The following is a 54,964-nucleotide window of genomic DNA, read 5'->3' as shown; positions in this document are numbered from 1 at the left end:
GGTCCGGCGGTCGGCGCCGGCCCGACAGGCGGCCCGACAGGCCGGCCGGCGGGTGGCTCGTCGGTCATGGACACACCTCCGGCTCGGCGGCCGGAGCGGGCTCACCGGCCGGGACGATCCTTCCCCGGAGCATGCCGGAGCTCCCGGCGCCACGCGGTGACGTCGGTCACCAGTCGGCCGGCTCGTGCAGCAGGGCGCGGCGCAGCCGGCCCGCCACGTTGGCGGTGTCCGAGCCGACCACGTCCGCGATCTCCGGGGCGGCCAGCCCGACCACGTAGTGCAGGATCGCCAGGTCCTCGTCGGCCGGACCGGACCCGCGCGGCTCGGGGGCGGCCGAGGTCTCGGCCCGTAGCCGCGCGGCGACGGTGCTGCGCAGGATGTGCCAGGCCTCGGCGGTGGGGTTCCGGCTGACCAGCAGGTCACGCCAGTGCACCGCGACCTCGCAGAGCGCCTCCTGGACGCTGTCCGCCGCCTCGTCGGCGTCGGGCAGCCACACCCGGGCGTAGCTCAGGTAGCGCGGACGGTGCAGTTCGCAGAAGGCCGCGTACTCCACGGGCATGGCAGGTTCCGGGGGCCGGGCACGCGAGGTGCCCGGCTCCTCCGGGGGCCCCGCAGGGCGGGGGTGACGAGTGGTCATCTCTGCCTCTCGGCAAGGGAGATGTGCGGCTGGGGGGATCTTCCGTGCTCACTCTACGGGAATCGGTCGGTGCTCAGGGTAACCAATCGGATTGGATACCCGGAACGTGATCGACGGCGGCTGCGGCGGGGCGCCGGCCGGGCGGCCCCGGGCGGCCGGGTGCCCGCCGGATCGGGGCCCGCCGGCCGGTGCGTCCGGCCCCCGGGCCCCCGGTCACCGGACGACCGGTGCCGGGCCGTCCGTGCGAACCGGTGCGCAGGGGCGCGGCAGACCCAGTTGCATGGGTCTCGCACCTGGTCGGAGGGTGTAGGACGGCAGTAGCTGCAAGGGAGTTGATGTGCCACCGTAAGCCATATGGAGGTCCACGCGCATCCTCATCCGCACTCGAATCCGCACTCGAAGCCGTCCTCGAAGCCGTCCTCGGATCCTCGCCCGGAATCGCGTGCGGATCCTCGTCCGGAACGGCACGCGCACGGCGCCCGTGATCACGGCCACAGTCACGGCCACGGCCACGGCCACGGCCACGATCACGGCGACGATCACCAGCGCGGGCACCCCGCGGCGCAGGGGCGGCTGCGGCACCGGTTGGGCCACCTGCTGCGCCCGCACTCCCACGAGGCGGCCGACAAGGTCGACGCCGCCCTGGAGTCCTCCGCGGAGGGGCTGCGCACACTCCGGGTCTCGCTGCTGGTGCTCGGGCTGACGGCGCTCGCGCAGGGCGCCATCGTGCTGATGTCCGGTTCGGTGGCGCTGCTCGGGGACACCGTCCACAATCTGGCCGACGCGCTCACCGCCGTGCCCCTGGGCATCGCCTTCCTGCTCGGCCGGCGCGCGGCCGACCGCCGTTACACGTACGGGTACGGGCGGGCGGAGGACCTGGCGGGCGTGGTGATCGTGCTGACGGTCGCGGCCTCCGCCGTCTTCGCCGCCGTCACGGCCTTCGATCGGCTGCTGCACCCGCAGTCGGTGACCCATCTCTGGGCGGTGGCGGGCGCCGGGCTGGCCGGCTGCCTGGGCAACGAGTGGGTGGCCCGCTACCGGATCCGCACCGGCCGCCGGATCGGCTCGGCGGCGCTGGTCGCGGACGGCCTGCACGCCCGCGCCGACGGACTGACCTCGCTCGCGGTGCTGGCCGGCGCGGCGGGCGCCGGGCTCGGGCTGCCGTGGGCGGACCCGCTGGTCGGACTGCTGATCACGGTGGCGATCCTGGCGGTGCTGCGCGGCTCGGTCCGCGAGATCGGCCGCCGCCTGATGGACGCGGTCGACCCGGCGCTGGTCGACGCCGCCGAACGCGCGCTGCGCGCGGTGGACGGCGTGCGCGGCGTGGGCGCCCTGCGCATGCGCTGGATCGGCCACGTGCTGCGCGCCGAGGCCGAGGTGGTGGTGGACGGCACGCTCTCGGTGGTGGCCGCGCACCGGATCGCGGAGGCGGCCGAGCGGGCCGTGGTGGGGGCGGTGCCCCGGTTGCTCGGGGTCACCGTGCACATCGACCACGAGCCGCCCACCTGAACGGTCCTGACGGTAGGTCAAAGCCCTTCGTGCGCCAGGGTGGGGCCCTGGCGGCCCGATGGCGGCCCGCCGGGAGCCGACCGCGCCCGCGGTGGCCCCGACGGCGCCGGGCGGCTCTCCGGCGCCTCGCGGGGGCGTGCTCTCAGCAGCTGAGCCCGGCTTCGGCCGCGCCGACCCGGGCGCCCGTTCCGGACCGGCCCGGGGTGGGCCGGTCCTTGGCGGCGCGATCGGCTCCGGTGCGGTCGGTTGCCGTGCGGTCGGTGCGGTCCCCGGCGGTGCGTCCGGCGCCCTGCGGGGCGGAGCCGGCCGGGCCGGTCTTCCGGGCCCGGTCGGAGCAGTCCATCCGGTCGGCCGCGGTGGTGCGCTCGACCTGGGCCGGGAAGCCCTCGACCGCGCGGCGCCGGGCCCGTTCGGCGGAGGCGGCGGAGGCCGTCGCACTCGCCGCCGCAGCAGCCGAGGCCGCCGCAGCAGCCGAGGCGGCCGCGGCAGCACCGGCCGCGGCAGCACCGGCGGCGGCCGCGGCGCTCGCGGCCGCCGCGGTCCGGGCGGTGTCACTCCGGGTGCCGTCGGTGCCCGCGCTGTCGGTGCCCGCGCTGTCGGTGCCGGCGCTGTCGGTGCCGGCGTTCCGGGTGCCCGCGCTGCGGGTGCTCGCGCTGCGGGTGCTCGCGGTGCCGGCTCTCGGGGTGCCGGCTCTCGATCCGTCCGCTCTCGCGGTGTCGGAGCCGGCCTCGGGCGTGCCGTCCGCTCGTCTGCCCCGGGCGGCCCGGGCGGCGTTCTCCTCGACGGTCTGCCTGGCGGCGAGGTAGGCCTGGACGACCGCCATGCCGTACACCGGCTGGATCAGCTGGTGCCCTTTGAAGAACGGTCGGGCGGGAGCGAATCCGGCCGCGACCACCAGGTCCCGGATCTCGGCTATCTCGTCCTCGGTCCGGGCGGTGAAGCGGACCTCCCAGCCCTTCTTGTACGTATGACCCTGTTCGCCGCTGCGGCGTGCGAGGTCGGGCTGGCGGACGTATCCAGGGAGACGGCCGAGGCGCAGCAGGGCCGCGCGAAGGCCGGAGGTCTCGTCACGTGACATGGAGTAAGGGTAGGCAATCTTACGGACGGGAGTGACTCCCGTGAGGGCTTCGGCGTATGGTCCTGGTCACCCACGGTCAAACGCCCTGGTCTGTGGTCCGGGCCGACCGTTCCGGCGGGCCTGGCAGCTCGCCGGAGGCGGCGTCGGGCGGCCGGAGAGAGGATGCCGGGCCCGCCCACGATGACAACCTTAAGGCCGCCGATTACTCCGAACGAGTGAGGGTATGGGGACTTTAGCGCAGACCGGTCCCGGTTTCGCGACGGTTGGGTAACAGTGCGTCAGGCAACCGATGGCCGGACGGGCTGTTGGGGATGGTGTCGGCATGAGCTACCAGATTCCTTCGCCGCCGCCGTCTCTGGAAGAGCTGGCGAAGCGTCAGCAGAATGTCATCACCGCCGGCCAGCTGCGGGCCCGGGGCGTGCCGTCCCGGGTGATCAGTGAACACTGCCGCCGGGGCGGCCCCTGGCAGCGGCTGCTGCCCAGGGTCTACCTGCTCCAGGACGGCGAGCCGACCCCCGAGCAGCGGATCTGGGCGGCGTTGCTCTACGCCGCGCAGAACGGTCGCGAGGACGGGCGCCGGGACGGCGCGGTGATCACCGGCGCGGCCGCCCTCGCACTGTACGGGTTCACCGCCGTCCCGCGGCTGCCGGCCCTCACCGGGGTGGAGGTGCTGGTGCCGCGCCAGCGCCGCCTGAAGGACGCGGGTGAGGTGCGGATCCGCCGCACGGCACGGGAGTTGGAGTCGCACTCGGTGCACGGGCTGGCCTGCGCGCCGGTCGCCAGGGCGGTCGCGGACGCGCTCCGGGAGTGGACCGACGCGGGCGGCGCGGCGGGTGGCGCCCAGCCGGTCCGGGCGGTGCTGCGCGAGGCGGTGGCACTGCCCGAGGCCCGCTGCACGATCGCCGAGCTGCTCTCCGAGCTGATCGAGGCCGACCTGCTGGGCGAGGCCCGGATCAGGGCCGCCCTGGACGAACTGCTCACCGAGGCCCGGGAGTCGGCGATCGAGCTGGCACTCCGGCTGGTCGACGACTGGCTGCTGCCCGTCCCGCTGGCCGGCCCCGAGCTGCGGATGCGCGGCGGGACCTTCATCGCCGTCCCGGACCTGTACTGGCCGAAGGCCGGAGTCGCGTTGGAGATCGACCCGGAGCTGCGCTGCGTCAGCGCGGGGGAGTCGGCCTGGGCGCGCGGGGGCCGGCACCGGCTGGAGTACGTGGGGGTGCGGGTGGTGCAGGTGTCGGGGCGGCGGCTGACGGCGGAGCCCGAGGCGGTCGGTGCGGAGCTGCGGGAGGCCGTCGCGCTGGGCGGGACCGACCTGGTGGAGCTGCTGGCCGCCGAGCGCTGACCGCCCGTCCGCCGGCCACGGGCCGACTGTCGGCACCCGCCGGCGCGTCCCTTCCGGCGCGCCGCACCCGGCTCGGCTCCTCCCGTCCGTCCCGTCCGGGCTGCCGAACCCGGCCTGCCCGTGTCCGGACCCTCCCGAACGGCCTTTCGTGCCCGGTTCGTTGCCGTGCGGTCCGCGGCGCACCGTCCGGGCCTCCGGCCCCCCGTCCCCCGTCCATGGCGACCCGCCCACGGCCGGGGTGGGGCTACCCGCCCACCACCGGGGTGCCGACCAGCACGACCCCCGCGGCCCGCAGTTCCTCCAGCGCGGCGGCGGTGGTGTCCGGCGCCACGCCCGCCGTGAGGTCCAGCAGGACGCGGGTGGTGAACCCGGCCCGGGCCGCGTCCAGCGCCGTCGCCCGGACGCAGTGGTCGGTGGCGATGCCGACCACGTCCACCTCGGTGACCTGGCGCTCCCGCAGCCACTCGGCCGCTCCCAGGTTGTTCTCGTCGAGGCCCTCGAACCCGCTGTAGGCCGCCGAGTAGGCGCCCTTGTCGAAGACCGCCTCGATCGCGCCGGAGGTGACGGAGGGGGCGAAGTTGGGGTGGAAGCCCACGCCCTCGGTGCCCGCGACGCAGTGCACGGGCCAGCTGTCGACGTAGTCGGGCTCGGCGGAGAAGTGCGCTCCCGGGTCGATGTGGTGGTCCCGGGTGGCCACGATGTGGCGGTAGGCGGGGGACGACTCGGCGATCAGGTCGGTGATCGCGGCGGCCACCTCGGCGCCTCCGGCGACGGCCAGGCTGCCGCCCTCGCAGAAGTCGTTCTGCACGTCGACGACGATCAGTGCCCGGTGCATGGGTCGCATCCTCGGTTGTGAAGGTGGTGGGGCAGGTAAGTGGTGGGGCTGGGTGCTGGCAACTCTAGGGAGTGACGTGCGCGGGCGGAAGTGCCGCGGGGCGCGTGCGCCCCGGCTCGCTCCGCCCGGCCGGGGCGCCCCCGGGGCCGGACCGGCCGTCCGGCACCCGGTCAGGCGGTCCGCTCGGTCGCCAGGACCGGCTCGCCCTTCGACAGCTGGGTCGCGGACAGCGGCAGGGCGGCGAGCGACCGGAGGTGCCGCTCGCGGGCCGCCACCAGCGGCTCGCGGCCCACGCTCTCGCCGTTCAGGACCAGCGGGACCTGCAGCAGGTGGCCGGCCAACTCCTCGGGGACGGGACCGGTGCCGATCACCTCGGCCTCGGCGACGCCGTCCGCGTCGGGCCGCCGGGCGGCCCACTTGCGGCCGCCGACGCTGCTCTTGGCGCCGGCCGAGCGCTTGGCGACCGGCACCAGCGGCCCGCCGGGGACGCTCTCCCTGGCGACCAGCTTGTAGACCATGGCGCAGGTCGGGTGGCCGCTGCCGGTGACCAGGCTGGTGCCCACCCCGTACCCGTCGACGGGGGCGGCGGCGAGCGCGGCGATGGCGTACTCGTCCAGGTCGGAGGTGACGATGATCCGGGTCTTGCGGGCGCCGAGGTCGTCCAGCTGGCGGCGGACCCGGTGGGCGAGCAGGGTCAGGTCGCCGGAGTCGATCCGGACGGCGCCGAGCTCCGGGCCGGCCACCTCCACGGCGGTGCGGACGGCCTCCTTCAGGTCGTAGGTGTCGACCAGCAGGGTGGTGCCGCGGCCCATCGAGTCGATCTGCGCGGTGAAGGCGTCCCGCTCGGTGTCGTGCAGCAGGGTGAAGGCGTGCGCGGCCGTCCCGGTGGTGGGGATGCCGTGGGTGAAGCCGGCCTCCAGGTCGGAGGTGGCGGTGAAGCCGGCCACGTAGGCGGCCCGGGCGGCGGCCACGGCGGCGCTCTCGTGGGCCCGCCGGGCGCCCATCTCGATGCAGGGGCGCCCGCCGGCGGCCGAGGTCATCCGGGAGGCGGCGGCCGCGACGGCCGAGTCGAAGTTGAGGATCGACAGGACGACCGTCTCCAGGATCACCGCCTCGGCGAAGCTGCCCTCGACGGTGAGCAGCGGCGAGCCGGGGAAGTACACCTCGCCCTCGGGGTAGCCGTGGATGTCGCCGGTGAAGCGGTAGTCGGCCAGGTAGCGCAGGGTGTCCTCGTCGACCACGCCCTGGTCGGCCAGCCAGTCGAGCTGCGGGGTGGTGAAGCGGAAGTTCTCCACCGCGTCCAGCACCCGGCCGGTGCCGGCCGTCACGCCGTAGCGGCGGCCGTTGGGGAGGCGGCGGGTGAACACCTCGAACACGGAGCGGCGGTGCGCGGCTCCGCTGCGCAGGGCGGCCTGCAGCATGGTGAGCTCGTAGCGGTCGGTGAGCAGCGCGGTCGAGCCGGCCGCGCGGGAAGTGGCGTCCATGGGGAGGATGCTACTACCACTTAGCGTCAGTTTGACGATTTCTCTGCCGGGATGTTTCGGCGAGCTTCGAAAGTTCGTGCGCCCGTCACCCGCCGCCCGCTCCGGCGCCGGTTCCCGGCCGCCGCGGCCGCCCGTCCGGCGCCCCGTCCCCGTTGCCGCGGAGCCTGTCCCGCCCGGCCGCGTCGACCCCTTCCGGCAGGGTCTGTCCGGTTCCTCCCGGCGATCCCGGGTCGGAATCGCCCACGGGTCCCCCGGATGGCAGCATGGGGAGCGAAAGAGCATGTGGGAAGCGTGCGAGGAGGAGAGCCAGCGGTGAGTGTCGCGCCCGTCGAGATCGAGCGCCCGGAGGTCGAAGGCCTGCCGGTGGTGGAGCCGGACACACCGTGGGTGACGATCGTCCACAACGACCCGGTCAACCTGATGAGCTACGTCCAGTACGTCTTCCAGGCCTACTTCGGCTACCCGAAGGACAAGGCCAGGAAGCTCATGATGGAGGTGCACACCAAGGGCCGGTCGGTGGTCTCCAGCGGGTCCCGCGAGGAGATGGAGCGCGACGTCCAGGCGATGCACGGCTACGGCCTGTGGGCCACCCTTCAGCACGACTGACGACCCGGCGCGGCCCGCGTGAGCGGGCCGGACGCGGGCGCACCGGTGCTACCGAGCAGACGACGAGACGGGCTGACCGATACAGATGGCTGGGTTGTTCGAGAGTGCCGGCGGCGGTGGCGCGGCGATCGCGCTGGACGAGCTGGAGGCCTCCATCCTGCGCTCGCTGGAAGTGCAGATGCTGGAGCTGGTCGGGCCGGGGCCGGGGGAGGGCAGTGACGACCCGCTGGCGGCCCTGTTCGCCGAGGGCCCGAGCGAGGCCCCCAGCGACCCGGCGCTCGCCCGGCTCTTCCCCGACGCGTACGGCGAGCCCGGGGCGCCCGCCGACGCCGGCACCCGGGAGGCGGCCGCGGAGTTCCGCCGCTACACCGAACTCGACCTGCGGGCCCGCAAGCGCGACAACGCGCTGCACGTGGTGCGGGCCCTGGACGGGCTCGGCGGCGAGGGCGGCGTGCTGAAGCTGGCGGCGCCGGACTGCCTGCACTGGCTGGGCGCGCTGAACGACCTGCGGCTCACCCTGGCGGCCCGGCTGGAGATCACCGAGGAGGACGAGCAGGGCCTCTACCGGCTGCCCGACAGCGACGAGCGCAAGCCGCTGGTGATGGCGTACCTCTGGCTCGGTGGCATGCAGGAGTCGCTGCTGGAGGCGATGGCCGACTGACCCGCCGTCCGGCGGCGCCGGATGCCGTCCGGCTGCCCGTCCGGCCGTCCGGCGGCCCGTCCGCGACCTGCCGACCCTCTGTCCGAATCGTGGACAGGGGGTCGTCGCATTGTCGGGCGAACCAGGCGAAACGCTGACGTGACATGCTCAAATATCGCTCAGATGCGCACCGGTATCCGGGCATCGCGTGGTACGACTGCTCCACCCCACGAGAGCAGGACGGTGCACCATGGCCGAGCAGATCTACGACGAGGTGTCGGACCCCCGACCGGACGAAGAGGGCTACGCCCGCGGCCTGGGCAGCCGGCAGATCCAGATGATCGCGATCGGCGGGGCGATCGGCACCGGCCTCTTCCTGGGCGCCGGCACCGCGATCTCCAAGGCGGGGCCCAGCCTGATCCTGTCGTACGCGGTCGCGGGCGTGGTGATCTTCGTGATCATGCGCGCGCTCGGCGAACTGCTCACCTACCGCCCGGTGTCGGGCAGTTTCGCCGAGTACGCCCGGGAGTTCCTCGGCCCGTTCGCGGGCTACGTCACCGGCTGGACCTACTGGCTGTTCTGGGTCGTCACCGGCATGGCCGAGACCACCGCCGCCGCCGTCTACGTGCGGTTCTGGGAGCCGGGGATCCCGCAGTGGTGCAGCGCGCTGGTCTTCCTGCTGCTGCTCTACGCGGCCAACCTGATCTCGGTGAAGCTGTTCGGCGAGATCGAGTTCTGGTTCTCGATGGTCAAGGTGACGGCCATCATCGGCATGATCCTGATCGGCATCGGTGTCCTCACACTGGGCTTCAGCGACGCGGGTGACACCGCGTCGATCACCAACCTGTGGCAGGACGGCGGCTTCTTCCCCAAGGGGATCGGCGCCACCGTGATGACCCTTCAGATCGTCATGTTCGCCTACCTGGGCGTCGAGCTGGTCGGCGTCACGGCGGGCGAGAGCGAGGACCCGCAGAAGACCCTGCCGCGCGCCATCAACACCCTGCCCTGGCGGATCGGCCTGTTCTACATCGGGGCCCTGACGGTCATCCTGTGCGTGGTGCCGTGGACCGAGTTCCAGCCCGGCGTCAGCCCGTTCGTCGCCGCCTTCGGCAAGATCGGCATCCCGGCGGCGGCCGGCATCATCAACTTCGTGGTGCTCACCGCGGCGCTCTCCTCCTGCAACTCCGGGATGTACTCCACCGGCCGGATGCTGCGCGACCTCGCCCTGCGCGGCCAGGCGCCCCGCCGGATGGGCACGCTGAACGGGCGGCGCACCCCGGCGGCGGCGATCACCGCCTCCACCCTCCTGATGGGCCTGGGCGTGGTGCTCAACTACCAGGTCCCCGCCAAGGCGTTCGAGTACATCACCTCGGTCGCCACCGTCTGCGGGCTGTGGACCTGGGCGATGATCCTGATCTGCCAGATCCGCTACCGAACCGCCTGGCAGAAGCGCCACCTGCCGGAGCCCGGCTTCAAGGCGCCGACCGGCGTCTGGTCCAGCTGGGCCGCGCTGGCCTTCCTGGTCCTGGTGGTCGTCCTGATCGCCTTCGACGAGGACAGCCGGATCTCGCTGTACGTCTTCCCCGCCTGGGCCGCCTTCCTGGTGATCGGCTACCAGGTGCTCAAGCGCCGCAGGCCGGAGGCGGTCCACGGGGTGCCGCACGACCACCTGCACGCCGGCGGCGGACGCTGAGTCCGGGCCCGGGGCGCGCTGGCTATCCTGACCGCATGCTGACCATCACCCGCGAACTGCACGACGCGATCGTCGCCCACGCCCGGGCCGACCACCCGGACGAGGCCTGCGGCGTCATCGCCGGACCGGCCGGCACCGGCCGGCCCGAGCGGTTCATCCCGATGCTCAACGCGGCGCGCTCGCCGACGTTCTACGAGTTCGACTCCGGCGACCTCCTCAAGCTCTACCGCGACATGGACGACCGGGACGAGGAGCCGGTGGTGGTCTACCACTCGCACACCGCCACCGAGGCCTACCCCTCGCGCACCGACGTCTCGCTCGCCTCCGAGCCGCACGCGCACTACGTGCTCGTCTCCACCGCCGAGGGAACCGGGCCCGACGACCCGTTCCAGTTCCGCTCGTACCGGATCGTGGACGGGGAGATCACGGAGGAAGACGTCCAGGTCGTCGAGGCTCACCAGCCCTGACCGCACCCACCTGGATTCCGGCCCGCCGGGCGCCCACCAGCGCCCGGCGGGCCTTCACGTGCCCGGGCCGCACCCCCGCCGTTCACCCGAATCTCATCAGGAGATACGGAAACATCCGGATCGCGAGACGGGAATGTCGGAGCGGGCCCGGGAATCTATACGATGAGCCCATGCGTTCCGTCGATGTGAGCACTCAGGCACCGGGCACCCGCCTCGTGGCGCGCCTGCACGTCGACCTGTGCCGGCTCGCCAGCGCGATCTGTCCCGGTACGTCCGCCGGCTCCCGCTGAGCCGCCCGCCCCGGCCTGCCGCCCGGCACCGACGCCCGGGGCCACGCCCTGCCGCGCCCCTGCGGCCCACCCATCCCGACCTGCACAGGAGCGCACTCATGGCCATCGAGGTCCGCATCCCGACCATCCTCCGTACCTACACCGACGGGGCCAAGTCCGTCGAAGGCTCCGGCGCCAACCTCGGCGAGCTCATCGCGGACCTCGACGCCCGCCACCCCGGCATCGCCACCCGGCTGCTGGAGGGCGGCGACCTGCGCCGCTTCGTGAACGTGTACCTGAACGACGAGGACGTCCGCTTCCTGGAGGGCATCTCCACCGCCGTCGCCGACGGCGACAGCGTCACCATCCTCCCCGCCGTGGCTGGCGGCGCCCGCTGACCGAGCTCCCGGGCCCGTCCGCCGGCACCGGCGGACGGGCCGCCGCGCTCCACCACCCTCACCCACGCCGCACCGCCCGCCGCCGGAGGCTCCCTTGCGTTACGACAGCCCGCTCGAAGCCGTCGGCAACACCCCGCTGGTGCGGCTGCCCCGGCTCTCGGCCGCCGTCCCCGGGAACGAGGCCGGCCAGGTCTCGCTCTGGGCCAAGCTGGAGGACCGCAACCCCACCGGCTCCATCAAGGACCGCCCGGCCCTGCACATGATCGAGCGCGCCGAGGCGGCCGGGCTGCTCACGCCCGGCTGCACGATCCTGGAGCCGACCAGCGGCAACACCGGCATCTCGCTCGCCATGGCCGCCAAGCTCAAGGGCTACCGGATGGTCTGCGTGATGCCCGAGAACACCAGCGAGGAGCGCCGCGAACTGCTGCGGATGTGGGGCGCCGAGATCATCGGCTCGCCCGCCGCCGGCGGTTCCAACACCGCGGTGCGGATCGCCAAGGAGATCTCCGCCGAGCACCCCGACTGGGTGATGCTCTACCAGTACGGCAACCCCGACAACGCGGGCGCGCACTACGCCACCACCGGCCCCGAGATCCTCGCCGACCTGCCGACCGTCACCCACTTCGTGGCGGGTCTCGGCACCACCGGCACCCTGATGGGCGTGGGCCGGTTCCTGCGCGAGAAGGTCCCCGGCGTGCAGATCGTCGCCGCCGAGCCGCGCTACGACGACCTGGTCTACGGGCTGCGCAACCTCGACGAGGGCTTCGTCCCCGAGCTGTACGACGCCGAGGTGCTCACCACCCGCTTCAGCGTGGGCTCGGCGGACGCCGTCCGCCGCACCCGGGAGCTCCTGCAGGAGGAGGGCATCTTCGCGGGCGTCTCCACCGGCGCGATCCTGCACGCGGCGGTCGGCGTGGCCCGCAAGGCCGCGGCGGCCGGCGAGCGCGCGGACGTGGTCTTCGTGGTCGCGGACGGCGGCTGGAAGTACCTCTCCACCGGCATCTACACCGCCGGGAGCACCGAGGACGCGGTCGAGGCCCTGCAGGGCCAGCTCTGGGCCTGACGGGTCACGCGCCCGGTCCGCCGCCGCAGGGCGGGGGAGCCACCCCGGCGCGCGGCCCCGCTCGGCGGGCCGGGGACGTCCGGCGCGCCCGACCGGTCAGGCGCCGCGCCGGGCCCGCGCCCAGGTCCGCTCGTCGAGCGGGCCGACCCGGCGGCGGAAGGCGGCCAGCGGCACCTCGCGCAGCTCGTCCGTCTCCAGCCAGCTGGTCCGGCCCCGGGCGTCGCCCACCGCGCCGGGCGGCAGCGCCAGCACCCCCGGACGCTCCGCGTGGTGCTTGCTGGTGATCTTCGCGACGGTCGCCGTCCGGCGGTTCACCCGCAGGACCAGGCACGGCCGGTCCTTGGCCCCCGGACCGTCCTCGAACGGCACCTCGGCCCACCAGATCTCCCGCGGCGCCGGGCGCCCGCCCGACCCGCCCCGTGCGGGCCCGGACCCGCCCCGCGGCGGGCGTCCCGGCCCCGGGCCCCGCCGGGACCTGCGCGCCAGCACCCCCACCAGCACGGCCAGCGCCACGGCCGCCGCCCCGACCACCCAGTACGCGTTCACACCCAGTACCCGTTCATCCGCCCGACCGTACCCGGCCGGGCCGGGGCCCGGAACTCCCCCCACCACGGTGACCGCCGTGACACTTGGGCATTTATCCGTTCTCTGCCCCTGATTCGTCACAAAACAGTCACCGCGTCCGATCCACGGCGAAGTCGACCCGCCGGACGGAAAGGCTGGACCCGCAGCCGAGGCCGGCCTCGGAGCTCCCCGCCCGAAGGTGGCCCCATGACCGCGCACAGCGCCGACCTCTGGTCGTACGCCGAGATCGCCCGCCACATCAGCGTCCAGCCCGAGACCGTCCGCAACTACCGCCGGCACGGGCTGCTGCCCGAGCCCGACTCGCACGACACCGCGGGGCACCCCCGCTGGCACGCCGACACCATCAGGGCCTGGGCCCGCAGCCGGCCGCGCCACCGCTGACCGGCCCCGCCCCGACCCGGCCGACCACCCCGACCGCCGGCCTCCGCGGCCCCGACCGCCGGCCTCCGCGGCCCCGCCCGCTCAGTCCCCCGTGCGCCCCCGCCCCCGGCGCGCCGGGGGCCGCGCGCGCCGCCCGCCACCGCCCCCGTCCCGCAGCGTTCTGGTGATTCCAGCCACAGCCCGGCACGGAGACGGGGGCAAAGTGCCTCTGCGCCCTTACTCTCGACACGCGAACGCAGTGCTACCGACCGGTGTACCGACGGGTAGCGACGGGCCCGACGGACGACCGGGCCCGGACAGCCATGACCAACAGCAGCCAGGACGTGTCGGGGCGGAGGGGCTCGGTATGAAACTGACCGTGGTGGGGTGCTCGGGAAGCTTCCCGTCCACCGAATCGCCGTGCTCCAGCTACCTCGTGGAGGCCGACGGCTACCGCGTCGTGCTCGACCTCGGCAACGGCGCCCTCGGCGCCCTGCAGCACTACTGCGGCCTGTACGACGTCGACGCCGTACTGCTCAGCCACCTGCACGCCGACCACTGCATCGACCTCTGCGCCTACTGGGTCGCCCGCAACTACCGGGCCGAAGGCTGCCCCGAACTCCTCCCCGTGTACGGGCCGGCCGGTACCGCCGAGCGCCTCGCCCGCGCCTACGACATGCCCGAGGAGCCCGGCATGCGCGAGGTCTTCGACTTCCGCACGCTGAGCCCCGGCAGCTTCGACCTCGGCCCGCTGCGGATCACCGTCGCCCAGGTCAACCACCCCGTCGAGGCCTACGCCTTCCGCGTCGAGCACCAGGGCCGCTCGCTGGTCTACTCCGGCGACACCGGCGAGTGCGCCGACCTCGTCGACCTCGCCCGCGACAGCGACCTCTTCCTCTGCGAGGCCGCCTACACCGACGGGCGGGACACCTACCAGGCCGTCCACCTCAACGGCCGCGAGGCCGGCGAGCACGCCACCGCGGCCGGCGCCCGGCGCCTCGTCCTCACCCACATCCCGCCGTGGACCGACGCCGAACGCAACCGCAAGGACGCCGTCGCCGCCTACGCCGGGCCCGTCGAGATCGCCCGGTCCGGCGCGGTCTACGAGATCTGACCGCTCGCAGTCCCTTTCCCGGAACCCCGAAGATCCCTCCGGATCCCCCCGCGGCCCCCGCACGTCCTGGTGAGTGAGCGGCACGCCGGCCGCGCACAGTCGCCGGGCCCGTGGGGCCGGCCGTCTTCGCGCCACACTCATCGGGCTTGTTCCGTGCTGCCCGGACACGGCCTTTCGTCGGCCCGGGCGGACCGGGTCCCCGACCGCGTCCCCGTCCACGCCCGCCGCGTCCACGCCCGCCCCGGCATCGGCCGACCGGCTGGCCGCCACCGGCGCCGACGGCAGCCGCACCGGTCTCTTCGCGGGCATCGCCGCGCTCCTGATCGGCGTCGGCATCGCCGCCTTCGCCGTCGTCCGGCGCCGACGGCACCGCGTGAGCGGCCGTCCGCCCGGCTCCGCCGCCCCAGCGGCCCGGCCGGGCGGTCCGGCGAGCGGTCACTCCACCCAGGTGAGCCAGTGCCGGTAGCGCGGGTCGGCGCCCGAGACCGCGGCCAGGTACGCCTCCCGCAGCCGGTCGGTGACCGGCCCGGGCGCGGCCGGCAGCTCGCGGTCGTCCAGCGAGCGGACCGCGACCACCCCGGCCGCCGTCCCGCAGACGAACAGCTCGTCCGCCGCGTACAGGTCCGAGCGCAGCAGGCTCTCCACCCGGACGGGCAGGCCCAGATCGCGGGCCAGCGTCAGCACGGTGTCCTGGGTGATGCCCTCCAGCGCGCCCGCGCTGGCCGGCGGCGTGCGCAGCACCCCGTCACGGACGGCGAACACGTTCTCCCCGGTGCACTCGCTCACCGAGCCGTCCGGGCCCAGCAGCAGCGCCTCGTCGTAACCCGCGTCGTTCGCCTCCCGGCGGGCCAGCACCGAGTTCAGATAGGGGCCGGTGGCCTTCGCGGCGGGCGGCACCGCGTTCGGGTCGTTCCGCCGCCAGCTGCTGGTCTTCAGGGTGATCCCGGCGTCCGAGCCCGGGAGTTGGCCCTGCCATTCCCAGCCCGCGATCGACACCGTGACCGGTGAATGCCGCATGTCGATCCCCATCGAGCCGTACCCCAGGAACGCGAAGTGCCTCAGGTAGCAGGACTGGTGGCCGTTGGCCCGGACCAGCTCCGCCGTGGCCTTCGTCAAGTCATCCGCACTGTAGGGGAGTTGCATGCGCAGCATATGGGCGCTGCGCTCCAGCCGGCGCAGGTGCTCCGGCAGCCGGAACACCGCCGGGCCGTCCGCGGTCGCGAACACCCGGGTGCCCTCCAGCACCCCCGTGCCGTAGTGCAGGCCGTGCGTCAGCACATGGGTCCGCGCCTCGTGCCAGGGCACCAGCGCGCCGTCCAACCAGATCGTCGAAGCTTCGGGAAGAGCCATGCGCACCATGGTGGCCACCGCGGCCGGCCGGGTCAGCCTCCCCGGCGCGGCCGGAACAGGTCGTGGCCGGGAGCGGAACCGGCGTCCGTCTCGCCCCTCGGAAATCCCGGCCCGGCCCGCCCGCGCCTCACTAGGCTGCGCCGATGGAGCGCACCGAGCACGCGCAGACGCCCGCCGACAGCGACGCCGTCCGGCTCTACGCCCGCCTGCTCACCGACCCCGGCCGCCCGCCCGGCGCTCCCGACCCCGGTTGGGACGGCGCGCGACTGGCCGCCGCCACCGCCGAACTGCGCGCGCTCGGACTGCTCCAGCCCACCGCCGCCGACACCGGCGGGCACGCCACGGTCTCCGTCGACACCGCCGTCCGCCAGCTGCTGCTCGACGCGGACCAGCAGATCGGCGCCCTGTTCGACGCCGTCCGCCGTACCCGGGACACCGTCGAGCGGCTGCACGACGGCTACCTGCCCGTGCAGGAACGCCACCGCGCCGAGCACCCGCTCGAACTCGTCCGGGGCGCCGACCGGATCGCCGCCCTGCTGGAGGACGCCGCCCGCGGCGCCCGCACCGAGGCGCTCTCGCTCCGGCCCGGGCAGGACGCCTCCGAGCCGGCCCTGGCCGGCAAACTCGCCCGCGAACGCCTCGCCCTCGCGCACGGCGTGGCGATGCGCACCGTCTACCCGGCCGCCGCCCTGCGCCGCCCCACCGTCCTCGCCCACCTGCGGGAACTCACCGCGGCGGGCGCCCAGATCCGGGTCGCCCACACCCTCCCGCTCTGGCTGATCGGCGTCGACGCCCGGGTGGCGATCCTGCCCGCCCCCGGCTCGGTCCGGACGCCCGGCCCGGCCCACGCGCCCGGGGCCGAACCGGCCGAGGCCCCCGGGCCGCAGGCCGCCGCGGCCGTCGTGGTCCGCGAACCAGCGCTGGTCGCGATGATCCGCCAACTCTTCGAGTACTTCTGGGCCGGCGCCTGGACCCCGCCCGAACTCCTCACCGGCAGCCGCGCCGCCCCCGCCGCGCCGGCCGGCCGCCACCAGGAGGTGCTGCGGCTGCTCGCCGCCGGGCTCACCGACGCCGCGATCAGCCGCAAGCTGGAGGTCTCCGAGCGGACCGTCCGCCGGCTGGTCGCGGAGCTGATCGCCGACCTGGGAGCGGAGAGCCGCTTCCAGGCCGGCGTGCACGCCGCCCGTCTCGGCCGGCTGTAGGTCCCGCGCGGGACAGCCCCCGCGCTGGACATCCCCGTCCTGCGCCGGGCGGCGCTCGCCGCCCCGTCCGGTCCGTCCGCTCCGCCCGGGCTCAGCCCCCGGCCGGGGACGGCAGCCCGAGGTGCTCGCGCAGCGTCCGGCCGGTGTACTCCGTCCGGAACACCCCGCGCTCCTGCAGCAGCGGCACCACCTGGTCGACGAAGTCGTCCAGGCCGCCCGGAGTCAGGTGCGGCACGAGGATGAAGCCGTCCGCGGCGTCGTTCTGCACGTGCTCGTCGAGCTGCGCCGCGACGGTGCTCGCCGAGCCGATGAAGGACTGCCGCCCGGTCAGCTCGATCACCAGCTCACGGGTGGTCAGGTTCTTCTCGGCGGCGGTGGCCCGCCACCTGGCGGCGATCTCCAGCGGGTCCCCCAGCCTGGTCCGGCCCTGCACCAGCTCGCTGTCGGGCACCGGGTCGGCCGCCGGCAGCGGCCCGTCCGGGTCGTGGTCGGAGAGGTCGACGCCCCACACCTGCTCCAGGAACGCGATCGCCGTCCGCGGCCCGACCTGGGCCCGGCGGATCTCGGCCGCCCGCTCGTGGGCGTCCGCGTCGGTGTCGCCCAGCACGTACGTCACCCCGGGCATGATCTTCAGGTCGTCCGGCTTGCGCCCGTACGCGGCGAGCCGCCGCTTCACGTCCGCGTGGAAGGCCTGCCCGGCCTCCAGCGTGCTGTGCCGGCTGAAGATCACGTCCGCCGCGGAGGCCGCGAACTCCCGCCCCTCCTCCGAGTCGCCCGCCTGGATCACCACCGGGTGGCCCTGCGGGGGACGCGGCAGCGACAGCGTGCCCGTCACGTCGAACTGCGGTCCCGCATGGCGCACCTGCGCGCCGTCGGCGTCCCAGAACTCCCGGGCGAGCCGGACGAACTCGGCGGCCCGGGTGTAACGGTCGGCGCGGTCCAGGTAGCCGCCGCGGCGGAAGTTCTCCCCGGTGAAGGCGTCCGAGGAGGTCACCACGTTCCAGGCCGCCCGGCCCTCGGACAGGTGGTCGAGCGAGGCCAGCCGCCGGGCCAGTTCGTACGGTTCGTTGAAGGTCGCGTTCACCGTCGCCGCCAGCCCGAGCCGGTCGGTGACCGCCGCCAGCGCGTTCAGCACGGTGATCGACTCCGGCCGGCCCACCACGTCCAGATCGTGGATCCGGCCCTTCACCTCCCGCAGCCGCAGCCCCTCGGCGAGGAAGAAGAAGTCGAACTTCCCGCGCTCGGCGGTCTCGGCGAGATGCCGGAACGAGGAGAACTCGATCTGGCTGCGGGAGGCCGGGTCCGTCCACACCGTGGTGTTGTTGACCCCGGGGAAGTGCGCGGCGAGGTGGATCTGCTTCAGCGGACGGCCGGTCATCGGGACACCTCGGCGGGGGAGCGGGTGGCGGCGGGGGCGGTGGCGGCGACCGGGTCGGGGCCGGCGGCGTAGCGGCTGGCGGGCCGGGCCAGGCCGAGGTGGTCGCGCAGGGTACGGCCGGTGTATCGGGCCCGCAGCAGCCCGCGGGCCCGCAGGGCCGGCGCCACCCGGTCGGCGAAGGCGGCGAGGTCACGGCCGGGATCGGCGGGGACGAGGTGGAACCCGTCCACCCCGCCGGTGCGGGCGATCCGCTCGGTCAGCGCGTCCGCCGCGGCCCGGTCGGGGAGGGCGAGGCCGAGGCGCAGCAGGATCCGCAGCTGCTCGCCGGCCTGGAGCCGGAGCCGGTCGGCGGCGGCCCGGGCGGCGTCGGGGCCGGGGGCGTCCAGCAGGACGACGTCGGCGTACCGGGTGGCCAGGGCGGTCCGCTCGGGCAGGTCGTCGGCGGCCAGCGCCACCACCACGACCGGGCGGCCCTGGGGCGGGCGCGGGGTGATGGACGGGCCGCGGACCGAGAAGTACCGGCCCTGGAAGTCGGTGTAGTGCAGCTTCTCGCGGTCGATGAAGCGGCCGGTGGCGATGTCGCGGATCTCGGCGTCGTCCTCCCAGCTGTCCCAGAGCCGGGCGGCGACCTCGACGGCGTCGGCGGCCTCGGCCCACAGCTCCGGCGGCGGGGCGACCGGCCGCCGGCCGAAGGCGCGGGCCTCCTCCTCGGTGCCGGAGACGGTGACCAGCCAGCCGGCCCGGCCCTCGCTCACCCAGTCCAGGGTGTTGACGGAGATCGAGGTGTGGAACGGCTCGGTGTGCGTGGTGGTGACGGCCGGTACCAGCCCGATCCGCCCGGTCGCCGGGGCGAGCCGGGCGAAGGCGGCCAGGGCGTCCGGCCGGTGCGGTGCGGCGGTGAAGGAGTCGTCCAGGGTGACGAAGTCCAGGGTGGCGCGCTCGGCGGCCCGGGCGAGCGCGGTGTAGTGGTCGGCCCGGACGTGTCCGGGGCTGTCCAGGGCAGCGGAGAAGTGCAGCTGGCGGGGCATGGGGAAGCCTTGATTTCCTCGTGCGGGTACGTGGCGGGGAGCCCTTGACGGGCGACACGAGTTGCTGGGGGCGGGCAGGGCCGGGCGGGGTCGTCAGCCGGGCAGCCGCGGGGGAAGGGGTCAGGCGCGACACGCCGCGGACCACACGCGACCGAAGTCGATGTGGCTGCGGGTGACCAGAATGCGCCGGGCCTTCATCGCCCCAGTGGACCAGCGATCTTGCCGATTCGTCAACCGTCTTCCGGAGGACGCCCCGTCCGGTCCGGTCCGGGTGGGCCCGGACGGGCACGAAAACGCCCCGCCCCACCGCTCGGGCAGCGAGCGGCGGGGCGGGGCGGGTGACGCGGGGTGTGATGGCGCGTGGGCGTCAGGCCTTGGTGACGTCCTCGATCTCCTCGTCGTCCTCGCGACCGGGGGTCTTGAGGTCGAACTTGGTGATCGCGAAGCGGAAGAGGAAGTAGTACAGGGCCGCGAAGACCAGGCCGATCGGGATGATCATCCAGGGGCTGGAGGCCTTGTTCCAGGCGAGCGCGTAGTCGATCAGGCCGGCCGAGAAGGTGAAGCCGTCGTGCACGCCGAGGGCCCAGGTGACGGCCATCGAGACGGCGGTCAGCAGCGCGTGGATGACGTACAGGGCGGGGGCGATGAAGACGAAGGCGAACTCGATCGGCTCGGTGACACCGGTGACGAAGGAGGTCAGGGCCAGCGACATCATCATGCCCATCACGGCCTTGCGGCGGTGCGGCTTGGCGGCGTGCGCGATGGCCAGGGCGGCGGCGGGCAGCGCGAACATCATGATCGGGTAGAAGCCCGACATGAACTGTCCGGCGGTCGGGTCGCCGGCGAAGAAGCGGTTGAGGTCGCCGTGCACGACGGTGCCGTCGGCCTTGGTGAAGTCACCGGTCTGGAACCAGGCGTAGGAGTTGACGAACTGGTGCATGCCGACCGGCAGCAGGCCGCGGTTGACCAGGCCGAAGGCGCCCGCGCCGAGCGCACCGGCACCGATCAGGGTGTCGTTCAGGCTCTTGATGGCGTCGCCGATGGGGCCCCAGGTGAGGGCGAAGAGCACGCCGACGGCGGTCCCGACGAAGGCCATGATGATCGGGACGAGGCGGCGGCCGTTGAAGAAGCCGAGCCAGTCGACCAGCCGGGTGCGGTGGTACTTCTGCCACAGCATGGCGGCCAGCAGGCCGATCACGATGCCGCCGAGCACGCCGGGGTTCTGGTAGGTGGCGGCGAGGTACTTGCCGTCGACCACCTTGGCCTCGGTGATCGGGAAGGCGGTCAGCACGTTCTTGTAGACCAGGAAGCCGACCAGCGCGGCGAGCGCGGTGGAGCCGTCGGCCTTCTTGGCGAAGCCGATGGCGATGCCGACCGCGAACAGCATCGGCAGGTTGCCGAAGACCGCGTCACCGGCGGTGACGAAGACGGAGGCGACCTTGCCCCAGCCGAGGCCGTCCTTGCCGAAGACGTCGTCCTGGCCCAGACGGAGCAGCAGGCCCGCGGCGGGCAGCACGGCGATCGGGAGCTGGAGGCTGCGGCCGATCTTCTGCAGCCCCTGGAGGACGCTCTGGCCGTACTTCTTGGCGGGGCTCGGCGCCGAGGCCGGGACCGGGGCCGCGTCGGGCGCCGGTGCCTTCGCAGACGTAGTCATGGGGGAGGTTCCTTACGGCAGGGGCGGTCGGGTGGAGCAGGGGACGAGGACCGCCGCGAACTGGTCTACACCACACGTGGTGTAGACCAGTTTTCTAGCACGAGCCGAGAAGGGGGGGAACCCCGGATAGGGGCACGGGCGGGAAGCGCTATGAAATCGAAACCTTCCCGAGGATTCGCGATCATGTTTCCGGGGAGCGGATTGGGACTTTGGCGATTTGCGCAACAAAATGGCCGCCCGGCGCCGGCCGGCGGGGCCGGTCGGGCGGTGGTGGACGAACGGTCGGCCCCCGGGGATGTCCGCACGGCCACCTCCCCCGGGGCGGCCCCGGGCCGGACGACGGCGAACGGCGGGCGGCTGCCGTGAAGGCCGGGTGAGCACGATCCGGACCGGCCGGCTGGCGCCGCCGGGACGCCCCGGGCGCCGTCCGCAGGGGCCTGGCCTGCGGCGGTGTGCGCGGCACTCCGCCTGACCGGACATCATCACGAACAAGTAGCCTGCCACGAACCGGGGGCGATGGAATCCGAAGTGGTCGATCATCGCCGGAACTGCACAACTTCGCCCGGATCGCGACACGCGCCGGGCGGCCGGACCCGAGGGCATTCCGCCGGATTTCCGGCCCCCCGCCGTCCGGCCGCCCGGAACGGCCGCCGGGACCACCCGGAATGCCGCCGACCTGCCTAGGGGCGACACCCGCGGGGCCGCCGGGTGGCCCGCCGGCCCCGCCGTCACCGCCACCCGGCCCAGGGGCGGGCCCCTCGGGCACCGGCCCCGCCGCCCGGCCCCGGCGTCACCGGCCGGCCGGCCCCTCGGGCGGGAGCTGTCGAAAGGGCGGGGAAATCTGCCGCGGGGAATTCGGTGCAGGCGTTTACAGCAGTTGTTACCGGCCGTTCCGGCACGGAATAGGCCCCCGGGCCGAAAGGGCGGGGGCCTGCTCCGCGGGAGAATTCCCGGCTACGCCTTGGTGACGTCCTCGACTTCGTCCTCGTCCTCCCGGCCGGGCGTTTTCAGGTTGAATCTCTTGATGATGAAGAGGAACAGCAGGTAGTAGACCACCGCGAAGCAGAGGCCGATCGGGATGATCAGCCAGGGTTTGGTGGCCAGCGACCAGTTGATGACGTAGTCGATCAGGCCGGCCGAGAAGCTGAAGCCGTCGTGCACCCCCAGCCCCCAGGTGACCGCCATCGAGGCGCCCGTCAGCAGGGCGTGCACCGCGTACAGGGCGGGGGCGATGTAGGCGAAGGAGTACTCGATCGGCTCGGTGACGCCGGTGACGAAGGAGGTCAGGCCGACCGACAGCATCAGGCCGTAGATCTCCTTGCGGCGGTGCGGCTTGGCGGCGTGCGCGATGGCCAGGGCGGCTGCGGGCAGGGCGAACATCATGATCGGGAAGAAGCCGGAGGTGAACTGCCCGGCCGTCGGGTCGCCCGCGAGGAAGCGCGGGATGTCGCCGTGCACCACCTCGCCGTTCGCCTTGGTGTAGTCGCCGAACTGGAACCAGACGAAGGTGTTGAGCAACTGGTGCATGCCGATCAGCAGCAGGGTGCGGTTGGCCACGCCGAAGATCCCGGAGCCGCCGGAGCCGAGGTCGACCAGCCACTGGCTGAAGTCGGTCATGGCCCGCCCGATCGGCGGCCAGACCCAGACCGCCAGGCAGGCCAGCAGCATGCCCATCAGGGCGGTGATCATCGGGACCAGGCGGCGGCCGTTGAAGAAGCCCAGCCAGTCGACCAGCTTGGTGCGGTGGAAGCGGACCCAGAGCCAGGCGGAGAACAGGCCGATCAGGATGCCGCCCAGGACGCCGGGGTTCTGGTAGACGGCCGCCTCGGCCGCGAGCGACTGCGGGTCCACACAGCGGTTGCCGATCAGCTTGGTCGGCGCCGGGCAGACCTCCGGGAACGCCTGGAGCACCTTGTAGTAGACCAGGAAGCCGACCACTGCGGCGAGCGCGGTGGAGCCGTCCGCCTTCTTGGCCATGCCGATCGCCACGCCGATGCAGAACAGCAGCGGCAGGCCGAGTCCGGAGTCGAGCAGGGCGCCGCCGGCCGCCGCGAAGACCTTGGCGACGTTGTCCCAGCCGAGGCCGTCCTTGCCGAAGACGTCGTCCTGGCCCAGCCGGTTGAGGATGCCCGCGGCGGGCAGCACGGCCACCGGCAGCTGGAGGCTGCGACCCATCTTCTGGAGGCCACCGTAGAAGCCGTGCCACCATTTCGCCTGTGACGATGCGGCGCCCGCTGAACTCATCATGGCCCTCCGAGAGCAGTGCCCGGTCCGTGTCGGTCGGCGTGAGCTCTCGGAACACCTGGGGCGTTTCCCGCGTTCACCGGAGTGGACGTAAGATTGGTGTAGACCACTCGGGTGCTGTGGGTGGCGTGCCAGGCGACCGGAGGTTCCGCTCCCCGCCATCCTCGGACGAAGATCCAGAGGGCGCGCGCCGAAGTGCGCCAAACGTGGACTAACCTGGCAAACCGGTCGAACTCGGGTGATGCTGGTCGCGCTGCTGACGCGACACGGCACATGAGCCCGCGTCAGCGCCGACCACACACCGCAGCACAAGGCAGTACGGCACCCGGCAAAGCAGCCGACGCCGAGACAGAGGGAGAAAGACATGGCCAGCAAGGCTGAGAAGATCGTCGCCGGTCTCGGCGGCATCGACAACATCGAAGAGGTCGAAGGCTGCATCACCCGCCTGCGCACCGAGGTCAAGGACGCCTCCCTGGTCAACGAAGCAGCCCTCAAGGCCGCCGGCGCCCACGGCGTCGTGAAGATGGGCACCGCCATCCAGGTCGTCATCGGCACCGACGCCGACCCCATCGCGGCCGACATCGAAGACATGATGTGACCTGACCCCACCGGTCACCCACACGGCCCGCCCAGCAGCACCCGCTGCCGCGCGGGCCGTCCGCGTTCCCGAGCCCGCCACCAGGACCGACTACGCTCGGACGCTATGTCACGCATCGACGGCCGCACCCCCGACCAGCTCCGCCCCATCACCATCGAACGAGGCTGGAGCAAGCACGCCGAAGGCTCCGTCCTCGTCTCCTACGGCGACACCAAGGTGCTCTGCACCGCCAGCGTCACCGAAGGCGTCCCCCGCTGGCGCAAGGGCAGCGGCGAAGGCTGGGTCACCGCCGAGTACTCCATGCTCCCGCGCGCCACCAACACCCGCGGCGACCGCGAAGCCGTCAAGGGCCGCATCGGCGGCCGCACCCACGAGATCAGCCGCCTCATCGGCCGCTCGCTGCGCGCCGTCATCGACCACCGCGCCCTCGCCGAGAACACCATCGTCCTCGACTGCGACGTCCTGCAGGCCGACGGCGGCACCCGCACCGCCGCCATCACCGGCGCCTACGTCGCCCTCGTGGACGCCGTCTCCTGGGCCCGCGACAAGAAGATCCTCCGCGCCAAGGGACAGCCCATCACCGGCGGCGTCAGCGCCGTCAGCGTCGGCATCATCGACGGTGTCCCGATGCTCGACCTCCAGTACGAGGAGGACGTCCGCGCCGAGACCGACATGAACATCGTCTGCACCTCCGACGGCCGCTTCGTCGAGGTCCAGGGCACCGCCGAAGGCGCCCCCTTCGACCGCGCCCTGCTCGACCAGCTCCTCGACCTCGGCACCCTCGGCTGCGCCGAACTCGACGAGATCCAGCGCAAGGCCCTCGGCGCCTGACCGGTCCGACCCGCCGCGCGCGACACGGGCTCCGGACACCGGCTGCTGTACAGGCCGGGCCCGGAGCCCGTACCGTTCCCGCAGCACCCCGCACCGGGAACCACCGGAACACCACCGGCGTCCTTCCCCGCGGAACCCGCGCACCCAGGAGGACCGGATGCCCCAGAGCATCACCCGCCCCGCCACCCTCGCCGCGGCGGCGCTGATCGCGATCCTCCCGCTCAGCGCGGTCAGCTGCTCGGCGGCTCAGAAGGCCCTCGACTGCGGCAACACCGCCATCAAGATCAGCAGCGACATCACCGACGTCACCACCGCCTTCAACAACGCGAGCAACGACGCGGCCGCCGCCGGACAGGCCCTCCAGAAGCTCAAGAACGACCTCGACCAGCTCGGCAAGAACTCCAAGAACACCGACGTCTCGAAGGCCATCACCGACCTCACCACCCAGGTCGACAAGGTCCAGCAGGCCGTCAACGCCAAGCAGGTCCCCGACCTCAAGCCGCTCGGCGACGCCGCCGGCAACCTCACCCAGGTCTGCACCGGCTGACGCCGCGCCCGGCCCGGGCACCCGCCCCGACTTGGCTAGGGTGGAGCCCATGAGCACCCGCCGACTCGTCCTCGCCACCCGCAACCAGCACAAGGTCACCGAGCTGCGCGCCATCCTCGGCGCCGCCGGACTGGACGTCGAGCTGGTCGGCGCCGACGCGTACCCCGAGATCCCCGACGTCGCCGAGACCGGCGTCACCTTCGCCGAGAACGCCCTCCTCAAGGCGCACGCCCTCGCCAAGGCCACCGGACTGCCCGCCGTCGCCGACGACTCCGGCCTCTGTGTCGACGTCCTGGGCGGCGCCCCCGGCATCTTCTCCGCCCGCTGGGCCGGCAAGCACGGCGACGACCGCGCCAACCTCGACCTGCTGCTCGCCCAGCTCTCCGACATCGCCCCCGAGCACCGCGGCGCGCACTTCGCCTGCGCCGCCGCCCTGGCCCTGCCCGACGGCACCGAGCGCGTGGTCGAGGGCACCCTGCCCGGCACGCTGCGCACGGCCCCGGCGGGCGACGGCGGCTTCGGCTACGACCCGCTCCTCCAGCCCCACGGCGAGACCCGCACCTGCGCCGAGCTGACCGCCGGCGAGAAGAACGCGATCAGCCACCGCGGCCAGGCCTTCCGGGCGCTGGCGCCGGTGGTGCGGGAGCTGCTGGGCTGACGGAGCGTCCGCCGGCACGTCGAAGGCCCGCTCGGAGCGATCCGAGCGGGCCTTCGTTTCTGAGGCAAGTGCGGCCGGAGGGATTCGAACCCTCACGGGCACAAGGCCCACTGGCACCTAAAGCCAGGGCGTCTGCCGATTCCGCCACGGCCGCATGCGCTCAGTCTAGGGGGTCTGCCGCTCCGTGGACACTGTCATTTGCCGCTGCGGCGGTACCTGATCGGCCTTCATGGATGACGCCCGCCTGTTCTGTCCCGGCCGTAGTACGTGTCCGTGGTGGCCTGGCAGTCCCGAAGTGCCGGAGCCGGCGCCCGATGTGGGCCTGCGTTCCCCCCGCACTGACGCCGGCCCAGGTGGCGCGCGACGCCGGCGATGCCGCGGGAGGCCTCCTTCAGCACTTCCTTCGCGCAGGTCGTGCCGGTCGGAGTGAAGTGGGAGGTGTCGATCGCCCACTCGGCGAGCCTGCCCACAGGTACCTGCGGCTGTAGCGGTCAGGCTCGCGTCCCGGCGCGAGCAGGACCTCGTCCGGCGGGGCCGCAGTCGCCACGGCTGCCCGCACGGCGCCCTGGTCGTACGTGACGGTCATGCGTGTCCCCCCGGGTCGAATGGCGCGCCCGTCCCCATTCGTGCAGATGACTGTTGGGGCGTCTGGGTCACGGGTATGCAGGAGAGTTGGGCCGGCGCAGGGCGCTGAGGTGGCAAGTTGGTAACTTCTTTGCCAATTGGTACGGACCTATTGACCGGAGTGGTCCAGACCACATAGCTTCAGCGCCAATCTTGTATCCCCCACGTGCGTGCTCCCCACAGGTACGCGCCGGCACTCTCTCCTGGAGGACCGAGTGTTGATCCGAAGCACGGCCGAGGAGCGTCCCACCGCTGCTCGCCGCGAGAAGAGCCCCGGCGTCCGGGCGGGCCTCGCCACGCTCGCCGCCGCCGGGCTGGCCGGCCTGCTGGTCGCCACCCTGGGCGCGGCGCCGTCGCAGGCGTCGGCCACCGTCGACAACGCCAGCTGTCGCCCCGACGGCATGTACACCACGCCCGGCGTGGACGTGCCCTACTGCTCCGTCTACGACGAGGCCGGCCGCGAGAAGATGGGCGCCGACCACCAGCGCCGCATCATCGGCTACTTCACGGGCTGGCGCACCGGTAAGGACGGGACCCCCGCCTACCTGGTGAACAACATCCCGTGGGACAAGGTCACCCACCTGAACTACGCGTTCGGGCACATCGGCAGCGACAACAAGCTGTCGGTCGGCACGGACGGCCCGAACAACGAGGCCACCGGGATGACCTTCCCCGGCGTGGCCGGCGCGGAGATGGACCCGACGCTCCCGTACAAGGGCCACTTCAACCTGCTGACCAAGTACAAGAAGCAGTACCCGAACGTCAAGACGATGATCTCGGTGGGGGGTTGGACCGAGACCGGCGGCTACTTCGGTGACGACGGCAACCGGGTCAACTCCGGCGGCTTCTACTCGGTGACCACCAACGCCGACGGCACCGTCAACCAGGCGGGCATCGACACCTTCTCGGCCTCGGCGGTCGACTTCATCAAGAAGTACGGCTTCAACGGCGTCGACATCGACTACGAGTACGCGACCTCGATGAAGGACGCGGGCAACCCGCAGGACTGGACGCTCGCCAACGCCCGTCGCGGTGCGCTGGCCAAGGGCTACGCGGCCCTGATGAAGACCCTGCGCGAGAAGCTCGACCGGGCCGGCGCCGCCGACGGCAAGCACTACCTGCTCTCGGTCGCGGCCCCGTCCTCGGGCTACCTGCTGCGCGGCATGGAGACCTACCAGCCGGCGCAGTACCTCGACTACGTGAACATCATGTCGTACGACCTGCACGGCGCCTGGAACAAGTACGTCGGCCCGAACGCCTCGCTGTTCGACGACGGCAAGGACGGCGAGCTGGCGGCCGCCAACGTCTACGGCACCGCGCAGTACGGCGGCATCGGCTACCTGAACGCCGACTGGGCGTTCCACTACTTCCGCGGCGCCATGCCGGCCGGCCGGATCAACGTCGGCCTGCCGTACTACACCCGCGGCTTCAAGAACGTGACCGGTGGCACCAACGGCCTCTGGGGCACGGCGAGCGCCACCACCTGCCCGGCCGGCGCCGGTCTCACCGCGTGCGGTGACGGTGCCGTCGGCATCGACAACATCTGGAACGACAAGGACACCGCGGGCAAGGAGTCCCCGGCCGGGTCGAACCCGATGTGGCACGCCAAGAACCTGGAGAAGGGCGTCGTCCCCGACTACCTCGCCAAGTACGGCGTGACCGACACCGCGCTGCAGGGCACCTACACCCGCAACTACAGCTCCTCGCTGGTGGCGCCGTGGCTGTGGAACGACACCAAGAAGGTCTTCCTCTCGACCGAGGACGAGCAGTCGGTGGGCGCCAAGGCCGACTACATCGTCAACCAGGGTGCCGGCGGCACGATGATCTGGGAGCTCGCGGGCGACTACAAGTGGGACGCGGCCGCCAACGGCGGCAAGGGCCAGTACGTGCAGGGCTCGACGCTGACCTCGCTGATGTACGACAAGTTCAAGGCCGCCTCGCCGTACGGCGCGACCCGCTCCACGATCGCGCTGCCGCAGCAGACCCTGCCGATCGACGTGACGTACACCAACTTCGCGCTGGGTGACTCGAACTACCCGATCAACCCGAAGATCCACATCGTCAACAACTCGACGCTGACCCTGCCGGGCGGCACCGAGTTCCAGTTCGACTACAGCAACTCGGCCCCGGGCAACGCCAAGGACCAGTCCGGCTTCGGCCTGACCGTCATCAAGCAGGACAACCCGGGCCCGGGCAACGTGGGCGGCCTCAAGGGCACCTACAACCGCGTCTCGGTGAAGCTGCCCGGCTGGCAGTCGCTGGCGCCCGGCGCCTCCGTCGACCTGGACTTCACCTACTACCTGCCGGTCTCGACCCCGGCCAACTGGACGGTGAACGTCGCGGGCACGCTCTACGGCCTGACCGGCGACCTGACCCGCGGCGCGACCGGCGGCACCTCCTCGCCGAGCCCGACCGCCACGGCCACCGCCTCGCCGACCGTGACGGCCTCGCCCACCGCGACCGCCTCGCCGACCGCCACGGCCACCGCGACGGCCTCGCCGACCGCGACCGCCACGGCGACCGTCTCGCCCACCGCGACGGCCACCGCCGGTGCCTGCACCGGTGCCCCGAGCTGGGACGCCGGGGCCACCTACGCGACCACCACCAAGGTGTCGTGGAAGGGCCACTACTACAGCAACAAGTGGTGGACCAAGGGCGAGGACCCCACGACCACCGGTGCGTGGGGCGTCTGGAGCGACCTCGGAGCCTGCTGATCGGATGACAGCGGCTCACCGAGGTGAGTGACGGCGGTGGCGGTGCACCCGGTCGGGGGGTGTGCCGCCACCGCTTCGTCGTTCCCGGGCGGTCCGGCCGCCGGGATCAGTGCTCGACGGCCGCCGGGATCAGTGCTCGATGTCGGAGCGCATCGCGATGAACAGCGCGGCGGCCTCCTTGACGGTGCTCTTCGGGAACAGCGCGACGCCCGCGGTGGAGGCGTCCGCCCAGCCGCAGAGCACGTCGGTGGTGGCGGCCTCGGGCAGGCCCAGGCACTCGACCGAGCCGCCCAGCGGCCCGGGCCCGTACGGCGCGGCGGTACCCGGGCTGCCGGTGGAGCCGCCGTCCAGCGCGTAGTCGATCAGGCCGCGCCACAGGTGCTCGCGGCGCTTGTTCGGGTCCTCGGGGACGTTGTCGACCGCGACCAGGAGGATCCTGCGGTCGGTGCCCTTGGCGGCCGGCGCGTACTCCGAGACGACGAGGTTCATGCCGTCCCGCATCTCCCCGGGGTCGATCGCCACGTCGGACACGGCACCCTGCCCGGTGTACACGGCCAGCCCGCCGGCCGTCCGCGCCGTCGCGACCTTCCGCTTCCCGGCCGGGGCCGCGGTGGCGGTGGGGGCCGGCGCGGGGGTCTTCCCCGTCGCGGGCGGGGTGGTGGCGGGGGCGGCGGCCGGGCTGCTCGGGGCGGCCCCGGTCGCGGCGGGGCCGTCGGCGACCCCGGGGGTCTCCTCCGGTCCGCAGGCGGTGAGCGCGAGGGCGAGGGCCGCACCGGCGGCGGCCAGGCTCAGGCGGGCGGGAAGGCGGCGGGCGGTGACGGGTCTGTGGCTCGGCACGGTCACTCCAGGGGCGCGGCGGGAACCGGGCTGCTGGACCCGGTGCACAGAACCCTAGGGGTGCCGGGCCGCCGGGCGCCGGTGCTTGGCCTCTTCAGGACACCATCGGGACAGAGTGGTGACAGGCCGGCCCCGGCACGACGCCTCCGGCACTGTGCGCGCCGGCACGGCGGGCCCGCGCGGGCCCGCCGTGCCGGCGCGGTGGGGCGGTCGGGATCAGGCCGCGGCGATCTTCAGGTCGCGGAGCAGCTTGGCGACGTGGCCGGTGGCCTTCACGTTGTACAGGGCGTGCTCGACCTTGCCCTGCTCGTCCACGATCACGGTGGAGCGGATGACGCCGACGACGGTCTTGCCGTAGAGCTTCTTCTCGCCGAAGGCGCCGTAGGCCTCCAGGACGGACTTGTCCTCGTCGGCGAGCAGGGTGACCTTGAGGTCCTCGGTCTCGCGGAACTTGCCGAGCTTCTCGGGCTTGTCCGGGGAGATGCCGATGACCTCGTACCCGGCGCCGGAGAAGGCCTCCAGGTTGTCGGTGAAGTCGCAGGCCTGGGTGGTGCAGCCGGGGGTGAGGGCGGCGGGGTAGAAGTACACGATCACCTTGCGACCGAGGTGGTCGGCGAGGGACACCTGCTTGCCGTCGGCGTCGGGCAGGGTGAAGGCAGGCGCGGTGTCTCCGGCCTGGAGGCGCTCGCTCACGGTGGAACTCTCCTCGTGTGGACTGGTGGTCGTACCACGGCAAACTTACCTCTGTTGGTGGGTGGGGCCGCGCGTGGCGGCGGGTCAGCTGACAAACTGGGGCGGTCGCACAGGACAACATCGGTGAATGGGGTGGCCCTAGTGGGCGAGGCGAGCACGAAGGACAAGACGGACACGCGGACGGCCGCCCAGATCGAGGCGGACATCGCGCGTACCCGCACCAAGCTGGCGTCGACCCTGGACGAGCTCGCGGTGCGGGTGCACCCGTCGACGGTCGCGGCGCAGGTGAAGGCCAAGGCGGTGGCGTCGGTCGAGCAGAAGGCCGGTCGGGCGTACGTGGCGGCGAGCGGGGCGGTCGAGAAGGCGAAGGCGCAGTTCACGGACGAGAAGGGCCGCCCGCGCAAGGAGCGGATCGTGCCGGCCGCCCTGGTGGGCGTCGGCGTGGTGCTGCTGCTGGCCTCGGCCCGCAAGCGCCGGCGGGGCTGAGCCGCGGCGCCCGCCGGGCCGGCCCTCGCGGGTGCGGCCCCGCGCTGCCGGGCGGCGGGGGAGGGGGCCGGGTGCGCCGGATGTGCGTACCCGGCCTTCCGCATGCCGGGCCAGGGTCACGCGGGTGCCCGGGGGCGGGTACGGTCGGGGCGTGAGTACCAACGACGCGCGGACCCCGCAGGACGAAGCACCTCGCCACGACCGGCTGGGCGAGAAGCTGCCGATCAAGATGCTGCACGACCGGGTGCTGGTGAAGACCGAGGGGGCCGAGGGCGAGCGCCGTTCGACCGGCGGCATCCTGATCCCGGCGACGGCCGAGCTGAGCAAGCGGTGCACCTGGGCGGAGGCGGTGGCGGTCGGCCAGAGCGTCCGGTCGGTGGAGCCGGGTGACCGGGTGCTGTACGACCCGGAGGACAAGCTGGAGGTCGAGGTGCGCGGCGCGACGTACGTGCTGCTGCGCGAGCGGGACCTGCACGCGGTGGCGGCGACCCGCTTCGGCGACACGGAGGGTTCGACCGGCCTGTACCTGTGACCGGCCGGCACACCTGATCGGCCGGTGCCTCCGCCCGGCCGGTACCGCTGACCGGCTCACCCCGCATCCGGCCGTGCCGGATCGCTGCGGCCCGCGGTCACCCGGGCGCCGGAGGTCCGCGCCGGGCCGGCGGTCCCGCCGATCGCCGTGATCGGGCCGGACGGCTGCATTACTGTCCCCGGGTATGACCGGAACGAGTGGCAGTCGCCCGAGGATCAGTGACGAACAGCGCCGGGCCCGGCTGGGGGAGCGGCACCTGCTGGTGCCCGCCCGGCGGGCGGAGTCGGTGGAGCAGGTGGCGGACGCGGTCGTCGGGCTGCACGCGACGGACGCCGCCACGGTGTACCTGTCGGCCTGCGCGCGCCTGGCCGAGCCTTCGGCGGCCGAGGTGGAGCGTGCGCTGTACGACGACGTGACCCTGGTGAAGCTCCTGTCGATGCGTCGCACCATCTTCGCGGTGACCGAGGAGTTCGCGCCGTTCGTCAGCTCCTCGACGGCGCGGGCGATCGCGGCCAAGGAGCGGGCGACGCTGCTGAAGCACCTGCGGGACTTCGCCGAGGGCTGGGACGAGGCGCGGCTCGCGGGGACGGAGCGGGCGGTGCTGGCGGCGCTGGCGGCGCGCGGCGAGGCGACCACGGCGGAGCTGTCGGCGGACGTGCCGGCCCTGCGCGAGACCATGCTCATGTCGGAGGGCAAGCCGTACGAGGCCCGGCAGAGCGTGGGCAGCCGGCTGCTGCGCCTGCTGGCCTCGGACGGGCACGTCCGGCGCTGCCGGCCGCGCGGCTCCTGGCTGAGCAGCAACTACCCGTACGCGCCGGTGCGGCAGTGGCCGGAGCTGCCGGTGCGCGAGTCGAAGGCCGAGGTGGCGCGCCGCTGGCTGGCCTCGTACGGGCCGGCCACGGTGGAGGACCTCAAGTGGTGGACGGGCTGGACGCTCGGGGACGCCCGGCGGGCGCTGGCGGACGTGGGCGCGCAGGAGGTGACGCTGGGGGAGGGCGCCGCCGGGGTGGTGCTGCCGGGTGACGTGGGCGTGGTGCGGGCGTCCGGGCCGTGGGCGGCGCTGCTGCCGGCGCTGGATCCGACGGTGATGGGGTGGCGGGGCCGGGACTGGTACCTGCGGGCGCAGGACGTGCCGGCGCTGTTCGACCGGGCGGGCAACGCGGGGCCGACGGTCTGGTGGGACGGCCGGGTGGTGGGCGGTTGGGCACAGCGCGCGGACGGTGAGCTGGTGTGGCGGCTGTTGTCGGACGTGGGGTCGGAGGCGGAGGCCGCGGTGGCGGCGGTGGCGGTCCGGTTGGCGGGGTGGCTGGGTGGGGTGCGGGTGACGCCGAGGATCCGGACGCCGTTGGAGCGTGAGCTGGTCCGGTAGGCGGGTGCCGGTCCAGGGGCGGGGTGGCGGTCCTGGACCGGGCCGGCGGTCGGGCGCCCGGCGGGGAAGCGGGCTCAGGGCTCAGGGCTCAGGGCTTGGGCGGGGGCGGGGAAGGCGGGAGGGCGCCGGCGGGGGAGGGGCCGGCGGCGCCGGTGGGGGTCGGTGCGGGAGGCGGGGTGGCGCGGGTGGGGGCGCTGCGGCTGGGTGTGACGGTGGGGCTCGGCGGCGGGGTGGGGCCCGGCCCGGCCGGCGGGGTGGGGTTGCCGGTGGGCGCGGGGGCGGTGCTGACGCTGGGGGCCGGGGTGGGGGTGCCGGCCGGTCGGGTGCCCGGGGAGGTGCCGCCGCCGTTGCCGGGGGTGGCGGCCGGGCCGGGCTGGGTGTTGCCCTGGGCGGGGTGCAGGTCGAAGTGCTGGATCCGGCTGCCTTCGAGGGCGTCGGCCATGTAGGAGGTCCAGATCTCGGTGGGGAAGGTGCCGCCGTTGATCCGGGTCAGGCCGGCGGTGCCGGCCAGCGACTCCTTGGCGTGGGTCTTCGGGTTCTCCCTGAACAGGCTGACCGTGGTGGCGAGTTCGGGGGTGTAGCCGGCGAACCAGGCGGCCAGGTTGGAGTCGGTGGTGCCGGTCTTGCCGGCGGCGGGCCGGCCGAGGGCGAGGGCGGCGGCGCCGGTGCCGCGGCCGCTGATCACGTCGCGCAGTACCCCGGTGACGGCGTCGGCGGTGCCCCGGTCGAGGGCGGTGGTCGGTTCGTGCTCGGGCAGCCGGGGGATGTCGGAGTAGCCGGTGTGTTCCAGTTTGAGGACGGACCAGGGGCTGAGCGCCTGGCCGTGGTTGGCGAGGGCGGCGTACACGCCGGCCAGGTCGATGGCGCTGGGGGTGACGGTGCCCAGGGTCATCGAGGTGTTGGCGGGGTCCATGCCGGGGACGTCGGCGGGGATGCCCAGCCGCAGGGCGGTCTCCCGGACTTCGGGCAGGCCGGCGTCCACGCCCTCCTGGGCGTACACCGAGTTGACCGACTTCACCATGGCGAGCCGCAGGGACACCGGGCCGTAGTCGATGTCGTCCTCGTTGGGCGGGTCGTAGGGGGTGGGGCCGCCGATCACGTCGCGGCCGCTGGTGCCGTCGTAGACGGTCTCGGTGGTGATGCGGCGGCCGTCCTGGGTGGTGGCCTCGCTCTCGATCGCGGCGGCGAGTTCGAGCGGTTTGAAGGTGGAGCCGATCTGGTTGTCCTGGCGCAGGGCGTCGTTGAAGGGCTGCTTGGCGTAGTCGGGGCCGCCGTAGGCGGCGACGATCCGGCCGGTCGCCGCCTCGACGGAGGCGCCGGCGACGCGGACGTCGGTGTCCGTGCCGGGCCGGGCCCGGGGGTCGAGCTCGTCGGTGAGTTCCTGCTGGACGGCGGCGGCGAAGGCGTCCTGCTTGGCCTTGTCGAAGCTGGTGGTGATCCGCCAGCCGCCGGCCTTGAGGGTGGCGGCGTCGACGGTGCCGGTGCTGGCGAGGTAGGTGTCGGCGATGTCGACGAGGTAGCCGCTCTGGCCGGCGAGGCCGACGACGGGCCTGGGGTCGATCGGCTCGGGGAAGCTGGTCGCGGCCCGGGCGGCGGGGTCGAGGAAGCCGAGCGAGACCATGCCGTCCAGGACGTAGTTCCAGCGGGCGACCGCGCGGGTGCGGTTGGCGGGGGTGGCGTTCTTGACGTCGTACGCGCTGGGGGCCTGGAGCAGCGCGGCGAGGTAGGCGCTCTGCGCGGTGGTGAGCCGGGAGACGTCGGTGCCGAAGTAGGCGTTGGCGGCGCTCTGGATGCCGTAGGCGTTGCGGCCGAAGTAGCTGGTGTTGAGGTAGCCGGCGAGGATCTGGTCCTTGCTCTGCTGCTGGTCGACCTTGAGCGAGATGAAGAGTTCCTTGACCTTGCGGGAGAGGGTCTGGTCCTGGGTCAGGTAGTAGTTCTTCACGTACTGCTGGGTGATGGTGGAGCCGCCCTGGGTGCCCTGGCCGGTGACGGTGTTCCAGCCGGCCCGGACCATGCCTTTGAGGTCGACGCCCTTGTTGCGGTAGAAGGTGCGGTCCTCGGCGGAGACGGCGGCGTGCTGGGTGTCGGCGGGGATCTGGTCGAGGGTGACGTCGCTGCGGTTGACGGCGCCGGTGCGGGCGAGTTCGGTGCCGTCGGCGTAGTAGTAGATGTTGTTCTGGGCGACGGCGTGGGCGTTGGCGTCGGGCACGGGGACGATCAGGTAGAGCGTGACGAAGGCCGCGATGCCGAGCAGGAGCAGGCCGGCGAGGCCGGTGAGGAGCATCCGCCAGGTGGGGATGGCGCGGCGCCAGCCGGGCAGGGCGCGGCGGGCCCGGCGGCGGTCGGTGCGGCGGGCCCGGCGGCGGTCGCGGCGGGTGCCGTGGGCGGGGCCGGCGGCGGGTGGCCCGGTGAGCGCGGGGGGTGTGCCGGTGTCGGGCTGCGGGTCGGGCCGGTGGTCGGCGGGCTCCAGGCTCATGGGGTGATTATGTCGATTTGAGCGGTGATCAGGTGGTTCTTCCGGGGGTTGTGGCGGGGCGGTTCGGCGGCGGCCGGTGCGGGATCCGGCGTGCGGAACCCGGCGGTAGGGGTGGTCCGGTGGGCGCGGGGGCGGCGAACGGGGGCGCGGGGGACGGTCGGTGGGGTTCGGGGGCGGGGAATTCAGCTGCGCCGGATGATCGGTGGCGGTACGGTGAAAGGTGAGAACCGCATAGCGCAGCCAGTGGGTGCGAGCTCCGCCCGCCGCCCGGGACACCCCGGGGTCAGGCCGGTCGGAGCCGGTCCGTCGTGCGTCCGCGCGTGTCGGCGCGCGTTCCGCGACGGTCCGAGGGCGGGCGGCCGCCCCTGGTCCGTGCCCTTGACCCGCTCCCAATAAGTCGACAAGGAGACAATATGCCGGTATCAGTGAAGCCCGGCGGACCGCCCCGCGGCCGCCCTCCGGGGACGGCCCACGCCGGCGCCGCCCGGGTCTACCTCGCGGTCGCCGCGGGCAGCTTCCGCCGCTACTCCACCTACCGGGCCGCGACCTTGGCCGGGGCCTTCACCAACACCGTCTTCGGCTTCATCCTGGCCTACAGCTTCCTCGCGCTCTGGCGGGCCCGGCCGGGCCTCGGCGGCTACGACACCGCCCAGGCCGTCACCTACATCTGGGTCAGCCAGGCGCTGCTGGTCACCGTCGCGGTCTGGGGCGGCGGTTTCCAGGACGACGTCCAGGAGCGCTTCCGCACCGGTGACATCGCCGTCGACCTCTACCGTCCGGTGGACTTCCAGGGCTGGTGGCTGGCCGGCGACCTGGGGCGGGCCGGCTTCCACCTGGTGGCGCGTGGCGCCGCCCCGATGATCGCCGGGGCGCTCGTCTTCGACCTGCGGGTGCCGCACGACCCGCTGGTCTGGGCCGAGTTCCTGCTGTCGGTGCTGCTCGCGGTGCTGGTCAGCTTCGGGCTGCGCTACCTGGTCGTGCTCACCGGCTTCTGGCTGCACGACTCGGACGGCGTGCGGTCGGTGATGCTGGTGGTGTCGATGTTCTTCTCCGGGATGCTGCTGCCGATCGGCCTCTTCCCCGGCCTGCTCGGCGAGATCGCGCCGCTGCTGCCGTGGGCCTCGCTGGTGCAGGTGCCCACCGACGTCTTCCTGGAACGTGAGTCCGGCGCCGGCCTGCTCGGCGCGCTCGGCTTCCAGGCCGCCTGGGCCGTGGTGCTGCTCGCGCTCGGCCGGGTCGTCCAACTGCTGGCGACCCGAAGGGTGGTGGTCCAGGGTGGCTGACACCGTGACCGGAGCCGGGGCCGACAGCCTGCTGGAGCGCGCCCGCTGGTCGGTGCGGGCCTGGTGGCTGATGGCCGGGATGTGGACCAGGGCGGTGATGTCCTACCGGGCCTCGTTCGTGCTGATGCTCGCCGCCAACATCATGATCACCTCGCTCGACTTCCTGGTGGTGGTGCTGATGTTCCAGCACACCGACCAGCTCGGCGGCTGGACCCTGCCCGAACTGGGCTTCCTCTACGGGACGTCCGGCATCGCCCTCGGCATGGCCAACCTCTTCGTCGGCAGCACCGACGCGCTCGGCGCGCGGATCCGCGCCGGCACCCTCGACACCATGCTGATCCGGCCCGCCCCCGCGCTCGCCCAGCTCTGCGCCGAGCGGTTCTCGCTGCGCCGGCTCGGCCGCCCGGTGCAGGCCGCCGCCGTGCTGGCCTGGTCACTGACCGCGCTGGACGTGGCGTGGACCTGGGACCGCGTGCTGCTGGTGCCCGTCCTGCTGCTCTGCGGGACGGTCATCTTCTCGGCGCTCTTCATCGGCTTCGCCACCCTGCAGTTCTGGTGGGGCGAGGCCAAGGAGATCCAGAACTCCTTCACCTACGGCGGCGCCACGCTGCTGCACTACCCGCCGACGATCTTCGCCAAGGAGCTGGTGGCCGGGGTCGTGTTCGGGATCCCGCTGGCCTTCGTCAACTGGCTGCCCGCCCTGCGGATCCTCGACCGCCCCGACCCGCTCGGACTACCCGCCGCCTTCCAGTACGCCTCGCCGGTGGCCGCCGCGCTCTGCGCCTACGTGGCGGGGCTGCTCTGGCGGGCCGGGCTGCGGGCCTACCGGGGCACCGGCAGCTGACCGCCCCCGGCACACGCCCCACCACCGCCCTTCAGCACCCGGCACCGCTCTCCAGCACCCCCCGAAGCCGGCTCCAGCACCGCCGGCCCAGCGAAAGGACCCAGGCATGGCACTGATCGAACTCGACGACGTCCGCCGCAGCTTCACCGTCCGCACGCGTACCGGCCGACTGCGGCGCGAGAAACGCGAGGTCCACGCCGTGGACGGGCTGACCTTCGACATCGAGGCCGGCGCCTGTGTCGGCTACATCGGCCCCAACGGCGCCGGGAAGTCCACCACCATCAAGATGCTCACCGGCATCCTCGTCCCCTCCTCCGGACAACTGCGGGTGGCCGGTGTCGACCCGGCCCGGGAGCGCACCGCGCTCGCCCGCCGGATCGGCGTGGTCTTCGGCCAGCGCACCACCCTCTGGTGGGACCTCCCGCTGCGCGACTCCTACGAGCTGGCCCGCCGGATCTACCGCATCCCCGACGCCCGCTACCGGGCCAACCTGGCCCGCTGCGTCGAACTCCTCGAACTCGGCGGCCTGCTGGACACCCCGGTGCGCCAGCTCTCGCTGGGCCAGCGGATGCGCGGCGACCTCGCCGCCGCGCTGCTGCACGACCCGCAGGTGCTCTACCTGGACGAGCCGACCATCGGCCTGGACGTGGTCAGCAAGGGACGGGTCCGGGAGTTCCTGCGCCAGGTCAACCGCGAGCAGGGCACCACCGTGCTCCTCACCACCCACGACCTGGTGGACATCGAGCAGCTCTGCGACCGGGTCATGGTGATCGACCACGGCCGGCTGGTGCACGACGGCGACCTGGCCGGGCTGCACGCGGTGGGGATGAGCGAACGCACCCTGGTGGTCGACCTCGCCGAGGCCCGCCCGCCGATCGACGTGCCCGGCGCCCGGGTGGTCAAGGTGGACGGGCCGCGCCAGTGGCTGGCCTTCCCCGCGCAGCAGAGCGCCGCGCCGGTGGTGGCCGCGGTCGCGGAGCGCTACCCCCTGGTCGACCTTTCGGTCCGCGAGCCGGCCATCGAGGACGTGATCGCCAAGATGTACGCCCGGGTGGCGATCGGCTGAGCCGGCCCCACCCCGGCCCGCGGGCGGCCCCGGCAGGTCCGGGGCCGCCTGACGGCCGTTCATCCGGGTCCGGCGCGACGGGGCCCGCGGGGCGCACGGCGCGCGGGGGAGGGGTGGGGAGGATCACGCGCGCCGGGTACGGGGCAGACTGGCGGGGTGAGCGACGAAGCGTCCGACGGAGCGGGCCCCGGTGTGAGGTTCACCGCGGCCGACGAGGAGAAGAGCCGCGGCGTGCGGCGGATGAAGGCCATCGCGACCGGCCTGCTGGCCTTCGCGAGCCTGGTCTTCGCCCTGGCGACCTGGGCGAAGGCCTCCGGTGCCGGCGCCTGGGCCGGCTATCTGGCGGCGGCCGCCGAGGCCGGCATGGTGGGCGCGCTCGCCGACTGGTTCGCGGTGACCGCGCTGTTCCGCCGCCCGTTCGGCCTGCCCATCCCGCACACCGCGATCATCCCGACCAAGAAGGACGCCTTCGGCAAGTCCCTGGGCGACTTCGTGGGCGACAACTTCCTCTCCGGCCAGGTGGTCCGCCGCCGGCTGGCCGCGCTGGGCATCGCCCGGCGCCTCGGCGAGTGGCTGGCCGCCCCGGGCAGCGCCGAGCGGGTCACCAAGGAGGCCTCGGCGGCGCTGCGCGGACTGCTCGCGGTGCTGCGGGACGAGGACGTCCAGGCGGTGGTCAGCGAGGCCGTCACCCGGCGGGCGTCGGCGACCTCGGTGGCCGAGCCGATGGGCCGGATGCTCGGCAAGGTGGTCGCCGACGGCGGCCACCACGGGGTGGTGGACCTGGTGGCCGTCCGGGTGCACGACTGGCTGACCGAGAACCACGAGGAGGTCGTCCAGCGGGTCACCCAGAAGACCCCCGGCTGGACGCCCCGGTTCATCGACCACCAGGTCGGCGAGCGGGTCTACAAGGAGCTGATGCGGTTCGTCACCGACATCCGGGACGACCCGCTGCACCCGGCCCGGGGGGCCGTCGACAACTTCCTCGCCGACTTCGCCGCCGAGCTCCAGCAGGACCCGGAGACCATCGCCCGGGTGGAGCGCGCCAAGGCCGACCTGCTCGCCCGCGCCGAGGTGCAGGACCTGATCGCCTCCACCTGGGCCGCCGTCCGCTCGCTGGTGATGACCGCCGCCGAGGACGAGGACAGCGAACTGCGGCTGCGCATCACCCGGGGCGTCCGCGACTTCGGCGCCCGGCTGGCCACCGACACCCGGTTGCAGGGCAAGGCCGACACCTGGCTGCAGGACGCCGCGCAGTACGTGGTGGACACCTACCGGGACGAGATCACCTCGCTGATCTCCGAGACGGTCGCCGGCTGGAACGCCGAGGACGCCTCCCGCAAGATCGAGGCCAACGTCGGCCGGGACCTCCAGTTCATCCGGATCAACGGCACGGTGGTCGGCGCCCTGGCCGGCCTGCTGATCCACACGGTCGCGGTGGCCCTCGGCGGCTGAGCCCGGCGCACCCGCCGTGGCGCGTGCGTTCCCGGTGCCGCGGGAGGCTCGCGTAGCCTTGCGGGAACTGATGAGACGCGCGTAGAGAGAGAGTCACACCGTGGTCCAGCCGGACGGGAAGAGCGGCATCGAGGCGTTCATCGCGGGCATGCCCAAGGCGGAGCTGCACGTCCACCACGTCGGATCGGCCTCACCCCGGGTGGTCGCCGAACTGGCCGCCCGCCACCGCGGCTCGAAGGTGCCGACCGACCCGGCCGCGCTCGCCGAGTACTTCACCTTCACCGACTTCGCCCACTTCATCGAGGTCTACCTCAGCGTCGTCGACCTGATCCGCGACGCCGAGGACGTCCGGGCGCTGACCTACGGCGTCGCCGAGGACATGGCCCGCCAGCAGATCCGCTACGCCGAGCTGACCGTCACGCCGTACTCCTCGGTCCGCCGGGGCATCCCCGACGTCGCCTTCATGGAGGCGATCGAGGACGCCCGCAAGTCGGCCGAGAAGGACCTCGGCGTGGTGCTCCGCTGGTGCTTCGACATCCCGGGCGAGGCGGGCCTCGCCTCCGCCGAGGAGACCACCCGGCTCGCCGTCGACCTCGCCCCCGAGGGCCTGGTCAGCTTCGGCCTGGGCGGCCCCGAGATCGGTGTGCCCCGCCCGCAGTTCAAGCCGTACTTCGACCGGGCCCGGGCGGCCGGCCTGCACAGCGTGCCGCACGCCGGTGAGAGCACCGGCCCGGAGACCGTCTGGGACGCCGTGCGGCTGCTCGGCGCGGAGCGGATCGGCCACGGCACCCAGTCGGTGAAGGACCCGGCGCTGGTCGACTGGCTGGGCGAGCACCGGATCCCGCTGGAGGTCTGCCCCACCTCCAACCTCGCCACCCGGGTGGTGGAGCGGATGGAGGAGCACCCGATCCGGCAGATGGTCGACGCCGGGCTGCTGGTCACCGTGAACAGTGACGACCCGCCGATGTTCGGCACCGACCTGAACACCGAGTACGGCGTCGCGGCCCGACTGCTCGGCCTCGACGAGGCCGGTGTCGCCGGGCTGGCGAAGAACGCCGTCGAGGCGTCCTTCCTGGACACCGCCGGCAAGACCAGGCTGGCCGGCGAGATCGACGCCTACCTGGCGGGGTGGACCCGGGGCTGAGCCCCGGGCCCCGTCCGGCAGTCCCGTCGGGCACGTCCCGTCCGGCCCCGGTGGGCCTGCCCCGCACGGGGGCGGGCCCACCGCCGCGTCAGCCGGACTCCGCGGCCCCGGCCGGCTCGGCCGCCTTGCCGGCGCCGGCCGCCCTGACGTTGCCGGCGGAGGGCCTGGCGGCCCGGGGCGCCTTCCTGGCCCCCGGGACCTTCGCGGCGCCCGCCCCACCGGTCGCGCCCGCCCGGGCGGGCGCGCCGGGCTTCGCGCCCCGCGCCGCCTTCGTGTTCCGCACGGGCTTGGCGAGCTTCACGGGCTGCTCCGGCCCGGCCTCCGGTGCGGCCGGCAGCGCCGGTGCCGGGGTGCCGCGGTGCAGCCACGCGCGCTCGGCGGAGCTCCAGGCGGTGGTGGTGACCAGGTAGAGCCCGGCCGCCAGCGGCACGAGCGCGGCGAACAGCACCGTGCCGAAGGACAGGTACGGGAGCAGCGCCGCCCCGGGGGCCGGTGCGGCGCCCGCCGCGGTGGTGGCGCCGGGCAGGCCGGTGCGCCGGGCCCGGCGGAAGTTGGCGTAGCCGACGGCCGCCAGCGCCGCGTACAGGACGCCGAACACCGCCAGCTGCGCCGGGCCGTGCGCGCCGCTCACGTGCATGCCGAGCGGGACGCCGAGGACGGTGTGGTCGAGCAGGTCGTTGGGCGTGGTGAAGAGCCGGTACATCACCGAGAAGAACGGGATCTGCACGAGCATCGGCAGGCATCCGGCGAACGGTGACGCCTTCTCCTCCCGGTACAGCTCGGCGAGCGCCTCCTTGAGCTTCTCCGGCTTGCCCTTGTGCTTGCGGTTCAGCTCCGCCACCTGCGGGGCGAGCCTGGTGCGGGCCTTCTCGCCGCGGGCGGCGGCCCGGGCCAGCGGGTGCAGGGCGAGCCGGACGCAGACGGTGAACAGGATGATCGCGGCGGCGGTCGGCAGGACGTGCGCGAGCGCGGACACGGCGGTGTGGGCCAGGCCCACCGCCGGGTCGAGGATCGACAGGACGGACATGGTGAGGAGAGCCCTCCGGGGTCTCGGGATCGAGAGGTCGGCGGAGGACGGCCGCGAGCTGGTGCGGTGGGGTGGTTACGCGGCCGCCGGGGCCGCGCCCGGTGCCCTGGGGCGTCGGCGGCCGCGGGCGTCCGGGTCCCGTTGCGGGAGGAAGGCGGTGCGCAGCGCGTGGCGGCGCAGGGTCCCGTCGCGGACGGCGGCCGGGGCGCGGGCGCCGAGCAGCCGGCCGGTGGCGAGGGTGCCGGCGACGACGCCGGAGAGCAGCACCAGGGCGGCGGCGGCCGCGACGGCGGTCAGGCCGGACGAGCCGGTGAGCAGTTCGCCGGTGAGGACTCGCAGGAGTCCGAGCAGGGCGGCGAGCAAGGTCATCGTCGTCCTCCTCCTGGTGCGGGCCCGGCCGGTCGGCGGGGCGGTGCGGGCGCGGGGCCGCGCGTGCTGTCGTCGAGGACGATGGTACGGGTGCGGGGCCGGTTCCCACGAGCGGTTGCGGGAGTGTAGCCATCGGTGCTACACGGGGCTACCGTGGAGGGATGAAGACGATTACCCAGCGCGAGTTCCGCAACAACTCCGCCGCGGTGATGGACGCGGTGGAGGCGGGCGAGACGTTCCACATCACCCGTAACGGCGTCGAGGTCGCCGAACTGCGGCCGGTCTCCGGCCGGCGGCGGCTGAGCGCGGAGGAGCTGGTGGCCCGGCACGGCCGGCTGCCCAGGGTCGACTACCAGCAGATGCGCAAGGAGGCCGAGGAGATCTTCGGCTCCGAGGACCTGCTCGGCGAGGACGACGACCCGTTCGAGCGTCCCCGTGGCTGAACGCCGCAAGGTGGTCCGGCGCCGTCCCGCCGGGGTGCTGGACACCTGCGTCTACATCGATCTGGCGCTGCTGGACCCGGCGGACCTGCCGGCCGTCCCGGAGCTGACCGCGATCACCTTCGCGGAGCTGCAGCAGGGTGTCGCGATGGCCCGTGACCCGCTCAGCCGCTCGGCCCGGCTGGAGGTGCTGGGGGCCGCGACGGCGGACTTCGACCCGCTGCCCTTCGACGCGGCCGCCGCCGCCCGGTACGGCACCCTGGTGGCGCTGACCATCGCGGCGGGGCGCCAGCCGCGCCCGCGCCGGATCGACCTGATGATCGCGGCCGTGGCCTCGGCGAACGGCCTGCCGCTGTACACCCGCAACATCGCTGACTTCCGGGGGCTGGGCGCGGCGGTCGAGGTCATCGCGGTCTGACCCGGCCCGGGCCGCGGGGACGGCCTAGCGGGGCAGCTTGACGACGGTGCCGGTGGCGGCGCTGGCGCGGGCCGCCTCCAGCACGGTCAGCGTGGTGACCGCGTCCCGGGGGTCGACCGGAGGCGGGGCGGTGCCGGCCAGGGCGGCGGCGATGCCCGCGTAGTAGGCGGGGTAGTCGCCGGGGAGGGTGCGGAGCGGCGCGGCGTTCTCGTTGGTGCCGAAGGCGCCGAAGTGGGCCTCGTCGTCGGCGCCCCAGGGGCGGGCCCCGTCGGGCCGGTGACCGGCCCTCAGCTCGTCCTCCTGCGGGTCCATGCCGAACTTGACGTACCCGGCGCGGTCGCCGAGCACCCGCAGGCGCGGGCCGACCAGCGGGGTGACGGCGCTGGTCCACAGGTGGGAGCGGACGCCGCCGTCGTGGGTGAGGGCGAGGAAGGAGTCGTCGTCGACCACGGCGCCGTCCCGGCGGGTGTCGATCTCGGCGTACACGCTCTCGACCGGCCCGAACAGGGCGACGGCCTGGTCGACCAGGTGGCTGCCGAGGTCGTAGAGGGTGCCGCCGGCCTCGGCCGGGTCGGCCAGTTCGCGCCAGCCGGCCTTGGGCTTGGGCCGGAACCGTTCGAACCGGGACTCGAAGCGGTGCACGCGTCCGAGGGCGCCGGTCTCCACCAGGTGGCGGGCGGTCAGGAAGTCGCCGTCCCAGCGGCGGTTCTGGAAGACCGACAGCAGGACGCCGCGGTTCTCGGCGAACTCGCAGAGGTCCAGCGCGGCGGCCGCGGTGGCGGCCAGCGGCTTGTCGACCACGGTGGCCAGCCCGGCCGTGAGCGCGGCCCTGGCCAGCGGGACGTGGGTGCGGTTGGGGGAGGCGACGACGACCAGGTCGAGGGCGTCCGGGTCGGCGAACAGGGCCTCGGGGGTGTCGAGGGCCCGGGCGTCGGGGTGTTCCGCGCGGAGCTTCTCGCGGCGTTCCGGGTTGGCGGTGACCACGGCCTCCAGCCGTAGCCCGGGGGTGGTGGCGATCAGCGGCGCGTGGAAGGCGGAGCCGGCCAGGCCGTAACCGACCAGGCCGACACGGAACGGGGGGCGGGGCGGGGTGGTCATGCGTCCCACTCAATCACCGCGCCCGCCGCCCGTCGCTCCGCCACCCCACGGCCGCGGCGGCGTTTTCAGCGCGCGTGGGCGCCGGGGGTGCGGCGGCCGCGGCGCAGCGCGAAGACGGTGCCGCCGGCGAGCAGGAAGGCGGATCCGATCGAGGCGAGGATGCCGAGCGAGCGGTCGGAGCCGGTCTGGGCGAGCTTCTCGGCGTCGGCGACGGTGCTGGGGTCGGCGGCGCCGGACGCGGCGCCGGCGGTGGCCGTGGAGCCGGCGGCGAGCACGGCGGCGGGGGCGGGCCCCGAGGCCGGGTCGGTGGTGCCGGCCGCGGCGGCGGGTACGGCGGTGCTGCCGCCGGGGACGGCGGGTGCGGGCGGGGTGCCCGGGGCGGAGGCACCGGCGGTCGGGGCGCCGGGGGTGCCCGGGGCGGTCGGGGTGGCCGGGTGGGAGTGGCCGCCGCCGGCACCGGCCGGCGGGACGGGGGTGCTGCCGGGGGCGCTGCCGCTGCCGTCGAAGACCACGTCGGAGCAGGAGTAGAAGGCCTCCGGGCTGTCCGAGCGCTGCCAGATCGCGTAGACCAGCTGGCGTCCGGTCCGCCCGGCGGGGATCTTGGCGGGCAGTACGTAGGAGCCGTCGACGAGCTGCGGGTCGGTGACCGTGACGAAGGGTTGGGCGTCGAGGTTCGACCAGGCCAGCGGCTTGGCGGGGTCGTAGCTGCTGTTGGTGAGGAACAGCTGGAAGGTGCCCTTGTGCGGGGCGGTGGCCCGGAACCTGAAGGTGAAGTCGCTGCCCGGGGTGAGGTTGGTGGCCGGCCAGTCGGCGCGGGCCAGGTCCATCCCCTTGTACATCTCGTTGCCGGCGCTGCAGAGCTTGCCGTCGGGGATCCGTCCCCGGTGCTGCCCGGCGGCGTCGCCGATCCGCAGGCTCATCCAGTCGTAGAGCGCCGCCGTGCCGCCGGCCGCGACGGCGGCCTTGCAGGCGGCCGACTTCGGGTTCTCGGCACCCTCCAGGTAGCAGCCCTCGACCCGGCTGAGCGGGTTCTGCATGGAGCCGTGCGCGACGGCCTCCGGGGCTGCGGCGGTGCCGGCCAGGGCGCAGCCGGCGAGGGTGAGGAGAACGGTGGTCAGGCGGCGCTTGAGCATGGGTGGGGGACTCCTTCTGAGGAGCTGGGTGAGGGTTCGGTGCCTCACGCTAGCCCCGTCGGACGGCCGTACCGAGGCGTCATCAGTGCGGTTAGGGGCGGCTTAAGGAGTCGTTGAGGGGGCCGTGCGGGCGGGCCCCGAAGTCCGGTGGGCGGGCAGTGCTGCCGTCGGGCAGGTGTGCGGATTAGGCTGTGCCCCGTTGGGGCAGCCAGCAGTACCCCCGGTCGCCCGGTGTTCCCTGCGGGAGTCCGGGCGGGTGGGGCGCGCACCGGAGACGTTGCGCAGCTCGTTTCGTACGACCATCGCAAGACTTCGGGAGACACGCACGTGGCAGACCGCAAGCCCATCGAGTCCTGGCTGACCGACATGGACGGTGTCCTCATCCACGAGGGCACGCCGATCCCCGGCGCGGAGGAGTTCCTCCGCCGGCTGCAGGAGTCCGGCAAGCCGTTCCTGGTCCTCACCAACAACTCCATCTACACGCCGCGTGACCTCAGCGCCCGCCTGGCCGGCATGGGCCTGAACGTGCCGGAGGAGCGGATCTGGACGTCCGCGCTCGCCACCGCGAAGTTCCTCAAGGGCCAGCGCCCGGGCGGCACCGCGTACGTCATCGGCGAGGCCGGCCTCACCACCGCGCTCTACCAGGCCGGTTACGTGCTGACCGACAACAACCCGGACTACGTGGTGCTGGGCGAGACCCGCACCTACAGCTTCGAGGCCCTCACCAAGGCGATCCGTCTGATCAACGCCGGTGCCCGGTTCATCTGCACCAACCCGGACGAGACCGGCCCCTCCACCGAGGGGGTGCTGCCGGCCACCGGCTCGGTCGCCGCGCTGATCACCAAGGCGACCGGCGTCGACCCGTACTTCGTCGGCAAGCCCAACCCGCTGATGATGCGCGAGGCCCTGAACAGCGCCGGTGCCCACTCGGAGACCGCCGTGATGATCGGCGACCGGATGGACACCGACATCGTCGCCGGCATGGAGGCCGGCATGGAGACCATCCTGGTGCTGACCGGCCTCACCGCCGCGGCCGACGTGGAGCGCTTCCCGTACCGGCCGACCCGGGTGGTCAAGTCCATCGCCGACCTGATCGAGATGATCTAGGGCCGCCCGGCAGGATCTGCCGGACAGGCCCTGGCGGCCGACGTCTGAACGGGCCCCGCTCCACGGCTGCCGGCCGCGGGGCGGGGCCCGCCGTTCCTTGAGGGGGGAAGGGATCATGAGTCTTCCGAAGGCGGGACCGCCGCGGGCCGAGGCGGCCGGAGCGCCGGAGCCGGCCGGCGGCGAGCCCGGGGGCGCCGCGGAGAAGCGGGTCACCTGGGCGGAGCTCTACTTCGACCTGGTGTTCGTCTTCGCGATCACCCAGGTCTCCGCGCTGCTGCACCACCACCACGACTGGGCGGGCGTCGCGCGGGCGCTGGTGGTCTTCGTCCCGGTGTACTGGTGCTGGGTCGGCACCACCGTGCAGGCCAACATCCGGGACGTGGACAACGTCCGCGACCGGCTCGGCATCTTCGCCGTCGGCCTGGCCGGGCTGTTCATGGCGTTGGCGCTGCCGGGCGCCTACGGCCGCCGGGGGCTGCTCCTCGGCGGGGCGTACTGGGCGGCGCGGCTGGTGCTGCTCGGGATGCTGGCCCGGATGCCCGGCGTGCTGCGCGGGCCGTACGGGATCGGCGCCCTGGTGAGCGGCCCGCTGCTGCTCGCGGGCGGCCTGCTGGACGGCGGCCCGCGGCTGCTGCTCTGGTCGCTGGCGGCGCTCTGCGACCTGTCCGCGCCGGTGCTTCTGCGCCGCCGGCCGGCCAAGGTGGCGTACCACCCGGCCCACATGCCGGAGCGGTTCGGCCTGTTCCTGCTGGTCGCGCTCGGCGAGTCGATCGTCGGCACCGGTGCGGCGGCCGCCGGGGTGGCCCTGGACGCGGCCGAACTGCTCGCGGTGGCGGCGGCGTTCACCATCTCCTGCGGCCTGTGGTGGCAGTACTTCGTCTACGCGGCGGACGCGATGCGGCACGCCGTCACGGTCGCCGAGTCCCGCCGGGACGTCATCCGGCGGGTCTTCCAGTACGGGCACCTGAGCCTGCTCGCCGGGGTGATCGCCGTCGCGGTCGGGTTCGGCGAGACGGTCGCCCACCCGGGACAGGCGCTCGGCGGCGGCGCCGCCGGACTGCTCTGCGGGGGCTGCGGCCTGTACCTGCTGACCTTCGGCTACACCCGCTGGATGATGTTCCGGAAGGTGTCCGGCACCCGGATCGCCGCCGCCGGCCTGGTGTTCGTCCTGGTGCCGGTGGTGATGCGGCTGCCCGCGCTCGCCGCGCTGCTGGCGCTGGCCGCCCTGCTGGTCGCGCTGAACGCGGTCGAGCACCTGCGGGTGCGGCGGGCGGCCGCGGTCGCGGCGGCGGAGCGCGCGGAGCCGGCCCGCGCGGTGCCCGAGCCGCGCTGAGGCGGGCGTTGTCGGTGCGGCTGTGTAGCGTTCGGGGTGGAAGAAGGACGTACCGGGCGGCGCCCGGTACGCCTAGGTCGGGGTGGCGCGGCCGTGTGCCGCCGCCTGGTGGGAGGTTGAAGTCGTGACGGACACTGTCGAGGCCGGCGTGGGTGCGGGGTTGGAACTGCCGGAGTCCTGGCGCGGGGTGCTGGCCGACGAGGCCGGCAAGCCGTACTTCGCCGAGCTGGCGGCCTTCGTGGCGGCCCAGCGGGCCGAGCACCAGGTCTTCCCCCCGGCCGGCCAGGAGTTCTCGGCGCTGGACGCGACGCCGTACGACAAGGTCCGGGTGCTCGTCCTCGGGCAGGACCCGTACCACGACGACAACCAGGCGCACGGCATGAGCTTCTCCGTCCTGCCGGGCGTGAAGACCCCGCCGTCGCTGCGCAACATCTTCAAGGAGCTGGACGCCGACCTCGGCGTCCCGGCCCCCGACAACGGCTACCTGATGAGCTGGGCCGAGCAGGGCGTGCTGCTGCTCAACGCGGTGCTCACGGTCCGCGCGCACGAGCCCAACTCGCACAAGGCCAAGGGCTGGGAGAAGTTCACCGACGCCGTGATCAAGGCGGTCAGCGACCGCGAGGAGCCGGTCGTCTTCGTGCTCTGGGGCAACTACGCGAAGAAGAAGCTGCCGCTGATCGACACCTCGCGGCACGTGGTGGTGCAGGGGGCGCACCCCTCGCCGCTGTCCGCGAAGCTGTTCTTCGGCAGCCGTCCGTTCTCGCAGATCAACCAGGCGCTGGAGGGCTTCGGCGTCGACCCGATCGACTGGCGGGTGCCGGACGTCAAGGCCGGCTGAGCACCGCCGCCGAGGGGGTGGCGGCGCAGTGCCCGTCACCCCGCGGCAGCTCCCCGGGGCCCGCGGCCTCGTCCCGCCGCCGTGGGAGACTTGATCGACCACGGGGACGGGGGAGGGGCCGTTTTGCTGCACGCCGGATGGCGGGGCCTGCTGCGCGCACCCGTCGTGGGCGCTCTCCCGCTGCTGCTGGCCGCCGGCCTGGCGGCCTGCGAGGCGGCGCCGGTCGCCGCGCCGGCCGCACCGCCCCCGGCGCCCGCCGGTACGCCCGGCACAGGCACCGGCACCCTGCACCAGCCGGACGGCCAGAGCTTCTACGTCTCCGACCGGACGGCCGCGGCCCGCCGGTTCACCGAACTGCGCGCGCAGGGCCGCACGGCGGAGGCCGAGGCGATCGCCCGGCTGGCCGGCGCGCCGTCCGCGCACTGGCTGGTGGGCGGGGACGACCGGGCGGCCGTGGAGGAGCTGAGCCGCGCGGCGACCGCCGCGGGCCGCACCGCCCTGTTCGTCGCCTACAACATCCCGCAGCGCGACTGCGGCAGCTTCGCGGCCGGCGGCGCCCCCGACGCGGCGTCCTACCGGGCCTGGGTGGACGCGCTCTCGGCCGGACTGGCCGACCGCCGGGCCTGGGTGGTGCTGGAGCCGGACGCCGTGCCGCACGCCCTGGACGGGTGCGGCCCCAAGGGCACCGACGTCGCGGAGCGGTACGCGCTGCTGGCCTACGCGGTGGCGGAGCTCAAGCGGCATCCCCGGGTGCGGGTGTACCTGGACGCGGGCAACGCGGGCTGGGCGCAGGACCGCACCGCGCTGGTGGACGCGCTGAACCGGTCCGGGATCGGGCAGGCGGACGGCTTCGCGGTCAACGTCGCCAACTTCTACGGCACCGAGCAGAGCGCCTCGTACGGTGCCGGGCTGTCGGCCGCGCTCGGCGGCAAGCACTTCGTCATCGACACCAGCCGCAACGGCAGGGGCCCGCTGGGCAGCGGTGCCTGGTGCAACCCGCCGGGGCGGGCGGTCGGCGAGACGCCCACCGAGCGGACCGGCCGCCCGGGGGTGGACGCCTACCTCTGGGTGAAGATCCCGGGCGAGTCGGACGGCGACTGCGGGCGGGGCGAGCCCGGCGCGGGCCAGTTCTGGCTCGACTACGCCCTGGGCCTGGCCGCGCGGTAGCGGCCCGGCCCCGCCGCCGTGCCCGCACCGCCCACGGCGCCCGGGCCGGCGTCGCCCGGCCTCAGCCGGCCGCGCCGAGGAAGCTCTCCCAGCCGCCGGCCGGCGCCTGCCCCACGTTCAGCGAGCGCAGCTTGCGCAGGGTGGACTGGTCCTGCGCCTCCAGCCAGTCGACCAGCTGCCGGAAGGACACCAGCCGCACCTCGGGCTTGCCCGCGACGGCCTTCAGGGTCTCCTCCACGGCGTCCATGTAGATGCCGCCGTTCCACTGCTCGAAGTGGTTCCCGATGAACAGCGGCGCCCGGTTGCCGTTGTACGCCCGGTCGAACCCGGCGAGGTAGCAGTCCCGGGCCTGGGCCCGCCACTCCGGGTACTTGGCCGGGTCGCCCTTGGTGCTCCCGGCGGACTGGTTGGCGAGGATGTTGTAGTCCATCGACAGCACCTGGAAGGTGTGCCCGGGGAACGGCAGGCCCTGCAGCGGGAAGTCCCAGATCTTGCCGTCCTGGACCTTCTGCGGCCAGATCTGCAGGCCGCCGGAGGAACTGGCGTCGTACTTCCAGCCCAGCGCGGCGGCGGTCGGCAGCAGCCCCTTCTGCCCCTCCAGGCAGGGGGTGCGGCCGCCGATCAGCTCCTTGCGGTAGTCGAAGGGCAGCGGGTCGACGTCGGTGAAGCCGGTGTTGGTCCGCCACTGGGTGACGAAGGAGACGGCCTGGTCGATCTCGCTCTTCCAGTCCTCCGGGGTCCACTTGTTGACGCCGTTGCCGTCCGGCCGGGTCGAGCAGAAGTGCCCGTTGAAGTGGGTACCGATCTCGTGGCCGGCCAGCCAGGCCTGGCTGATCAGCTTGATGGTGCTCTTCACCGCGCCCTCGGACAGGTACGGGATGTCGGAGGCGCCGACCGAGTGCTTCGGCGGGTGGTAGAGGTCCGACTTGCCCTTGGGCAGGGTGTAGATGCCGGAGAGGAAGAAGGTCATCGCCGCCTTGTGCTCCTCGGCGAGCTTGAGGAAGCGGGGGAACTGGCCGTCGTCGGTGCCGCCCGCGCCGTCCCAGGAGAACACCACGAACTGCGGCGGGCGCTCGCCCGGCTTGAGCTTCTCGGCCTTCGGCTGGTTCGGCTGGGCGCCGGTGTCGGCGGTGGAGCCGTCCCCGATGGGCGTGCCCTTCACCGGGCTGCCGCCCGGGGTGCCGGGCTTGCCGCCGCCGGCCGTCGTGGCACTCCCGGACCCCGTGCCCGGCCCGGCGTCCGACCCCGCCCCGGAGCCGCTGGAGCAGGCCGTGACCGCTCCGAGCGCCGCCGTGGCGACGGTCGCGCTCAGCATGGTCCTGCGCGAGATGCCGGTCATGGTCTCCCCTGGTGCCAGATGCCCGGGCATGGCACGGCGAAGCCCAGGAAAACGTCCTGCGGGCGGCCCCGGACCGGTCTCCGGGAGCGACGGCAGGACAGTGGGCTGCGCCGGTCATATAGGACATTAATGAATATTCCGCCATCAGCATGTCATGCGGAGATGGGGCCGACCAAGGCTTCGGTCCGCCGTTACCCATCACGCGGACGGCGCGCGGGAGGCTGCGCCGGGAGACGTTCTGTTGCCGTCCTGTGACGGAGCCGCCGGACCGTCAGGCGGGTGCGGGGGAACTGCCGTGCGGCGTCCGCGGGCCGGCCCGGCGGGCGGCAGGACTTCGGCGCCTCGCGGGTCGGGGCGGTCGCGGGTCAGACGGTCGCGAGCCGGCGGTTGCGGCGCACCACGCGGGCCACGGCCGCGCTGATGGTGGTCGCGGCGGCGCAGGAGACCGCCAGGCTCAGCCAGGCGGTGTCGAACCAGTGGCTGTTCAGCCAGCCCAGGGTCACGATGTAGGCGGCCCAGATCAGCGCGGCCAGCGCCGACCAGCGCAGGAACTTGCGGGGGTGCGAGGGCGAGTGGCCCATCGCGAGGTCCAGCACCGTCCGCCCGGCGGGCACGAAGCGGGCGACCACCACGATGGCGGCGGCCGCACCGGTGGTCCGCCCGTCCAGCGCCTCCTGCACCCGGGCGACGCTGGCGGCCAGCTGCGGCCGGTGCTCCAGCCGCCGCCGCACCGACGGCGCGCCGCGCCGGGCCAGGCTGAGCAGCAGGATGTCGCCCAGGAAGGACGCCATCGCCACCCCGGCGGCCAGCATCAGGGGCGCCCCGTCGATCCGGGCGGTGTTCAGCACGGCCAGGATGACCAGGGTCCCGCTGGGGATGAAGGGGAGGAAGGCGTCGCCCAGCACCGCGAACAGTGCCACGGCGCAGATCCACGAGGATCCGACCAGTGTGGTGACGATGTCCAAGGCACTACTCCCTCCAGACCGGCCCGGGGGAGCAGGTGGTTGCAAGGGGCAACGCTAGCGCCTCGACCTTTCATGCCATGAAGCACCCCCTCTGTGGCAGGCCTCACAAACAGGCGCGAGCCCCTGGGGCGGGGTGCCGCTCCAGGGGCTCGCGGGGATCGAACGGAGCTGGTCCAGCCCGTTGACCTTGCTTTCGGGTGCGGATCCGATGCGCGATCCGCCCTCATCGGTAGCCTGCCGGACGATGGCCGCCGAGGGCGAGCCCTGGGGCTGGCGACTTCCCGCGCTGGCGCGAACTCGCCACCCGTGACCGCGCGCTGTCTGTCAGTCAGCGTCCGACCTGCCGAACGACCGGTCGACGGAGATGCCGGGCCGTGCCGACGCCGGGCGCCGCACGCCGGACGGGTGGCCGCCCGCCGGCCCGGGCCGGCGCCCCCCGGCGGCGGGGAACACGCCGCCGCCCCGGGCGGTTGTCCCCCGACGGCGGGGAGGCCCGCTCGTACACGATCAGGAGGCCGGACGGCATGAGCACCGAGGACCAGCAGGCACGCGAAGCGGGGCAGCCGGCCCGTCCCGGCATCGGCGCCGGCGCCGGGGCCGTTCACGGGGTGGCCCGGGGCACCGCGCCCGCGCCGCTGTCCATCCTCGACCTGGCCCCGGTGGGCGTCGGCCACACCCCGGCCGAGGCCCTGGTCGCCACCACCGAGCTGGCCCGCAGCGCCGAGGCCTGGGGCTACCACCGCTTCTGGGTCGCCGAGCACCACGGCATGCCGGGGGTGGCCAGCTCGACCCCGGCCGTCCTGCTCGCCCACCTGGGCGCGCACACCAGCACCCTGCGGCTCGGCTCCGGCGGGGTGATGCTGCCCAACCACGCGCCGCTCGCCATAGCCGAGCAGTTCGGCCTGCTGGAGGCGCTCCACCCGGGCCGGATCGACCTCGGGCTGGGGCGCGCCCCCGGCACCGACCAGGCCACCGCCCGGGCGCTGCGCCGGGGCCTGGCCGAGGGCGCCGACGACTTCCCGCAGCAGCTCGCCGAGCTGACGCACTTCCTGGACGGGGACTTCCCGGCCGGCCACCCGTACGCCCGGCTGACGGCCGTCCCCAAGGGCGACGGCCGTCCGCCGATCTGGCTGCTCGGCTCCTCCGGCTTCAGCGCCCGGCTGGCCGGGCAGCTGGGGCTGCCGTTCGCGTTCGCGCACCACTTCAGCGGCAACAACACGGTGCCCGCCCTGGACCTGTACCGCTCCAGCTTCCGCCCGTCCGAGGTGCTCGCCGAGCCGTACGCGCTGATCGGCGTCAGCGCGGTCGCGGCCGACGGGGAGGCGCAGGCGCGCCGGCTGGCCCGCTCGGCCGGACTGGGGATGCTCCGGCTGCGGCTCGGCATGCCGGGGCCGATCCCGACCCCGGAGGAGGCCGAGTCCTACCCGTACAGCCCGGCCGAGGCGGACTTCCTGGACGACTGGCTGTCCAACGTCGTGCTCGGCTCCCCGGGGGAGGTGGCGGACGGCCTGGAGGCGCTGCGCAAGCGCACCGGCGCGGACGAGCTGATGGTGACCTCGCACATCCACGGCCACGAGGCGCGCCGCCGCTCGTACGGGCTGATCGCGCAGGCGTACGGGCTGACGGCGCAGGTGGCGTAGGGCGGCGGGCGGCGGGCGGCGGGCGGCGGGCCGGCGGCGGCGGGTGCGGCCGGGCCCGGGACGGACCCCGGCCGCACCCGCCGGGGAGGCCCGGGCCCGGGGCTCGGCTAGGCCAGGGCCTCGCCGGTCCCGGTCCCGCTGGTACGCGCCTCGCCGGCGTTGGTCCCGCGCAGTATGTCGGCGACCAGTGCGGCTTCGCCCGGGCGGGCGAAGTACCAGCCCTGCGCGGTGTCGCAGCCGGTCAGCCGGAGCCGCTCGGCCTGGGCGGCGCTCTCGATGCCCTCGGCGGTGACGGTCAGCCCCAGTGCGTGGGCGAGCTGCACCATCGCGCGGACGATCTGCTCGTCCGCCTCGGTGCGCCGTGAGCCCTGGCCGGGACGCCCGGGCACCGGGTCGCGGAAGCCCTCGATGAAGGTGCCGTCCAGCTTGAGGACGTGCACCGGCAGCCGGGACAGGTACGCCAGGTTGGAGTAGCCCGTCCCGAAGTCGTCGATGGCGATCCGTACGCCCATGTCGGCCAAGGCCTGCAGGGCCTGCAGCGGCCGTCCGCCCGGGCCGAGCAGCGCGCTCTCGGTGATCTCCAGCTGGAGCAGCCGGGCGGGCAGCCCGCTGCTCTCCAGCGCCTGGGCGACGTCGGCGACCACGTCGGAGTCCCAGATCTGGCGGGCCGCCAGGTTGACGCTGACGAAGGTCTCGGTGTCCGGGAACTCCATCAGCCAGCGCCGGGCCTGACGGCACGACTCCTCCAGCACCCACTTGCCGAGCGGGACGATCGCCCCGGACTCCTCGGCGAGCGGGATGAAGCGGTCCGGCGAGAGGGTCCCGTAGCGGGGGTGGCGCCAGCGGACCAGCGCCTCCGCGCCGTGCACCACGCCGTCGGCGAGGCCCACCAGCGGCTGGTACTCGACCGAGAACTCGCCCCGCTCCAGGGCCGGGCGCAGCGCGGTGGTGAGCAGCTGGCGGGTCAGCTGGTGGGCGCCGCGGTCCGGGTCGTAGAGGG

General features: G+C 73.8%; 52 protein-coding genes, 1 tRNA gene and 1 pseudogene (2 of these 54 only partly in view). 32 read left to right on the top strand and 22 right to left on the bottom strand.

Annotation, left to right across the window (positions count from 1 at the left end; genetic code table 11):
* Positions 1-68 carry the beginning of a DUF2332 domain-containing protein gene (locus tag J2S46_RS15550; RefSeq protein WP_191290083.1) on the bottom strand. Its footprint begins 1,114 nt before the window's first position, so only the first 68 of its 1,182 coding nucleotides appear in the window; it begins with the start codon at positions 66-68; the stop codon falls past the left edge of the window.
* Between the two features lie 98 nt (positions 69-166).
* The gene (locus J2S46_RS15545) at positions 167-559 is read right to left on the bottom strand and encodes an RNA polymerase sigma factor (protein ID WP_190214857.1); all 393 of its coding nucleotides are present in this window, start codon (positions 557-559) and stop codon (positions 167-169) included.
* Positions 560-991: 432 nt separating this feature from the next.
* Between J2S46_RS15545 and J2S46_RS15540 the strand changes: the two genes are divergently transcribed.
* Complete coding sequence (locus J2S46_RS15540) at positions 992-2,146, top strand: cation diffusion facilitator family transporter (protein WP_191290082.1); 1,155 nt, start codon at positions 992-994, stop codon at positions 2,144-2,146.
* Between the two features lie 142 nt (positions 2,147-2,288).
* Here J2S46_RS15540 and J2S46_RS15535 read toward each other — a convergent pair whose 3' ends face one another.
* Positions 2,289-3,224: a hypothetical protein gene (locus J2S46_RS15535; protein ID WP_191290081.1), complete on the bottom strand. Its 936-nt coding sequence runs from the start codon at positions 3,222-3,224 to the stop codon at positions 2,289-2,291.
* Between the two features lie 322 nt (positions 3,225-3,546).
* Here J2S46_RS15535 and J2S46_RS15530 point away from each other — a divergent pair, with 322 nt between their 5' ends.
* Positions 3,547-4,566 (top strand): eIF2B alpha/beta/delta subunit family protein, encoded by a 1,020-nt coding sequence (locus J2S46_RS15530; protein ID WP_191290080.1) that lies wholly within the window; start codon positions 3,547-3,549, stop codon positions 4,564-4,566.
* Positions 4,567-4,810: 244 nt separating this feature from the next.
* Here the strand turns inward: J2S46_RS15530 and J2S46_RS15525 are convergent, their stop codons facing one another.
* Both J2S46_RS15525 and J2S46_RS15520 read right to left on the bottom strand, forming a co-directional pair.
* The gene (locus J2S46_RS15525) at positions 4,811-5,401 is read right to left on the bottom strand and encodes an isochorismatase family protein (protein ID WP_191290079.1); all 591 of its coding nucleotides are present in this window, start codon (positions 5,399-5,401) and stop codon (positions 4,811-4,813) included.
* 170 nt (positions 5,402-5,571) lie between these two features.
* Positions 5,572-6,885, bottom strand: a complete 1,314-nt coding sequence (locus tag J2S46_RS15520; RefSeq protein ID WP_191290078.1) for a nicotinate phosphoribosyltransferase — start codon at positions 6,883-6,885, stop codon at positions 5,572-5,574.
* Between the two features lie 312 nt (positions 6,886-7,197).
* Between J2S46_RS15520 and clpS the strand changes: the two genes are divergently transcribed.
* From clpS to J2S46_RS15490, 7 genes are all read left to right on the top strand, one after another.
* A complete protein-coding gene (gene clpS, locus J2S46_RS15515) occupies positions 7,198-7,491 on the top strand; it encodes an ATP-dependent Clp protease adapter ClpS (RefSeq protein ID WP_073923055.1) in 294 nt (97 codons plus the stop codon).
* Between the two features lie 85 nt (positions 7,492-7,576).
* Entirely contained in the window at positions 7,577-8,152 is a 576-nt protein-coding gene (locus J2S46_RS15510) for a DUF2017 domain-containing protein (RefSeq protein ID WP_191290077.1), read from the top strand.
* Between the two features lie 229 nt (positions 8,153-8,381).
* Positions 8,382-9,824 (top strand): amino acid permease, encoded by a 1,443-nt coding sequence (locus J2S46_RS15505; RefSeq protein ID WP_191290076.1) that lies wholly within the window; start codon positions 8,382-8,384, stop codon positions 9,822-9,824.
* A gap of 35 nt (positions 9,825-9,859) precedes the next feature.
* Complete coding sequence (locus J2S46_RS15500) at positions 9,860-10,291, top strand: M67 family metallopeptidase (protein WP_191290075.1); 432 nt, start codon at positions 9,860-9,862, stop codon at positions 10,289-10,291.
* Positions 10,292-10,461: 170 nt separating this feature from the next.
* Complete coding sequence (locus tag J2S46_RS40855; RefSeq protein ID WP_329495163.1) at positions 10,462-10,581, top strand: putative leader peptide; 120 nt, start codon at positions 10,462-10,464, stop codon at positions 10,579-10,581.
* Between the two features lie 98 nt (positions 10,582-10,679).
* Positions 10,680-10,958, top strand: a complete 279-nt coding sequence (locus tag J2S46_RS15495) for a MoaD/ThiS family protein (protein ID WP_190211342.1) — start codon at positions 10,680-10,682, stop codon at positions 10,956-10,958.
* Between the two features lie 94 nt (positions 10,959-11,052).
* A complete protein-coding gene (locus J2S46_RS15490; protein WP_191290074.1) occupies positions 11,053-12,021 on the top strand; it encodes a PLP-dependent cysteine synthase family protein in 969 nt (322 codons plus the stop codon).
* 96 nt (positions 12,022-12,117) lie between these two features.
* Here J2S46_RS15490 and J2S46_RS15485 read toward each other — a convergent pair whose 3' ends face one another.
* Positions 12,118-12,567, bottom strand: coding sequence for a type II toxin-antitoxin system PemK/MazF family toxin (locus J2S46_RS15485; RefSeq protein ID WP_229912717.1), 450 nt, complete (start codon positions 12,565-12,567; stop codon positions 12,118-12,120).
* A 225-nt stretch (positions 12,568-12,792) separates the two neighbouring features.
* Here J2S46_RS15485 and J2S46_RS15480 point away from each other — a divergent pair, with 225 nt between their 5' ends.
* A complete protein-coding gene (locus tag J2S46_RS15480) occupies positions 12,793-12,987 on the top strand; it encodes a helix-turn-helix transcriptional regulator (protein WP_191290073.1) in 195 nt (64 codons plus the stop codon).
* A gap of 346 nt (positions 12,988-13,333) precedes the next feature.
* Positions 13,334-14,080: an MBL fold metallo-hydrolase gene (locus J2S46_RS15475; protein WP_191290072.1), complete on the top strand. Its 747-nt coding sequence runs from the start codon at positions 13,334-13,336 to the stop codon at positions 14,078-14,080.
* A 435-nt stretch (positions 14,081-14,515) separates the two neighbouring features.
* Here the strand turns inward: J2S46_RS15475 and J2S46_RS15470 are convergent, their stop codons facing one another.
* The gene (locus J2S46_RS15470) at positions 14,516-15,430 is read right to left on the bottom strand and encodes a branched-chain amino acid transaminase (protein WP_191290071.1); all 915 of its coding nucleotides are present in this window, start codon (positions 15,428-15,430) and stop codon (positions 14,516-14,518) included.
* A gap of 143 nt (positions 15,431-15,573) precedes the next feature.
* On the opposite strand from J2S46_RS15470, the gene J2S46_RS15465 reads away from it, so the two are divergent.
* Positions 15,574-16,632, top strand: coding sequence for a helix-turn-helix transcriptional regulator (locus tag J2S46_RS15465; RefSeq protein ID WP_191290070.1), 1,059 nt, complete (start codon positions 15,574-15,576; stop codon positions 16,630-16,632).
* A gap of 91 nt (positions 16,633-16,723) precedes the next feature.
* Here J2S46_RS15465 and J2S46_RS15460 read toward each other — a convergent pair whose 3' ends face one another.
* From J2S46_RS15460 to J2S46_RS15445, 4 genes are all read right to left on the bottom strand, one after another.
* Positions 16,724-18,010 carry an LLM class flavin-dependent oxidoreductase gene (locus J2S46_RS15460; RefSeq protein ID WP_191290069.1) on the bottom strand — a complete coding sequence of 429 codons (1,287 nt, stop codon included), beginning with the start codon at positions 18,008-18,010 and terminating at the stop codon, positions 16,724-16,726.
* The gene (locus J2S46_RS15455; RefSeq protein WP_191290068.1) at positions 18,007-19,038 is read right to left on the bottom strand and encodes an LLM class flavin-dependent oxidoreductase; all 1,032 of its coding nucleotides are present in this window, start codon (positions 19,036-19,038) and stop codon (positions 18,007-18,009) included. Before J2S46_RS15455 ends, J2S46_RS15460 begins: the two co-directional genes overlap by 4 nt.
* Before the next feature lie 367 nt (positions 19,039-19,405).
* Complete coding sequence (locus tag J2S46_RS15450; protein WP_191290067.1) at positions 19,406-20,692, bottom strand: PTS transporter subunit EIIC; 1,287 nt, start codon at positions 20,690-20,692, stop codon at positions 19,406-19,408.
* A 954-nt stretch (positions 20,693-21,646) separates the two neighbouring features.
* Positions 21,647-22,936 (bottom strand): PTS transporter subunit EIIC, encoded by a 1,290-nt coding sequence (locus J2S46_RS15445; RefSeq protein ID WP_191290066.1) that lies wholly within the window; start codon positions 22,934-22,936, stop codon positions 21,647-21,649.
* Positions 22,937-23,297: 361 nt separating this feature from the next.
* On the opposite strand from J2S46_RS15445, the pseudogene J2S46_RS15440 reads away from it, so the two are divergent.
* From J2S46_RS15440 to rdgB, 4 genes and pseudogenes are all read left to right on the top strand, one after another.
* Positions 23,298-23,534, top strand: a pseudogene (locus J2S46_RS15440) (PTS sugar transporter subunit IIB); the annotation flags it as partial.
* A 105-nt stretch (positions 23,535-23,639) separates the two neighbouring features.
* The gene (gene rph, locus J2S46_RS15435; RefSeq protein WP_190211352.1) at positions 23,640-24,365 is read left to right on the top strand and encodes a ribonuclease PH; all 726 of its coding nucleotides are present in this window, start codon (positions 23,640-23,642) and stop codon (positions 24,363-24,365) included.
* A 157-nt stretch (positions 24,366-24,522) separates the two neighbouring features.
* Positions 24,523-24,912 (top strand): hypothetical protein, encoded by a 390-nt coding sequence (locus tag J2S46_RS15430; RefSeq protein ID WP_073923071.1) that lies wholly within the window; start codon positions 24,523-24,525, stop codon positions 24,910-24,912.
* 49 nt (positions 24,913-24,961) lie between these two features.
* Positions 24,962-25,570, top strand: a complete 609-nt coding sequence (gene rdgB / locus J2S46_RS15425; RefSeq protein ID WP_191290065.1) for an RdgB/HAM1 family non-canonical purine NTP pyrophosphatase — start codon at positions 24,962-24,964, stop codon at positions 25,568-25,570.
* Between the two features lie 69 nt (positions 25,571-25,639).
* Here rdgB and J2S46_RS15420 read toward each other — a convergent pair.
* Positions 25,640-25,724 (bottom strand) — tRNA-Leu (locus tag J2S46_RS15420).
* Positions 25,725-26,415: 691 nt separating this feature from the next.
* On the opposite strand from J2S46_RS15420, the gene J2S46_RS15415 reads away from it, so the two are divergent.
* On the top strand, positions 26,416-28,908 hold the full coding sequence (locus tag J2S46_RS15415) for a chitinase C-terminal domain-containing protein (protein WP_370882313.1): 2,493 nt from the start codon (positions 26,416-26,418) through the stop codon (positions 28,906-28,908).
* Between the two features lie 129 nt (positions 28,909-29,037).
* On the opposite strand, the gene J2S46_RS15410 is transcribed toward J2S46_RS15415, so the two are convergent.
* Both J2S46_RS15410 and bcp read right to left on the bottom strand, forming a co-directional pair.
* Positions 29,038-29,745: a hypothetical protein gene (locus J2S46_RS15410; RefSeq protein WP_191290063.1), complete on the bottom strand. Its 708-nt coding sequence runs from the start codon at positions 29,743-29,745 to the stop codon at positions 29,038-29,040.
* A 216-nt stretch (positions 29,746-29,961) separates the two neighbouring features.
* A complete protein-coding gene (bcp, locus tag J2S46_RS15405) occupies positions 29,962-30,438 on the bottom strand; it encodes a thioredoxin-dependent thiol peroxidase (protein ID WP_191290062.1) in 477 nt (158 codons plus the stop codon).
* A 132-nt stretch (positions 30,439-30,570) separates the two neighbouring features.
* Here bcp and J2S46_RS15400 point away from each other — a divergent pair, with 132 nt between their 5' ends.
* From J2S46_RS15400 to J2S46_RS15390, 3 genes are all read left to right on the top strand, one after another.
* On the top strand, positions 30,571-30,924 hold the full coding sequence (locus J2S46_RS15400; RefSeq protein WP_229912716.1) for a DUF3618 domain-containing protein: 354 nt from the start codon (positions 30,571-30,573) through the stop codon (positions 30,922-30,924).
* Between the two features lie 229 nt (positions 30,925-31,153).
* Positions 31,154-31,456 carry a GroES family chaperonin gene (locus J2S46_RS15395; RefSeq protein WP_229912727.1) on the top strand — a complete coding sequence of 101 codons (303 nt, stop codon included), beginning with the start codon at positions 31,154-31,156 and terminating at the stop codon, positions 31,454-31,456.
* Positions 31,457-31,640: 184 nt separating this feature from the next.
* A complete protein-coding gene (locus tag J2S46_RS15390) occupies positions 31,641-32,825 on the top strand; it encodes a winged helix DNA-binding domain-containing protein (protein ID WP_191290061.1) in 1,185 nt (394 codons plus the stop codon).
* A gap of 88 nt (positions 32,826-32,913) precedes the next feature.
* Here the strand turns inward: J2S46_RS15390 and J2S46_RS15385 are convergent, their stop codons facing one another.
* Positions 32,914-35,301, bottom strand: coding sequence for a transglycosylase domain-containing protein (locus tag J2S46_RS15385; RefSeq protein ID WP_191290060.1), 2,388 nt, complete (start codon positions 35,299-35,301; stop codon positions 32,914-32,916).
* Between the two features lie 413 nt (positions 35,302-35,714).
* Between J2S46_RS15385 and J2S46_RS15380 the strand changes: the two genes are divergently transcribed.
* From J2S46_RS15380 to J2S46_RS15360, 5 genes are all read left to right on the top strand, one after another.
* Positions 35,715-36,584: an ABC transporter permease gene (locus J2S46_RS15380; protein ID WP_191290059.1), complete on the top strand. Its 870-nt coding sequence runs from the start codon at positions 35,715-35,717 to the stop codon at positions 36,582-36,584.
* 70 nt (positions 36,585-36,654) lie between these two features.
* Positions 36,655-37,428, top strand: coding sequence for an ABC transporter permease (locus tag J2S46_RS15375; protein WP_191290155.1), 774 nt, complete (start codon positions 36,655-36,657; stop codon positions 37,426-37,428).
* A gap of 106 nt (positions 37,429-37,534) precedes the next feature.
* Complete coding sequence (locus tag J2S46_RS15370) at positions 37,535-38,494, top strand: ABC transporter ATP-binding protein (protein WP_191290058.1); 960 nt, start codon at positions 37,535-37,537, stop codon at positions 38,492-38,494.
* A 156-nt stretch (positions 38,495-38,650) separates the two neighbouring features.
* Positions 38,651-39,946, top strand: a complete 1,296-nt coding sequence (locus J2S46_RS15365) for a DUF445 domain-containing protein (protein ID WP_229912715.1) — start codon at positions 38,651-38,653, stop codon at positions 39,944-39,946.
* A gap of 100 nt (positions 39,947-40,046) precedes the next feature.
* A complete protein-coding gene (locus J2S46_RS15360) occupies positions 40,047-41,090 on the top strand; it encodes an adenosine deaminase (RefSeq protein ID WP_191290057.1) in 1,044 nt (347 codons plus the stop codon).
* A gap of 88 nt (positions 41,091-41,178) precedes the next feature.
* On the opposite strand, the gene J2S46_RS15355 is transcribed toward J2S46_RS15360, so the two are convergent.
* Positions 41,179-42,117 carry a YidC/Oxa1 family membrane protein insertase gene (locus J2S46_RS15355; protein WP_229912714.1) on the bottom strand — a complete coding sequence of 313 codons (939 nt, stop codon included), beginning with the start codon at positions 42,115-42,117 and terminating at the stop codon, positions 41,179-41,181.
* Positions 42,118-42,192: 75 nt separating this feature from the next.
* Positions 42,193-42,486, bottom strand: a complete 294-nt coding sequence (locus tag J2S46_RS15350) for a DUF6412 domain-containing protein (protein WP_191290056.1) — start codon at positions 42,484-42,486, stop codon at positions 42,193-42,195.
* Positions 42,487-42,647: 161 nt separating this feature from the next.
* On the opposite strand from J2S46_RS15350, the gene J2S46_RS15345 reads away from it, so the two are divergent.
* Both J2S46_RS15345 and J2S46_RS15340 read left to right on the top strand, forming a co-directional pair.
* Positions 42,648-42,929, top strand: a complete 282-nt coding sequence (locus J2S46_RS15345) for a type II toxin-antitoxin system Phd/YefM family antitoxin (protein ID WP_191290055.1) — start codon at positions 42,648-42,650, stop codon at positions 42,927-42,929.
* The gene (locus J2S46_RS15340) at positions 42,922-43,344 is read left to right on the top strand and encodes a type II toxin-antitoxin system VapC family toxin (protein WP_229912713.1); all 423 of its coding nucleotides are present in this window, start codon (positions 42,922-42,924) and stop codon (positions 43,342-43,344) included. Before J2S46_RS15345 ends, J2S46_RS15340 begins: the two co-directional genes overlap by 8 nt.
* A gap of 24 nt (positions 43,345-43,368) precedes the next feature.
* On the opposite strand, the gene J2S46_RS15335 is transcribed toward J2S46_RS15340, so the two are convergent.
* On the bottom strand, positions 43,369-44,442 hold the full coding sequence (locus J2S46_RS15335; RefSeq protein ID WP_191290054.1) for a Gfo/Idh/MocA family oxidoreductase: 1,074 nt from the start codon (positions 44,440-44,442) through the stop codon (positions 43,369-43,371).
* Between the two features lie 65 nt (positions 44,443-44,507).
* Complete coding sequence (locus J2S46_RS15330) at positions 44,508-45,575, bottom strand: lytic polysaccharide monooxygenase auxiliary activity family 9 protein (RefSeq protein ID WP_191290053.1); 1,068 nt, start codon at positions 45,573-45,575, stop codon at positions 44,508-44,510.
* Positions 45,576-45,902: 327 nt separating this feature from the next.
* Here J2S46_RS15330 and J2S46_RS15325 point away from each other — a divergent pair, with 327 nt between their 5' ends.
* The 4 genes from J2S46_RS15325 to J2S46_RS15310 all read left to right on the top strand — a co-directional run bounded on the left by J2S46_RS15325 (position 45,903) and on the right by J2S46_RS15310 (position 50,020).
* Positions 45,903-46,682, top strand: coding sequence for an HAD-IIA family hydrolase (locus J2S46_RS15325; protein ID WP_073923088.1), 780 nt, complete (start codon positions 45,903-45,905; stop codon positions 46,680-46,682).
* Between the two features lie 115 nt (positions 46,683-46,797).
* Positions 46,798-48,015 carry a low temperature requirement protein A gene (locus tag J2S46_RS15320; RefSeq protein WP_191290052.1) on the top strand — a complete coding sequence of 406 codons (1,218 nt, stop codon included), beginning with the start codon at positions 46,798-46,800 and terminating at the stop codon, positions 48,013-48,015.
* Between the two features lie 124 nt (positions 48,016-48,139).
* Complete coding sequence (locus J2S46_RS15315) at positions 48,140-48,853, top strand: uracil-DNA glycosylase (protein ID WP_229912712.1); 714 nt, start codon at positions 48,140-48,142, stop codon at positions 48,851-48,853.
* 123 nt (positions 48,854-48,976) lie between these two features.
* Positions 48,977-50,020 carry a glycoside hydrolase family 6 protein gene (locus J2S46_RS15310; RefSeq protein WP_229912711.1) on the top strand — a complete coding sequence of 348 codons (1,044 nt, stop codon included), beginning with the start codon at positions 48,977-48,979 and terminating at the stop codon, positions 50,018-50,020.
* A gap of 61 nt (positions 50,021-50,081) precedes the next feature.
* Here the strand turns inward: J2S46_RS15310 and J2S46_RS15305 are convergent, their stop codons facing one another.
* The gene (locus J2S46_RS15305; protein ID WP_191290051.1) at positions 50,082-51,359 is read right to left on the bottom strand and encodes a polysaccharide deacetylase family protein; all 1,278 of its coding nucleotides are present in this window, start codon (positions 51,357-51,359) and stop codon (positions 50,082-50,084) included.
* A 365-nt stretch (positions 51,360-51,724) separates the two neighbouring features.
* Entirely contained in the window at positions 51,725-52,324 is a 600-nt protein-coding gene (locus tag J2S46_RS15300) for a DedA family protein (protein ID WP_191290050.1), read from the bottom strand.
* 524 nt (positions 52,325-52,848) lie between these two features.
* On the opposite strand from J2S46_RS15300, the gene J2S46_RS15295 reads away from it, so the two are divergent.
* Positions 52,849-53,964 carry an LLM class flavin-dependent oxidoreductase gene (locus tag J2S46_RS15295; RefSeq protein ID WP_191290049.1) on the top strand — a complete coding sequence of 372 codons (1,116 nt, stop codon included), beginning with the start codon at positions 52,849-52,851 and terminating at the stop codon, positions 53,962-53,964.
* A 107-nt stretch (positions 53,965-54,071) separates the two neighbouring features.
* On the opposite strand, the gene J2S46_RS15290 is transcribed toward J2S46_RS15295, so the two are convergent.
* A protein-coding gene (locus J2S46_RS15290) for a putative bifunctional diguanylate cyclase/phosphodiesterase (protein WP_229912710.1) crosses the window boundary here: on the bottom strand, positions 54,072-54,964 show its 3' end. It continues 1,147 nt past the right edge of the window; 893 of the gene's 2,040 nt are visible here — the last part of the coding sequence; the start codon falls outside the window, past its right edge; it ends in the stop codon at positions 54,072-54,074.

The organism is Kitasatospora herbaricolor (assembly GCF_030813695.1).
Classification (GTDB): Bacteria; Actinomycetota; Actinomycetes; order Streptomycetales; family Streptomycetaceae; genus Kitasatospora; species Kitasatospora herbaricolor.
Note: the sequence above shows the minus strand (reverse complement) of the source record. Positions and strands in the feature narration are given on the sequence as shown.

Coding starts and splice junctions, on each gene's coding strand:
- J2S46_RS15545 (WP_190214857.1), bottom strand. CDS start 559: ATGCCCGTGGAGTACGCGGCCTTCTGCGAACTGCACCGTCCGCGCTAC.
- J2S46_RS15540 (WP_191290082.1), top strand. CDS start 992: ATGGAGGTCCACGCGCATCCTCATCCGCACTCGAATCCGCACTCGAAG.
- J2S46_RS15535 (WP_191290081.1), bottom strand. CDS start 3,224: ATGTCACGTGACGAGACCTCCGGCCTTCGCGCGGCCCTGCTGCGCCTC.
- J2S46_RS15530 (WP_191290080.1), top strand. CDS start 3,547: ATGAGCTACCAGATTCCTTCGCCGCCGCCGTCTCTGGAAGAGCTGGCG.
- J2S46_RS15525 (WP_191290079.1), bottom strand. CDS start 5,401: ATGCACCGGGCACTGATCGTCGTCGACGTGCAGAACGACTTCTGCGAG.
- J2S46_RS15520 (WP_191290078.1), bottom strand. CDS start 6,885: ATGGACGCCACTTCCCGCGCGGCCGGCTCGACCGCGCTGCTCACCGAC.
- J2S46_RS15510 (WP_191290077.1), top strand. CDS start 7,577: ATGGCTGGGTTGTTCGAGAGTGCCGGCGGCGGTGGCGCGGCGATCGCG.
- J2S46_RS15505 (WP_191290076.1), top strand. CDS start 8,382: ATGGCCGAGCAGATCTACGACGAGGTGTCGGACCCCCGACCGGACGAA.
- J2S46_RS15500 (WP_191290075.1), top strand. CDS start 9,860: ATGCTGACCATCACCCGCGAACTGCACGACGCGATCGTCGCCCACGCC.
- J2S46_RS40855 (WP_329495163.1), top strand. CDS start 10,462: ATGCGTTCCGTCGATGTGAGCACTCAGGCACCGGGCACCCGCCTCGTG.
- J2S46_RS15495 (WP_190211342.1), top strand. CDS start 10,680: ATGGCCATCGAGGTCCGCATCCCGACCATCCTCCGTACCTACACCGAC.
- J2S46_RS15480 (WP_191290073.1), top strand. CDS start 12,793: ATGACCGCGCACAGCGCCGACCTCTGGTCGTACGCCGAGATCGCCCGC.
- J2S46_RS15475 (WP_191290072.1), top strand. CDS start 13,334: ATGAAACTGACCGTGGTGGGGTGCTCGGGAAGCTTCCCGTCCACCGAA.
- J2S46_RS15470 (WP_191290071.1), bottom strand. CDS start 15,430: ATGGCTCTTCCCGAAGCTTCGACGATCTGGTTGGACGGCGCGCTGGTG.
- J2S46_RS15465 (WP_191290070.1), top strand. CDS start 15,574: ATGGAGCGCACCGAGCACGCGCAGACGCCCGCCGACAGCGACGCCGTC.
- J2S46_RS15460 (WP_191290069.1), bottom strand. CDS start 18,010: ATGACCGGCCGTCCGCTGAAGCAGATCCACCTCGCCGCGCACTTCCCC.
- J2S46_RS15455 (WP_191290068.1), bottom strand. CDS start 19,038: ATGCCCCGCCAGCTGCACTTCTCCGCTGCCCTGGACAGCCCCGGACAC.
- J2S46_RS15450 (WP_191290067.1), bottom strand. CDS start 20,692: ATGACTACGTCTGCGAAGGCACCGGCGCCCGACGCGGCCCCGGTCCCG.
- J2S46_RS15445 (WP_191290066.1), bottom strand. CDS start 22,936: ATGAGTTCAGCGGGCGCCGCATCGTCACAGGCGAAATGGTGGCACGGC.
- rph (WP_190211352.1), top strand. CDS start 23,640: ATGTCACGCATCGACGGCCGCACCCCCGACCAGCTCCGCCCCATCACC.
- J2S46_RS15430 (WP_073923071.1), top strand. CDS start 24,523: ATGCCCCAGAGCATCACCCGCCCCGCCACCCTCGCCGCGGCGGCGCTG.
- rdgB (WP_191290065.1), top strand. CDS start 24,962: ATGAGCACCCGCCGACTCGTCCTCGCCACCCGCAACCAGCACAAGGTC.
- J2S46_RS15395 (WP_229912727.1), top strand. CDS start 31,154: ATGCTGCACGACCGGGTGCTGGTGAAGACCGAGGGGGCCGAGGGCGAG.
- J2S46_RS15390 (WP_191290061.1), top strand. CDS start 31,641: ATGACCGGAACGAGTGGCAGTCGCCCGAGGATCAGTGACGAACAGCGC.
- J2S46_RS15385 (WP_191290060.1), bottom strand. CDS start 35,301: ATGAGCCTGGAGCCCGCCGACCACCGGCCCGACCCGCAGCCCGACACC.
- J2S46_RS15380 (WP_191290059.1), top strand. CDS start 35,715: ATGCCGGTATCAGTGAAGCCCGGCGGACCGCCCCGCGGCCGCCCTCCG.
- J2S46_RS15375 (WP_191290155.1), top strand. CDS start 36,655: ATGGCCGGGATGTGGACCAGGGCGGTGATGTCCTACCGGGCCTCGTTC.
- J2S46_RS15370 (WP_191290058.1), top strand. CDS start 37,535: ATGGCACTGATCGAACTCGACGACGTCCGCCGCAGCTTCACCGTCCGC.
- J2S46_RS15355 (WP_229912714.1), bottom strand. CDS start 42,117: ATGTCCGTCCTGTCGATCCTCGACCCGGCGGTGGGCCTGGCCCACACC.
- J2S46_RS15350 (WP_191290056.1), bottom strand. CDS start 42,486: ATGACCTTGCTCGCCGCCCTGCTCGGACTCCTGCGAGTCCTCACCGGC.
- J2S46_RS15345 (WP_191290055.1), top strand. CDS start 42,648: ATGAAGACGATTACCCAGCGCGAGTTCCGCAACAACTCCGCCGCGGTG.
- J2S46_RS15335 (WP_191290054.1), bottom strand. CDS start 44,442: ATGACCACCCCGCCCCGCCCCCCGTTCCGTGTCGGCCTGGTCGGTTAC.
- J2S46_RS15330 (WP_191290053.1), bottom strand. CDS start 45,575: ATGCTCAAGCGCCGCCTGACCACCGTTCTCCTCACCCTCGCCGGCTGC.
- J2S46_RS15320 (WP_191290052.1), top strand. CDS start 46,798: ATGAGTCTTCCGAAGGCGGGACCGCCGCGGGCCGAGGCGGCCGGAGCG.
- J2S46_RS15305 (WP_191290051.1), bottom strand. CDS start 51,359: ATGACCGGCATCTCGCGCAGGACCATGCTGAGCGCGACCGTCGCCACG.
- J2S46_RS15295 (WP_191290049.1), top strand. CDS start 52,849: ATGAGCACCGAGGACCAGCAGGCACGCGAAGCGGGGCAGCCGGCCCGT.